The sequence below is a fragment of the Microbulbifer zhoushanensis genome (assembly GCF_021729055.1).
Classification (GTDB): Bacteria; Pseudomonadota; Gammaproteobacteria; order Pseudomonadales; family Cellvibrionaceae; genus Microbulbifer; species Microbulbifer zhoushanensis.
Map to the genome: position 1 here is coordinate 57,672 of NZ_JAJSAO010000002.1, position 57,671 is coordinate 115,342.

Sequence of the window (57,671 nt, forward strand, 5' to 3'; positions counted from 1 at the left end):
TATGCTTAGTCAAGGTCCAGCTTATGCACCCCACGTACCCCTCTATTGCACGCTTCAAACGACTCACAGTTTCCGATTTTTCGTTCTTGAAACGAAAGGAAACTGATGGGGGATATTGAGTTTGTTTTCTTAATACCCATTTACCTTTCTCTCTTGCGACATACTCGCTAGCAGTACCTTTCCTCCACTCGGTCTCACCAATTAACTCAATAAGCTCCAATAAAGGTTTACACTCATTTTTCGCAACAGGGATATCATCCATTATAAACCTCACAACTCATCAGAGAATGACACGCCTTCAGGATTTATGTTGTGTATCTCTTTGCGGACGGAACGACTACGGAGGCATCTGCCGATTCAGCTCACTCTAAACTTTAGTTATGGGTATCCTTTACTTTTATTCGCACTTGGTAACTTTTTTCATCATTAATAAATGTCATTCCGTCTAAAAACACAAGACGACTATCTATTATTTTTCTGTACTTCTCTTTAGTGCGCGACGTTAACGGAAACTTGCAATTTGGGCACTTCATCTCATTTCTTACAGAAAACCCGTAGTGCTTGCCGAAATTTCTATTTTCCTCATAGGTGCGAGCTACTTTTTCTAGCAACTCTTCTTTATCAGCCATTTTCGCCAACTGTTCGCTAACCAACAAAGAAAATCCATCTTTTGAGTACATCCCGATCCAGTTTTTATTGATTAGGCTTAGCCAAGAATACCTTAAGTTAAATGAGCATTTAGGGCACTTTATTTCTTTTCCAGTTCTTTCTAGTACAGGGTCCATAACTAATCCTCGACAATGACTTTTATTTGTTTAACACCGTCGCCACCATTAGAAGGAATACTCTCTACAACCAACTCTGGACCTCCACCAGGAAGACCCTGACCATCACCTAAAAACAGTTCATTTCCGGCGTCACCGACTGGGCATCGCGGACAGCGTTCGCCAATATTAGAGATTACTGAAAGCGTATTTGACTTTTCTAAACTGCCCGGATTTAAGCCAAGGTCAGATTCAAGTTCATCAGCTTGGTGTCTTGTTATTCTAATTTCAGATGCTCCTTCGGGAATTGGACCAATTACGCTTTCAATAGCTTTTGAGTCAGTCACAAACGTTCCATCAGCACCGATAGACGGGTACTCGTCTATCGTGCTGTCTGGGGTAATGTTTAATCCTGGATCAAATACTTCATTTGGTATCTCATCTTCAACAGTTGTATTTTTAGCATCACCAGAAACCACCTCCCTCTCAGGCGTATCAAATTCCCCATCCACTCGAGTCTGCGCAGTATCCCATTCAGGCGTTTCCGATGCATCCGCCGAATCAGCGAGACGACTACTATCAGGCCCGCTATCCGAACTACCGCCAGAGTCTTCTCCCCAATCGCCATCATTGGATGTAGGTTTTTCAGGCGCATCCAGATCCGGCGCCCTTGCCCTGGCAACTGGAATAATCGCAGCCATTCCGGATAAACGTGCCTGGTTTTCCTCACTCAGGCTATTCCAGTTGGAAATGACAACATTGCCGGTGGCATCGTCAAGAGCGAAAAGGACCTCCGCACCGGCTTCCTGTACAGACTGCAGGGCGCCCAGTGCCGCCTCCGTCGCCTCCGGGTGATTCGCGTAGGCTGTCTCTATCAGGTTGCCGAAGCCCGCGGCGATCTCGTCCGAAACCACACCATTGCCACCCAGGTCCTGCAGCACGGCGTAAGACGATAAAAGGGACACCCATTAAATAAAGACAATCCTGCGCCCTCCTTGTTGCACTCTTTGGCAAGCCATGCAAAATACTGTTTATCCATCCAGCAATCTGAAATCTACCGATGACCAGGCCGCGTAAGACCCAGATCTGCCCGGAAACCACTCCATACTATCACTGCGTGTCACGCTGCGTACGACGCGCCTTCCTGTGTGGGCGGGACGAGCGTACGGGACAGAGCTTTGAGCACCGCCGGCAATGGATTGAGGAACAACTTCTTTCACTCTCCCGTATATTTGCGCTGGAGATCTGTGCCTATGCTGTGATGAGCAACCACTACCATGTGGTGCTGTACGTGAATTCCGCACAGACGGCTGACTGGGACCTACGCGAAGTAGTGGAGCGCTGGCACCAGCTGTGCAAAGGTACGAGCCTTTCCCAGCGTTTCGTCCGTGGAGAGGCCCTGGGCTCCGCTGAGTTTGCCCGCCTTGCTGTGGTCGCAGAGAGCTGGCGTGCGCGACTTACCGACATCAGCTGGTTTATGCGCTATCTCAACGAGCCCATCGCCCGTGAGGCCAACCGGGAAGACCGGTGCACCGGTCGATTCTGGGAGGGCCGCTTCAAGTCCCAGGCCCTGCTGGACGAGCGGGCACTGGTAGCCTGTATGGCCTACGTAGACCTGAACCCGATCCGGGCAACAATGGCCGAGACACCGGAAGATTCCGACCATACCTCGGTCCAGCGGCGTACTGCCGCGACCAGGGATGGCGGCTATCAGCCTGATCAGCTATTCCCCTTCGTGGGCAATCCCCGGCAATCCATGCCAGAGGGGATGCCCTTCCGTCTGTCGGACTACCTGGAGCTGGTGGACTGGAGTGGACGCTGCCTACGGGAGAATAAACGCGGAGCTATCGACAGCAAGCTGCGGCCGATCCTCGAGCGCCTGCAAATTGATCCACGACACTGGCTTTACCTGAACCGGAACTTTGAGAGCCGCTTCAAGAGCCTGGTCGGTAGCGCCCATGCTGTGCGCCAAGCCTGCGAGCAGCTAGGCAAACCTTGGGTTCACGGTATTCGCGACTGCGAGCGCTACTTTTCGCCACTGTCCGTCCCGTAACAGTTTTTTGTTCTTTTAGATAGCGCCATCGCATGCTAGATGCGAGAGAACTCGCTGCTTCCACAAAGCCTATTGGCGCAGCCTTCAACATATTATTTACTTTCGAAAAAAATATTGATTGATCTGAATCATAACGTATACGCAAACGTGATTCGTGCGTATCTATTCAGTTAATGGGTTCCCCTTTTACACTCCCTTTTTCTTTTTCAATTCCTTCTCCAAGGATTCTTTAATCTCTAAAAGCCAATCAAGGCTAGATATTCCATCATCACCCGGGTTGTAGTTGCACCCAATCTCTTTCCCCAAAATCTCATCCAACTGAGAAGACTCATAGCAACATGAAACTATTTTATTAATCTCATTTATTGCTAAACTTTTTTCTTCATCTTTTGACTGAGCAACAGCATCATAAAGTATTTCAGATGCCGGCCTACAGTCATATTCGTACCAACACTGATAAAACGGGCCCGCTAACAAATTAAATAACGCTGGATATCTTTTACTCATCAATTGGGTGACCTGTGATTATTCGGTAGCCATTTGGGCTCGTTGAGTCAGCCTGCACAACCACTCTAACACCATTGACATTAGATGCAGTAGAGCTTTTTGCAGGAACGTATCGGCCAGTTGGCTGAACAAAAATTGAGTCGAAAGCTTTTGGCTTAGAGCCTGGATTGCTTTGCAACCAAGAATTTATTTCAGCCTCATTCCTGTTCAACGTTTGATTTACATAATGCTCAGCAGCTTGCTTGCTAGAGAAAGAAGAAGAGCCACCCAGCGGTATACGCTGCCCACCTGTACCATTGGATCTTGCAATCAACTCTGCATCAGATAATCCGACATGCCTCTCCAACAAGTGCCCACCATTTCTACTTCCTGGTGGTATATGATTCTCATGATAATCTAGATCAAAGCGGTCGCCATCATTTCTGGCTAAAAGGTCACCAGCCTCAGCATCAGCTGCACCTGGCTCGACCCCCGGATTCGAACCCGAATAAGTTTCAACCCCTCCTTTACCATCAGACCCAATATCCGAACCATCGCCTGAACTTCCTCCCCAATCGCCGTCATTGGATGTAGGTTTCTCAGGCGCATCCAGATCCGGCGTCCTTGCCCTGGCAACTGGAATAATCGCAGCCATTCCGGATAAACGTGCCTGGTTTTCCTCACTCAGGCTATTCCAGTTGGAAATGACAACATTGCCGGTGGCATCGTCAAGAGCGAAAAGGACCTCCGCACCGGCTTCCTGTACAGACTGCAGGGCGCCCAGTGCCGCCTCCGTCGCCTCCGGATGATTCGCGTAGGCTGTCTCTATCAGGTTGCCGAAGCCCGCGGCGATCTCGTCCGAAACCAGACCATTGCCACCCAGGTCCTGCAGCACGGCGTCGAAGGCCGGTATGGCGATTTCAGCCAGGACTTCACCTTGCGTCGGAATAGTTTCTTGTGATTCCGGCACATCCTGACTTTCTACATCGTCGGATTGGGGGGGTCCTTCCAGGGTGATTTCTGCATAGTCATAGGTATTGCCTTCAGAGTCCCCAGGCATCGGAGGAGTGCTTTCCTCCTCTATGGTGCCAGTTTGCTCTCTATACCAGCGCTCTCGCTCCTCAATGGTGCGAGCCATTGCTTTCACTTGGGCAAGCAGTTCGGCGTCGTCAATAGTACCGTTATTGAATGCTTCAAGGAGCGCTGTGTAGCCGGCCCGAAGTGTTTGCCCCAGTGGAGTTTCTGCCCACTGCTGGATACCTGCTTCAATCGTTTCAAGGTCTCCAGCGATGGTGTCGATCAGCCCTTCTTGTAGTATCCGGTGATCAACGGTTACATCGATATTCCCTTCCTGCCGCTCAACCTCGAAAAGCTCCTTTTCGGTGCTCTTCACATCGCGATTGAGGCCCGCCAGGTCTCCATTCTCCTCACTGTCCTCATCCCGCACAGTGATATTACCCTGGCCCACAGTCGCGAGGGTCTTGTCCTTGCTGTACTGACTCTCGTTGCTGTACTGAACATTGGAGGTGTTCAGGCGCAGGTCGTCGCCGGTCGCGTCCTGAGCATTCTGCTGTGCCGGATCGGCGGGGTTGCTGCCCGTGAAGCCGACACTGGTGCTGGCACCGGCATTCTGCTGGCTGGTGTAGTCGGTATTGCTGAGGTCGGCGTAGTCGAGGGTTTCGGTGCTGAGCTCAAGGTTACCGAGGTCATTACCCTCCTCGTCCACGGTGGCTACCAGTGCGCCGGTGATCTGCGTGTGTTCACCGACGTCGATATCGGCCGCGCCGCCGGAGGTGAGGCTGGTGAGCACGGTTTCCTTGCTCTGGTAACTGCCGTTGGCACTGTTGGCGCCGCCGTTGACACTGGTGAGGCCGCTGTCATCTCCTCCGCTGGTGCCGAAGCCACCGCTGATACCGGCGCTGTTATTTGAGCCGCTGGCGCGGTTTTGCTGGGATTCGACGGTTAGGTCGCCACCCACGGCCACATCCAGCTGGCTGCCCGCATGCACGTTTGCGCCTGCCAGGGTGGTGTCACCGCTGCTGTTGAGGGCGATCTGGTCAGCGCTGAGGGTACTGTTGTTGTAAGTGGTTTGCCGGTCCCGGGCCTGGCTTCTATCCATGCTGCCGCTGACGGTTGGACCACCGCCGGCACCGTAAAAGGTTTGCTGCACGCTGAATTGGCCGTGGTCGGTCTGGGTGCGCTGGCTGGCGGTATCGCGGCTGGCTTCAATAGCCAGTTCGCCGGTATCGATGGCGATCTGGTTGTCGGCCTGCAGGTGGCTGCCGCGGATTTGCGTGCTGCCGTCGCTGGTACCGTCCTCATTGCCGGTGTTGATGGTGATGTTCTGGCCACTGAGGTTGCTGGCCAGGGAGCTGGTCTGCTGGCTTTCGCTACCGGTACGGGTGGCGTCGACATCCAGCTGCACGCCGGCATTGAAGCCGTAGGTGCCACTGCTCTGGGCTGCGGCGGCGGTCTGCTGTGTCAGCGCAGTGGTCTTTGAAGTGACCTCCGCAGCGGCGGCAACAATGCCGGCCTGGTACCACTCCTTGTCGCCTTCGGCATCGTCGATGATCTGTTTCAGTTCAACGATATCCTCCTGGCTAACACCGGGGGCCCCGTTCTGGTAGTCGGCTTCCAGCTGCTTGAGGGTGCCCTTCAGGTTTTTCAGGTCTTTTTCATATTTGCGGTAGTCTTCCTTGGCCTGCTTGAGGTTATCGGCGGCTTCGTCCAGGGCTTTGGCCGCCTTGGCCACTTCCACAGCCTGGTGCTGGACCACCACATTGAGTTCGGCGCTGCCGCTGGTTTCCTCGCTACTGGTTTGCAGGCTGTCCCTGGCTTCCCTGATGACGACGTTTTCGCCGGCGAGCGCGATATCGCCGGCACCGCTATCGTCGGTATCGGCGATCAGGTTGGAGCCTTCCACGGTCAGGTCGCCGATGGCATCAAGGCTCAGATCGTTGCCGGCGGTGAGGTTACTGCCCCGGTGGCTGACTTCGGTGCTTTCGCTGTCGACGGCACGATACTCGGCGTCGGCGAGTTTGATCTTGAGCTGCCCGTCTTCGGACTTGACCAGCTCGTCGGGGTTGGAGAGGCTGCTGGCCACGTCGCCGAAGCTGACCCGCGTTTCCTCTTCGCCGTAGGTGGTTCGGCTGGTCTCGCGGGCAGCGAGGATTTCGATATCGCCGATATCTGTTTCGATGTTGAGGTTATTGCCGGCACCAAGGTCTGAGCCGATCACCGTGGCGCGGCCACTGTCGATATTAAGGTTGTTGCCAGCACTGATGTTGCTGCCCTGGGCACCGGTGGTCTCGGTGGTGCCGGCGCGCTGTTCGGAGGCGTAGAAGTCGCCGCCAGTAAAGTAGCCGCTGTCTTCTGACCAGCTGCTGCTGGTTTCCAGCACTTCGCCGGCGGCTATCAGCAGGTCGTCCACGGCCGTGAGGTTGATGTTGCCGGTGACGGTTTCCAGGTTGCTGGCGGCAATGGTGATATTGCGCGCGGCGTCGAGGCTGATATCGCCCGCCGCACTCTTCAGTTCGGCAGCAGCCAGCTGTAGCTGAGCGCTGGCCTGGCCTGCGCCTTCACTGCCGAGGGGCCCGGATTTGCTGCTGGCGTGGTAGTGGCTCTGCCGTTGCTCACTGGCGGCAATGGTGATGTCGCGCCCGTCCAGGACGATATCATCTTCGGCATCCACCTGGCTGCCGAGGATCGCGATATCGCCTTCGGCAACCATGGCGACGCCGCCACCGGCGGTGATGCTGCTGCCGACCACTTCTTCGGTGTAGTGCTGGGTGGCGGTGGTTTTTTCCGAGCTCAGGGAGCTGCTGGCTTCCTGCTTGTGATAGTAATCGTAGTTACGGGTATTGGTGGCGGATTCGATCAGCAGGTCACCGCCGGAGACCAGGCCGATATCGCCACCGGCGCTGACTTCGGCACCGCGCAGGCTGGTGTCGCCACCGCTGCTCAGCAGCAGCTGCCCACCGCCGCGGACACTGCTGCCGACTTCTTCGGTATGGCCCTGCTTCAGGTGGTAGTTGTCACCGCCGACCGTATTTTCCTGGTACTGGGTCTCCACGGTTTCCAGGCCGAGGTCGCGGCCGGCGCTGACCTGCGTTGCGCCGTCACCGCTATTGACGATCTCGGCGGCCTGCAGGGTGAAGTCGCGGCCGGCAGTGGCCACCAGGTTGCCCTTGCTGACGTAGAGTCCGGCGATGCGATCGATATTGGTGCGGCTGAAGTCGCTGAGGCCGGCGCGGTTGCTATCACTCTGGGTAGTGGCGGCAATACTGATATCGCGGCCGGCGCTGACGGCGAGGCCGCTCTCGGCATCGATGGTGCCGCCGATATTGTCCAGGTCTTTGCGGGCGTGCAGCGATACCTGGTCGCCGGTAATTCGACCGCCGAGGTTGCGGAGATTCTGCCCGGTAATTTTGACTGCGCTGCGGCCGGCAATGGTGCCGGTGTTGGTGAGATCCTGGGCCAGGTCAAACTGGACGCTTTCGCCTGAAATCAGCGTGCCATTACCGTCCAGGTCACCGGGGCGCGCGCGGACGTAGACCTGGGGCACGAGGGCGGTAGTAGTGCTACCGTCCGGAAGGGTGACGGTTTCCTCCACCAGCCAGACGATATCGCTGGTGAGCTGTGCCATCTGCTCGGCGGTCAACGCCACACCGGGGCGCAGGTCCCAGGCTTCGGCGTAGGTGGCCCCGGCTTCGAGCAGGGCGCGGTACTGGTCCTCATCACTGGAGTAATCGCCGAGAAAACGGCGACCGGTAAGCTGGGCAACCTGTTCACGAATCAACGTCTGTTCGTAAAAGCCGTCGCCCAGGCGTTTATGCACCAGGTCCTGGTCGTAATCCAGAGCGTCCAGCAGGTAGTCGGAAGAAAGCCAGCCGCGGTAACTGGCAAAACGTGGGTCAGTTTCGATCAGGTAGTCGCCACTCTCCGGTTGCACCCGGAAGAGGCTGCTCTGGGGGATGGCGGTATCGGCGCCCACGGTGCGAATTTCTGTGGGAACGGAGCCATCGGCCCGCTGCGTTGTGATGCCCGCGCTCGATTGTGGGCCTGTGGCGGCGCCTGCTGTTTGGCCTTCCCCGACGGATGCACCGTCGGTGGTGTCGATCTCCGGGCGCCACTCGCTCTGCGGGCCGTCGGTTTCATGAAGGCCGGCCACCACCGCTTCAATCTCACGGGAGTCAGTACTTGCGTCCGCGCTGTCACGGCCGCTACCGCTGGCTGCCGTATCGGTATTGCGGTCGACAATACTGTAGCCGTCTCCCGCGCCGCTCAGGTTTTCCTCGGCTCTGGCTAAACCCAAATCGAAGCTGGTGACTTGATCGCCAGGTGCGTATACCGACTCCTGGCCCCATTTGCGTTTATGGTCGTCATCCCAGCCGGTAAGCTTGACCCAGGTTGCGCGGCTGGTGCCTATTTCGTTGATCCGGTATTCACCCTCGGCGTCAATATTGTCCAGACTGTCCTGGTCAATGATCAGGGCGCCACCGGCGAGAATCTGGCTTTTGTCATTCACCAGCTCGCCGCCTCGCAGGGTCATATCACCACCGGAGCGGATAACAGCCGGAGCGCTTTCGGTTACCTGGGTTTCGTATTCGGTGCGAGTGACTTCGTATTGCGTCCAATCTTCGACGCGCTTGCCGGATGGATCATAGTAGGCGCCAACACCCTTCCAGTTGGTATAGGTCCAGCCCAGCGCGAAGAGTTCGCTTTGCGTGTATTTGTCCTGATATCCCTTGGGTTGGATCAGCACGATATCAGTGGGCCCGGCGACCTGTATCTCCGCGCTGGCAAAGTGCTCGTTGCTGTTGAGCAGGCGCGTGGTGTCAATGGTGAGGCCCCCGAGGGATTCGATGGTGGCACTGGCGTTATGCACAAAACCGGCACGGCCAGTGGCATGGCCATTTTCATCCAGCTGGCCGCCGATATTCAGTGCCTCGGCGCCGGCACCAGCGCTGAAGATCAGGGATTCTTCCCGATTGATCAGTGAGCCGGTGGCAATATCGAGTCGCTGGCGGGCGGCGATAACCGCGGACCTGGTTTCACCTCCGAGGCTCTCCTCCCTGTTGGTGATCGTTTCGGCCTGGATTGCAATATGGTCGCCATAGATGCGACCGCTGCCGATATTATCGAGGGTGTCGGTGTCGATGCGGGTTTGGGCACCGTCGATCAGGCCGCGGTTGGTCACGCTCTCGCTGGCGCTCAGCTGCGTGAAGCCACCGCTGATTTCGCCGCCGGCTGTATTGTCGATATCCGTGGCGCGGAGAAGAAGCTCGCCGGCCTGGATGGTGCTCTCGTTAATGAGCAGGCCATCGGTATTGATCTCGGCCCTACCATTAGCGGTGACTTCGCCAGTATTGGTGAAATCCCGCTTCAGGGTGAGGGTGAGCTCGCCCTGCGAGAGGATACGCCCGTCACCGCTGAGGCTGTCGGCGGTGATTGTCTGCGACGTGCCGGAGAAAAGGGTGCCGAGCGTGTTGCTGACAACGTCGACGGTCAGGCCAAGTGTGCCGGCGGAAGAGATTTCGCCGCGGGTGTTGTCGAGCTGGCTGCCGGTGATCTCGATGCGCGTATCCGCGGCGACCAGGCCATTGCGGTTTTCGATGCGGCCGGCGCTGAGGTCGATGCTGTCGCCCTGAAGACCGAGAGGGCCGAGCGGGGTTTCTCCCTGCGTATTGCGGGTGTCGACAATTGCCGCTGTGATACTGAGGCCACTGCCGGCACTGATCAGGCCGGCATCGTTGTCGGCAGTGCCGGTGAGCAACACCCCGAGATCGCCGCCCGAATGGAGAACACCTCCGTTATTGCGCAGCTCTGTCCCTTGCAGGTCGACATTGCCGCTGCCACCGAACTGGCCACCGCTCCGATTGTCGAGCACATCGCTGCGCGCGATGAGGTCACCCCCGGCATGGACGAGGCCGGCGCGGTTGTCCAGCGCGCCGGTCGCGAGTACCAGGCTACCACCACTGACGAGTCCACCGCTGTCCCCGGCGTTGGTGTTGACCAGTGCCTGGCCGGCGGTATCCAGGTGTAGGTTTCCGGCGGATTGCAGTAAGCCGCCGTCATTGCCCAGGGCGCCGCTCCGGATATCGAGGGTACCGCTGGCCGAGGCAATGGTGCCGCCGTTGTTTTCAAGGTTTTGCCCGCGGGTATCAATAGTCGTATTGCCATTGAGCGTGCCGCCCAGGATCTTGCCGCCGGCATTGTCGAGGCCGAAGCTGGCGAGGGTCAGGTCGAGGGCCGCCTGGATCGTGCCGCCGCGGTTGTCGGTGAGGCCCGCGATATCCAGCTCGACACTGTTCTCCAGGGAGGCGATGACACCCTGCTGCCGGTTGCTCAGGCTGTCGGCACCCAGGATCAATGCGCCATTGCCGACCAGCGTACCGCCATCGTTGTCCAGTTCTTGCGTGGCGATGTCGACCGCATCGCCAGCGTTGACGGTACCCGCGCTGTTATTGAATGTGGCGGCAACAAGTTGCAACTCACCGCCGGTGGCAATCAGGCCAGCGAAGCTGTTGTCCAGCAGGTCTTCGACGGTAAGCCGGAGGCCCGATGCACCGGCCGTCTGCAGGCTGCCACCGGTATTGATGAGGTTACCGGCCACAATGCTGGTGTCACTATCGGTGATCAGGCTGCCGTCACTGTTATCGAAATTTCCACTGATCAACAGTTGGCTGGGATCGAAACCCGCAGCCTGCAGGGTGCCTTCGCGGTTGCTCAGTTCCCCGATGCTGAAATCGAAGGCGCCATTACCGGCGATGGTGCCGCCGTTATTGTTCAGGTTGCCGGAGACCTGGAGTTGCAGCGCGTCTTCCCCGGTGGCTATCAGGCTGCCTTGCGCGGTGGTGAGCTCACCGGCGCCTATCGTGATCCGCTCGGCACTGGTGGTGCCGCCACTGACATCGACACTGTCGCCGGTGACAGCAAGCGTGCCGTTGCTGGCAATGGTGCCGCCGGCCCCCTCGAGACTGGCGACGTCGATCCGCAGGCTACCGCGGCCGGCGTGTTCGATGCGGCCTGCGCTGTTGTCGAGGGTCGTGGCGCTGAGACGCAGTTCACCGCCGGCACCGATCAGGCCGGCGAGGCTGTTGTCCAGCAGCTCCTCGACGGTGAGCTGCAGGCTGGATTCACCGGCCGCTTGCAGGCTTCCGCCGCTATTGATGAGACTGCGAGCAGTGATATCAGTATCACCGCCGGCAATCAGGCTGCCGCCGCTATTATCAAAACTGCCGCTTACCTGAACCCGGCTGGCACCGGTACCAGCGGCCTGCAGGTTGCCTTCGCGATTGCTGAGTTCACCGATACCCAGCTCAAAGGCGCCATTGGTGGCGAGGGTGCCGCGGTCGTTGTTCATGCTGCCGGTAACGGAAAGTTGCAGCGCTTCTGCGCTAGAGGCGACCAGGCTGCCTTCCGCATTAGTGAGATCGCCGGCGTCTATTGTGATGCGCTCGGCACTGGTGGTGGCGCCACTGAGATCGACGCGGTCACCGGTTACGAGGAGCGAGCCATTACTGGCGATACTTCCACCGGGACCCTCGAGCGTGACGGCATCGATCTGCAGGTTGCCATCGCCGGCGTGTTCAATCTGGCCGGCGGTGTTTACGAGGGTTGTGGCGGTGACCTGCAATGTGTCACCAGCACCAATCTGGCCCGCAAGGCTGTTGTCCAGGCGCCCTGCAACCGCCAGCCGGAGACTGGATTCGCCGGCCGCCTGCAGGCTGCCAGCGGTATTCAGCAGTGTCGCCGCATCGATGTCGACATCACCGGCGGTGATGAAGCGGCCTTCAGTGTTATCGAAACTACCGCCCACCTCAATTTGACTGTGGCCAGTGCCGGCCACCTGCAGGCTGCCCTCACGGTTGCTGAGTTCTCCGGCGCTGAGATCCAGGGCGCCATTGGTAGCCAGGGTGCCGCGGTCGTTGTTCAGCGTACCGGCAATATCAAGTTGCAACGCCTCTTCACCCGTGGCCACCAGGTTGCCATCGCTGGTGGCGAGGTCGGCACTAACGATGGCAATGCGTTCGGCACTGGTGCTGCCACCGCTGAGATCGATTGTATTGCCCGTGAGGGTCAGGTCACCGTTGCTGGCAATGGTGCCACCGGCACCTGCAAGGCTGTCGGCAGCGATTTGCAGGCTGCCGGTGCCCGCGTGCTGGATACTGCCGCCGGCATTGCCAAGGGTGCCGGCCTGAATCTGCAGGTCACCGTTACTGGCGATACTGCCACCCCGGGCGTTGTGGGTGCCGTTGTCCAGGGTGCCGGCCACGGTGATTGTATTGTCCTGCTCGCCGCTGCCGACCAGGGTGCCACCGCGGTTGTCAAAATTGTCCGCGTCGAGGGTGATGCGGCTAGCACTCAGGGTTCCGCCGCGGTGGTCGGCATTGCCGACGTTAACTTGAGCTTCGCCCGCGGTGGTAATGGTACCGGCGGCACCGCTGAAGGTATCGGCCCGCAGCTCGAACCCCGCGCTGCCGGCATGGGTGATCCGGCCCTGTTCATTGACCAGGGTATGACTGTCGATGGTCAGTGTCCCAGCGCGGGTCTCAAGAGTGCCATCTCTGTTGTCGAGCGTGCCGGTAATTTGCAGGGCAAGATCATCGGCATCATTGTGGACCAGATTACCGCCGCGGTTGGAAAATTCCCCGGCCGCAAAGGTAAGGGTGTCCCGGAAAGTCAGCACGCCGCCGTCGTTATCGACACCAGCGGCTTCGATACGGGCGGCATCACTGACAATCAGGTTGCCGTCACGGTTGTGCAGGTCGCCGCCTTGCAGGGCCAGGCGGCGTGCACCGAGCTGGCCGCCGCTGTTATCGAAGCCGCTACTGATATTCAGGTCCACGGCACCGCCGGCAACGATCTGGCCACCGTCATTGTCCAGGATGCCGGCAATGTCGATAACACCACCCGCCAGCGGCGCAGCACTGGGTGGCGGGCTGGTACTGCCATCGCCATCCCCATTACCCGCGTCGGCGCCATCTTCCGGCACCGGGCTGTCGTCTGCCGGTGTGCCGTTATTGCCGCCCTCAGCCCCGCCGCCATCACCAGACAGCGGCTGCGACAGCCCGATGCGGCCACCATCCCGGTTACTGAGAGATCCGGTGTCAATGGCCAGCTCTTGCGTTCCGGTCTGCTCTATAGTGCCGTCACGGTTGCGCAGGGCATCGGCACTGAGGTCCAGGCGCCGGGCATTGAGCGTGCCGCCGCGATTGTCGATATCAGCACCCGTAGAGAGGGACAGTTCGCGCGCGGCGCTGAGGGTTCCGGCGTTTGCCAGGCCACCGGTAGCACTGACCTGCGCGTCGCCGGTGGATTGCAGGGCACCGGTATTTTCCAGGCGGCCATCGACGGTCACCACCAGGCCCCCGGCCTGGGCACCGATATCGCCGGCATTGCGCGCCCCGAGCCCCTGTTCATTGCCCACCAGCCAGATTTTGTTGGCGTACATCCCCCCCAGCGCGCCCACGTCCAGGGCGAGCTCCGGCTGCGCGGCATAAGCGTCACCGCTGGCCGCGGATTCGGCCGTGGCGGTCACCTGCTGGTGGTCCGCACTGACGCGATTGGTCCCGAGGGTGGCCCGCAGTTCATTGGCCCAGATGCCACCGTGCACTTCCAGCGCGCGGGCAATGATATTGGTGTAATCCACCCGGCTGGTGTCGAGGCCGGCGCCCTCCACACGGATAGCACCGCGCTCCACCCGGTAGTGGTCCAGGGCACCGCCGCTGAGAACCGGGCGGCCGGTAGTGAGGGTAACGCGAGGGGTATTGATAAAGCCGCCGCCGTTAACCTGGATGCCCGCCGGGTTAGCGATGACCACTTCGGCGCGGGCACCGGCCACTTCGATGTATCCGTGCAGGCGGCTGGGGTCGGCGGAATTGACTTCGTTGAGGATTACCTTTGCGGTGCCGGTCGCCAGCCACGGGTTGCCCTGAACCCAGCCGCCAAGCTGGGTCTGGGTATCGCTGCGCGAATTATTGAGGATCGCACCGTCACTGCCCACATCAAACTGGCTATACAGGTTGCGTGACACCCCGGCCTCGCTCGGCGTGGTGATGTTGACCAGGGGCACGCCATTGGGGGCGAATATCACTGTCGGGCGCTGTCCACCCGGTGCCTTGGGATCGGCGAGGATGCGTCCCTGCACCTGCGCCATTCCTACCGGCTCCGCCTCGGCCAGGGCCGGCGCGGCCAGGCCCACCCACCCCAGCGCCAACCACAGGCCAAAACTCAATGGGCGCAAAGTCGCGGAAACCCCGCTGCGGCGCCCGGCGCAGGCGCTGCCCGTATTACCCCCACCCCGCGCGGTCACCAGCTCTGATGCGACCTGCCAGACTCCCAGCGTGCAGTTATAGACAGTGCGAAAAACATGATTCATGGGACGTCCTTGTTCCTTTCTTTTTCCGGCTATTACTCAATGCACTGAAAAGCCCGATATCAAAATGAGGCGTTCATACGGAACCCGGCAGTGATGCCGGAAGCGGGAAAACCCTGCGGCTTGTAGATCGGGGTACCCCCGAAGGTATCCCACTGAAAATTACCCCAGCCGCCGCGCAGGCCGAGGGCGATACCGGCCAGTTCATTGCCCGACTGCCAGCCGGCGGAGGGGCCGCCGATTCTTCCGTAGTCCAGGCCGAGATACAGCTGCCGCGCGCTGCCCAGTGGCAGGCCGAGTTCATTGCGCAACAGCCAGCCGCGTTCGGCAGAAAGGGTTGTTTCCCCATCGAAACCCCTCACCGTATAGCGGCCGCCAATGGAAAAAAGGTCCTGGGGTACCAGGGATGTGCGATTCCACTGCGCGCGCCAGGATCCGCTGTAGCGCAATTGGTAGCGGCTGACCTGAAAAGGCAGGGCGAGTTGCGCGCTGGCAGTGATCACCTCCATGCGCGATGTCCCCTCATCGAATGCCTCCTCTGGTGCGGCCTGCGCAGCAAAGGCGCCGGTACCACGACGGTAGGCCAGGCTGGCTTCCAGGGTTGCCGGGCCGATAAATTGCTTGTGGGTCAGGCCGGCTTCCCATCCGGCTGTGCGCCGGTTCTGGGCCAGGATTTTGGTATCGTCAATCAGGCTGTGCGATTTGCGCCACCAACCCCGGGCATAGGCGCCGGTTTTGGAGTTTGCATCGCGATACAGCAGCCTCGTTGCGCGTAGATCGGCATTGCGGCTGGAACCGCTGTACTCATAGGAAGCATAGGGGCCGACCACCGTCTGGCGGTAGTCGTAGCTGCTGGCGGTTACTCCCAGGAGCCAGTAACCGTAGGGCACATCGTAGTGTGCGGTCCAATTGCCGGTATCTTTCCCACCGCCGTTAAAAACGCTGTTTCCAACGTTGAGATACAGCAGGTCATTCAGCATCCACCCGTTGTCCACGGACAGGGTCGCAGCGGCCTGCAGCTTTCCCGTCGCTTCACTGCCGGAATCATCCAGAGAGATATTGGTGCGCACCATTGCGGGCTGCTGCCAGGCGATGAGGAGATCGCTTTCCCCCGGTTCGGCGCCGTAGCGGTCAGAGGGCGCGATACGGATATCGGCGGCTACGGTGGGAATCCGCTGGAAATTTTCCAGGCCCTGCTCGATATCGCGCAGGTTCAGCAGCTCACCCGTTTCCGCCGGCAGGGCATTGCCGAAGGTAGCCCGGGGGTCGGTGTCGTCGATAAAACGGATTTCACGGATACGGCCGGGCACAAGCGTCAGCGTGAGCACACCAGTGTTCAAGTCCTGCGGTGCGGCCAGTACCCGGGTGGTAACGTACCCCCTGGCGATAATCGCGTTCTGAACGCGCTTCATAACGATATTGATACCGCTGGTGCCGAGGCAACGCCCGGTAGCCGGGTCTTCGGCAGGATCGGCTGCATTCAAGGCCCACCGGAACCGGCGAGCCTCGTCTCCCTCGAGGAGAATTTCCCGGATGGGAAAACAGGGATCCTCGCTTATTGGAATAAATTCCATTTCTGCAATGGAACCCGGATCCCTGAAACGCACATCAGCTTTTTTTTCCTGCTGCTCACGCAACGCCCGCTCGCGCTCCTGCTGGCGCTGCAACTCCTGAGTGTGTGATTCTGCGGGGAGAGGGCCCTGTGCTGCGGTCAGCAAAGGTAATGCTGCCAACAGAAAAGTGGCTACTGTTCTAAAATATTTCGGCATGGGTACAATACGCTCACTTCCCTGTACAGAACGGTAAACCTGCATTTATTTATTCTAGGGAAACCGCTCTTTAATAATCCTTCGAGCACACACTGCGAATCGAACCGCGTATTATACGCAACTCATATAATGTATACAGAGGTAAGCGGCCCAGGTAGTGATCAACCTTTTTATGCCATTACCCTTCGAGCAGCCCGGGAAATAGTTTTCTGGCAACTCTGCGGTCAAGCACCGTGATTCTGCGGCCGTCGTATCTGATTGCAATAGACAGGTGAAGTAATCATTGATCGCTCCCCTTTCTGCCGGGAAGGTCGAGCAGCCGCCCCCAGTAGCCACTCTCCAGTCGATATAAAGCTGGTACTTTATTTTTTCGGCACTTCTAAAAATATTTATTGCAAATATTTTTGGTATTACTTCTGAGGGTTTCGGATATCAGCCGGGGGCCCTGGCACTGGGAACAGTATATTCTCCGGGCGCAGATCCCGAGAATACCCGGCGCAGCAGGGGCACGCCCCGGCGCCAGCCGAGGATGCTCTGCGCCGCAATCACACCGCCATACATTGCCCCGGCCACGCCGCAACTCATGATGTCCTGCCCGGTCAGGTACAGTCCCTTTATACGGGTCTTCGGGCGCAGCCAGCCCTGCTCAAAGCGCTGCGGATCGTGGTCCAGGCCATAGATCTCCCCGCGCTGGTATTCACAGAACCAGGCGGTGGAGAGAGGCGTGGAAAGTTCACAGTAGTCGACCTGGCCCCGCAGTTGCGGGAAGTGCCGGTATAGATGCTCCAGCAGGCGCTGGCTGAACGACTCCTTCAGCGCCTCGTAGTCGTCACCCCGCTTGCCCCAGGGCCGCTCCTTCCAGCCCTCGAACCACTCGTACCGGCCCGGCGCCACTATCTCGATGGTGGCCCGACCCGGGTAGCGCGCATTGAAACTGGGATCCTTGGCCGACGGGAAAGAGATATAAACCAGGGGAATCTCGGCTTCGCTGTCAGCCAGGAACCTGTCCACGTCCCCTTCGTAATCGACACTCGGGTAGAGCCAGTAATTGGTTTTCGGCAGGCCCAGCTCCTCGGCCGTCTTCTGCAGGCCGATATACAGGCACAGGTGCGCCATGGACGGCTCCACCTCCTGCAACTGGCGATCGTAACCGGCAGCCTCGGTGGCGCTGTGGGGCAGCAGGCGTTCAAAGGTATTGAATACCCCCGCGCCGGAAATCACCACCGGCGCCAGTATCTCGGTCCCATCCGCCATGCGCACGCCGCGGGCGCGATGGCCGTCCAGCAGGATGGTCTCCACTCGCGCGTAGGTGAATACCTCGCCACCGCTTTCCTGGATCCTGGGAATGATGGTTTCGGCAATCCGGCTGGCTCCGCCTACCGGGTAAAAACCACCGTACATGTAATGCTTGGCGATCAACGCGTGGATAATAAAACTGCTGGTTTTGGGCGTCATGCCGTTATCGCCCCACTGGCCGGTCAGTACCGCGATCAGCTCCTCATTGTCAGTGAGCTCGCGCAGCACCTCGTAAGTGGTGCGGTTGAGGTAGGAGGGAAGGCGCCATTTCTTCAACAGTGAAAGGCCTGGAGCGCACCAGCGCGGCAGGAGCTTTTCCATGGTCAGCAGCGGCATGGCTTTGCCCACCGCTGCGATACGCTCGAAATACCGGTCGAGCGTTTTTTCCTCGCCCGGAAAACGCTGTAATAACTCCCGCCTGAAATTCTCCGGCCCCGCGCGCAGGTCATACTGTTGCTCGCCGATACAGATCCGGTCGTAGGTATCGTCCATCGGCGCCCATTCCAGCGCGCCTGCGGAGAGGAAATCGAACAGGCGGCGGGTCATGGTGGGATGCCCGCCCACATCACCGATGTAATGGACGCCGACATCCCACTCATAGCCATTGCGGTCATAGGCATGGGTAAAGCCGCCGGCGGTATAGTGCTGCTCCAGCACCAGGACCTTTTTGCCCGCAGCACTCAGCAGCGCCGCCGTGGTCAGGCTGCCGATACCGGAGCCGACCAGGATGGCATCGTAGGGGCCATCAAGACGGTTGGCACGATAGCGCCGCCCGATACGCAGGCGGCTGGGTTTGGGGGCATTGCTGGCGATCATCCCGGATTCGGCCATGGGGGACCTCGGCTGGTTATTGTTATTGCCAATAACATAACCCCTGCCCCCGGAGGCTGCAATTGCCGGATTGTGACAACCCCCTTGACCCGTGCACGGCTACCGCTCCGGATCGGGGTGCGTCTCAACAGCCACCGGCTTCCGCCCCCACTGCTGGTAGCGTCCCGTCGCCGCCCAGGCTAGCAGTGCGAGCCAGGCAATCCAGGAAGCGATGGCCGGGATGCAGGCGAGAAATATCTTCCCCGCATGGCGACGATTGGCCACCAGCGCCACCAGGGCCGGCAGGAACCAGACAGCCAGGAAAAACAGGACAAACAGCAGGCCCTTGAGCAGCCCCATGGACTGCAGCGCCTGCCAGAATTGCTGCACCAGCGCTTCAATATCGCTCATCATGCCTGCCCCCGGATTACATTGATTTCACCTGCCATTCCCGGGTCCCACACAAAGGGCTGAACCGGCTGCACAATGGCAACCCGCAGTCCGAAGCAGTTTTGCGGCGATTTATCCCCGGGACGCTCGGCAAGCCCCGCCATTGCAGCAGGCACGATAAGCGCCGGCAGGATTCCCAGCCAGATAATAGATCGGTTTGTTTTCATGGTTTGCTCCTTGCTAAACATGTATTCCTACAGTCCCAGCGCAAAAACAAACCTTACAAATTTCTTCCCGGCTTAATGACTGAGCGACTCGATTACGCGCTTTTCGCGACCGGTCTGGCGCCAGACCAACAGGCTCCAGGCAACCATGACTGCAGTTATCGCCAGCACAGTTACCAGCGCACCGGGCGATAACAGGTTGAAGCCTGTATCGATGCCCCCGAACCTTTCGGCCAGCTCCCAGAGAATAAAGATCGAGATTTCCACGGCATACAACAACCAGGCGAAGCGCACGCCGCGGCGGCGGCGCTGGAGACGTAGCAGGGCAAGGTCCATGTACGCCTGTACGGATTCGCCATGGGGCTCCATCAATCCCCGGCGATTAGCGATAGAAAAATTCAGGGCCCATACCACCAGCAAGAGGATTAGCGTCGCAAGCAGGATGTTCTCTGTGGATGCTGCGGAGAAGAGTCGCACCAGGGCAAACGTCACCAGGGCGATAGCAACCAGCCACTCGAGACCCGCGTTGATGCGCAACCGGCGTTCCTGCCGACGCACATGCCGGATTATCTCTGCCCCTGCCGGCACTGGCCGGACCTGCTCCTGCCAGAGGTTCTCCAGACCGGACCAATCATCCGCCGGATCACGTCCCGGGTGGTCGTTCGCCTGATGGGGGTTATCGCTCACTGTGTTCTCCCAGCCGTTTCGACAGTCGCTGGCGGGCACGATTCAGGCGCACCGCCACATTGGATTCACTGATACCCAGTACCTCGGCAATCTCGCTGTAACTGAGCCCCTCCAGCCGCAGGCTGATGACCTGGCGCAGACCCAGCGACAGTGCCTGCACCGCAGAGAGAAGTTGTTCTGACTGCCGCTGTCCTGCCAGCCGCTCGGCCGGGCCCGGCGCACTATCTGTCACACCTTCCAGCAACGTATCGTCCTGGTCCGGTCGCCGTCGGGCCAGCTCGGTAACACTGCGATTGTGCGCAATGCGGAAGATAAAGGTCTTCACACTGGACTCACCCCGAAAGCCCGGCAGCGCCCGCCAGATGGCCAGCCAGATGTCCTGCAACAGGTCATCCCGCTCCTCCGTGGTGCGGGCATAGGTCCCCGCGACACGAGCAATGCCCGCGCCGTAATCATTGAGAAGCTGCTGAAACTGCGTGTCGCGGGCCTTCAAGGCTACTCCTTAACCCTTTCCTGGTGTCATCCGGTTCTACAGTACCGGCGGCGGCAAAAAGCTTACACAAATTTTTGTCAGCCTGGCCGTGCCCGGCCCGCCCCGGCCGGGAAAGAGCTGGCTACACTGCTGGGGCACCAATTAATGAACCAGGGAGCGCAATAATGAAGACCCTCTATACCGCTGTCGCTACCGCCACCGGTGGCCGTGACGGCGAGGCCAAATCGTCCGACGGAAAACTTGCCGTCAAACTGGACGTGCCCGAGGAGATGGGCGGCAGTGGTGGCGACGGCACCAACCCGGAACAGCTCTTTGCTGCCGGCTACTCGGCCTGCTTTATCGGCGCCATGAAACATGTCGCCGACAAAGGGGGTCTGAAGCTGCCGGATGACACCAGTGTGCGCGCCGAGGTGGGCATCGGTCCGCAGGAGAAGGGTTTCGGGCTCGATATCGACCTTCACATCAGCCTGCCCGGGATGGCCAAAGAGGAGGCGGAGAAAGTCGCCAACCGCGCCCATGAGGAGGTATGCCCCTACTCCAATGCCACCCGCGGCAATGTGGATGTACGCTTGCATATTGGCACCTGAATCCATTCCGGAAAGCTGCCGGAGGACACCCTGGACAACAAGCCCCAGAGAAGCCTTCGGCAGGGAGTATGCCGAAAGACTGTGTACAAGTGCCGGGCGGCCTGCTTTACACTTGCGGTCCCAGATTGCTGTAAGGTTCCGGCACCCCATGCCCAGATCCAAAGATGATGACCTCAGGCTCGACAACCAGCTCTGCTTCAGTCTCTACTCCACGTCGCTGGCGATGGGCAAGCTGTACAAGCCGATCCTGGATGAGCTGGGCCTCACCTACCCGCAATACCTGATGATGATGGTGCTGTGGGAGCGGGACGGCATCACCGCCACTGAGCTCAGCGCCCGCCTGATGCAGGACAAGGGTGCCCTGAGCCCGGTAATCCGCCGGCTGGAAACCCAGGGACTGATCGATCGCCGGCGCGACCCGGAGGACGACCGCCGCGTGCTGATCCTGCTGTCGGCAGCGGGCAGGAAGCTGCAGCGGCAGGCCAGGGATGTTCCCGAACGCATTTTCTGCATCAGCGGACTCGATGAGAAAACTGCGCGCAAACTGAAGCAGCAGCTGGATTCGCTGCGCGACACCATCAATACCCATCTCTGACACCGGAACCGACCCCCGCCCGGGACTATCGCGTTCATAGTCACATTTAATTGTCGCGATAACTGTTATCGCGATAACCTTCTCCCGAATTCAAGGCTGGCGCGAGCAACAGCGCATCGCGCCACAACCCGACCCAGAGAAGAGATGAAATCATGAAAGTACTCTACAAAGCTTCAGCCACAGCAACCGGCGGACGTGACGGCAAGGCCGTTTCCTCGGATGGGGTGCTGGACGTCAACCTGGCCACCCCGAAAGAACTGGGTGGTGCTGGTGGTGAGGCCACCAACCCGGAACAACTGTTCGCTGCGGGCTATTCCGCCTGCTTTATCGGCGCATTGAAATTTGTCGGCGGCCAGACCAGGGTCACGGTGCCAGCAGAGACCAATGTGCGCGGTGAAGTGGGCATTGGCCAGGTGGAAGGTGGCTTCGGCCTCGATGTGGACCTGCATGTAAACCTGCCCGGCCTGGAGCAGGCGGAGGCAGAACAACTGGTCGAGCGCGCACACGAGGTCTGCCCCTACTCCAACGCCACCCGCGGCAACATCGAAGTACGCTTGCACGTAACCACCTGACGCCCGCAGAGCACCCCCAGCGGGCCGGGCACAGTCGTCACTGCAATTCCAGCATTGTCACTGTTGCCCGGCCTGCTGACTCGTGTTTTACCGTCGCGACAGGATCCCGCAATAACTTCGCAGGTCTGCTATATCGACCCCTTTGCCTTGCGGGGCAAAATACCCGGGCTGAAATAGGCCGTCTCGCGTCACCCTCTCCCCGAGAAGCCAGCAATGTCAAACAAGTCCTGCTCCGGGGACATCAACGACCAGGCCAACCTGGGGCAGGTGCCCCCTGGCGATGAGAGGAAATTTGCAGCGGGACTGATTCGTGGACTGGTAGTACCGGTGAATGTGACAGCCCCGGGCAAACGAAAGAATTTTTCAGTGGCCGATGAAACAATCGGGCACTTTACTTACTCCAAGGCAATACTTACCGATCGAAAGGAGGCAATGGGATGCAAGCAACCCTGAGAAATGCCGGGCGGCCATGGAAAAAGCTGCTGAACACGTGGCCATCGGTCGTCCTGCTGGCAGCCACCATTTTATTTACCGCATTACCGGCGCTGTCATCAGCGGGCTGAACGCCGCCCGCTGCAGGTGTCATCCCAGGCCCGTACCCGAGCCTGGTACCATTTATTTTGCAGCGGCAGCCCCATTGGCAATCTGGAAACCGATCCGGGCCGCCGTGCGCGCGGCGTGATCCTCGATATCGAAGTAGGGATTGAATTCGGCCATATCCGCCAGGCACACCTTGCCGGATTCCAGCACAGTATCCAGCAGCGGCTCGAACAGCTCCAGCGGCACACCGCGGGCGGAAGGGGCACTGACCGCCGGCATCACCGCCGCCGGGAAGACATCCAGGCAGACCGTTAAATAAACCAGGTCCACCCCGCCGATAAAGCCCTCGATAATTTCCCGCACATTGTCCAGGTTCCAGGGCGTGATTTCCCGGTCGCGGATAACCTGCGCACCGAGTTCGTCCGCGCGGTTATAGAGTGCCGGCGTGTTGGCATTGTCGGCGGCGCCCACACACAGGTAATTAAACGGCTTGCCGTTAATCTCACACTGTTCTGCAATCTGGTAGAAAGGCGTCCCGGATGAACCTTTCGGCGCGGGTATACGCAGGTCCAGGTGGGCATCAAAATTGATGATCCCCAGGGTCTTGTCCCGGTGCAGCTCGCGCATCCAGCGGGCTACGCCCTGGTAACTGCCGTAGGCAATCTCGTGGCCGCCACCCAGGACCAGTGGAAAGTGCCCTCCGTCCAGCAACTCGGTGACCCGTGCACCCAGCAGCGACTGGGCGGATTCCAGGTCCTCTTTTTCCACGCGCACATTGCCGGCATCGTACAGTGGGGCGTCAAACGTGGCCGGCAGGTTGGCCATGGCCAGGCGCAGGATACGTGGCCCCTTGGCAGCACCGATGCGGCCCTTGTTACGGCGCACCCCTTCATCGGAAGAAAAACCCAGGATCGCAAGCCCGGGCGCGCTGTCCAGCTGCAGCGGGGTGATGCGCTGGTGCCAGCGCTCGCCCGCCTTGCCGTCCTCGGAGTCGGTACGACCACTCCACAGGCGCATATCAGCCAGCTGTAACATTCTTACCTCCAAAGAAAATCCCGGTCGGCTTGATGGCCCCGTATTCATAGGCCAGCTGGTCCGGTGTATCCATGGGCCACAGCACCATGTCCGCACGCAGCCCTGCACGCAGGACCCCGCGTGAGCAGCACAGGCCCAGCGCCCGCGCCGCAGAGCGGGTCACCCCGGCAAGCGCTTCCGCCGGTGTCAGGCCGAACAGGTTGCAGCCCATGTTCATCATCAGGCGCAGGGACGCGATGGGGCAACTGCCCGGGTTGAGGTCCGTGGACAGCGCCATGCTGACCCCGGATGCGCGCAGCTTGTCCACTGGCGGCACCCGCGTCTCCCGCAGGGTATAGAAAGCGCCGGGCAACAACACTGCCACGGTTCCGTTTTCGGCCATTGCGGCCACATCCATATCGGTAATGTACTCGATGTGGTCCACCGACAGGGCGCCGGCTTTCGCCGCCATACTGGTGGCGCCGGAGCTGCTCAACTGCTCGGCATGTGCCTTGACCGGCAGGCCCAGCTCACTGGCACACTCAATCACCCGCTGGCACTGCTCCACCGAAAAGGCGATGGATTCACAGAACATATCCACCGCATCCGCGAGCTGTTCCTTCGCCACTGCCGGCAGGATCTCCCCGCACACCAGGTCGATGTATTCATCGGCGCGGCCGTCGTATTCCGGCGGCAGCGCATGGGCGGCCAGGCAGGTGGTGACGATGTCCACCGGGTAGTGCTGCGCCAGCCGGCGCGCGGTGCGCAGCTGCTTCAATTCAGTATCCAGCTCCAGGCCGTAACCGGACTTCACCTCTATGGTAGTGACACCCTCGGACAAAAGTGCCTTCAGGCGCGGCTCCGCACCGTGGTAAAGCTGCTCGGCACTGGCCGCGCGGGTGGCGCGCACCGTCGACAGGATGCCCCCACCGGCACGGGCGACCTCCTCATAGCTCTCGCCACCCAGCCGCCGGGCAAATTCGGAGGCACGGTGACCGCCGTAAACCAGGTGGGTATGGCAGTCCACCAGCCCCGGTGTCAGCCATTGGCCCTCGCCGTCGATGACCTGGTCGGCGGCGCACTCGGGCAGCTCCCGGCGCGGCCCGATCCAGACAATCCGGCCACCGGTAACCGCCACCGCGGCATCTTCCACGGCGCCGTAGCCACCGGGCAGGGACGGATCCATGGTGGCGGCATTTACATTGCTGATCAGCAGGTCGCAGCGTTCAGTCATAGGTATTCCATCAGGCGGCGCTATCGGCCGCGATTCCCATTAACGATAGTTCGATACCGGTCACTTGGCGCAATTCACATCATATGACTGCGCCCCCGACCACAGTCCAGCGGGCAGCTTGACAGCCATCGGCGGCAAATCCATAGTAGCAGCTTGTATATACAAGAATATACAAGCAAGACATGCACTGTACCTGAGCCCATGAATACTGCAAGAGAGCCCTCAACGCCAAACAAGGAGCCTTCAGCTATGGGTAAAGAACCCTCAGCCCAGGACAGGGAACCCCGATATGCCGCCATCAAGCGGCATATCCGCGACAAGGTCGAGTGCGGCGAATGGCCGGTGCACTTTCGCGTGCCCTCCGAAAACCACCTGGCGCGGGAGTTCGGCGTCAGCCGCATGACCGCGCGCCGCGCCCTGAGTGAGCTCACCGACGAGGGCGTGCTGATGCGAACCCAGGGCCTGGGCACCTTCGTCGCCGAGCCGGTGCCGGCAGGGTCACTGCTGGAGGTACGCAACATCGCCGACGAGGTTTCCGCCCGCGGCCACAGCTACAGCAGCACTATCCTGTTGCTCGAGGAGACCGAAGCATCAGCAGGTGTGGCGCGGGCACTGGGCCTGGCAGAGGGTGCGCGGGTCTTCCACTCGGTGATTGTGCACCGCGACAACGACCTGCCGATCCAGTGGGAGGAGCGCTATACCAACCCGGAACTGGCGCCCGACTACCTGGAACAGGATTTCAGCCGTGTCACCCCCAATGCCTACCTGACCAGGGTGGCACCGCTGACCGAGGCGGACACCACCGTGGAGGCGATCGCCGCGGGAGACGAAATCGCCGGCGCCCTGCAAGTGGAGACCGGCAACGCCTGCCTGCAGATCTGGCGCCGCACCATGAGCCGCTCCGGGATTGTCAGCTTTGCGCGCCTGGTGCACCCGGGCAGCCGCTACCGGCTGGGGGCACAGCTGCGTTTCTAGAGATTTTCTATAGGGGCGAACCTTGTGTTTGCCCCGGCCGCGGTGGGCACATCGGCCCATTGGCAATCTCGAACCCGGGGCGAACACAAGGTTCGCCCCTACACGCAATCCTCGTCATCCCGGTGCAGTCCGGAAAGACGAAAGAAAAGTTATCAATATTTCGTGAGGCAGATATGACCGACAAACGCCACGACCCGAGCCGCACCATCCGCGCCCCCCACGGCAGCGCGTTGAACGCCAAAAGCTGGCTGACCGAGGCGCCTCTGCGCATGCTGATGAACAACCTGGACCCGGAAGTGGCCGAGCGCCCGGAGGACCTGGTGGTCTACGGTGGTATCGGCCGCGCCGCGCGGGACTGGGAATGCTTCGACAAGATTGTCGAGGTACTGAAGCGCCTGGAAGACGACGAGACCCTGCTGGTGCAATCCGGCAAGCCGGTGGGTGTATTCAAGACCCACGCCGATGCACCGCGGGTACTGATTGCCAACTCAAACCTGGTACCGCACTGGGCCACCTGGGAGCACTTCAACGAGCTGGATAAAAAGGGCCTGGCCATGTACGGCCAGATGACCGCCGGCTCCTGGATTTACATCGGTTCCCAGGGCATTGTCCAGGGCACTTACGAAACCTTCGCCGCAGTGGCGCGCCAGCACTTCGACGGCGAGGCAAACGGCAAGTGGATCCTGACCGGCGGCCTCGGCGGCATGGGCGGTGCCCAGCCACTGGCAGCCACCATGGCCGGCTTCTGTATGATCGCCGTGGAATGCGACGAGACCCGGATCGACTTCCGCCTGCGCACCGGCTACGTGGACAAAAAGGCCACTACCCTCGACGAGGCGCTGGAGATCATCAATAGCGCGAAGGAAAAAGGCGAAGCCGTGTCCGTGGGCCTGCTCGGTAATGCCGCCGACGTTTTCCCGGAACTGGTTGAGCGCAATATCACCCCGGACTCGGTCACCGACCAGACTTCCGCCCACGACCCGCTGAACGGCTACCTGCCGAAGGGCTGGACGATGGAATACGCCGCCGAGATGCGCAAGAAAGATGAGGCGGCCGTGGTGAAGGCGGCCAAGCAGTCCATGGCCGTGCAGGTGGAAGCCATGCTGGAACTGCAGCGTCGCGGCGCCGCCACCCTGGATTACGGCAACAACATCCGCCAGATGGCACTGGAAGAGGGTGTGAAGAACGCCTTCGATTTCCCCGGCTTTGTACCCGCCTACATCCGCCCGCTGTTCTGCCAGGGTATCGGCCCCTTCCGCTGGGCGGCGCTGTCCGGCAACCCGGAGGACATCTACAAGACCGATGCCAAGGTAAAGGAGCTGATCCCGGACGACCCGCAGCTGCACAACTGGCTGGATATGGCCCGCGAACGCATCCAGTTCCAGGGCCTGCCGGCACGTATCTGCTGGGTGGGCCTGAAGGATCGTGCGCGCCTGGCGCTGGCCTTCAACGAGATGGTGGCCAGCGGTGAACTGGAAGCACCGGTAGTCATCGGTCGCGACCACCTCGACAGCGGCTCGGTGGCCAGCCCCAACCGCGAGACCGAGGCCATGCAGGACGGTTCCGACGCGGTCTCCGACTGGCCGCTGCTGAATGCCCTGCTGAACACCGCCAGCGGTGCCACCTGGGTCTCTCTGCACCACGGCGGTGGTGTGGGCATGGGCTTCAGCCAGCACTCCGGCGTAGTGATCGTCTGTGACGGTACCGAGGCGGCGCGCAAGCGTATCGAGCGCGTCCTCTGGAACGACCCGGCCACCGGCGTGATGCGCCATGCGGATGCCGGTTACGACATCGCCAAGGATTGTGCGCGCGAGCAGGGCCTCGACCTGCCGATGCTGAAAGATTAACACCCCGGGAATGAGGAGCCAGGGCACTTCCGCAGCCAGCGCCTCCCGCCGGCGAAGCCGGCCCCCGGAACCTGATATGGCTCGGGCCCAGGGCCTGAAGCGAAGCTGGAGCTCCGCGCTCGAAGCACAAGAGAGAATTTATGTACAAACTGAAAATCACCCCCGGCCAGCTGAGCCTGGCCCAGCTGCGCCGCGTCGCCCGTGAACCGGTTGAGCTGTCCCTAGACCAGGGCGCCTACCCGGCGATCGAGGCATCCGCCAAAACCGTGGCACAGGTGCTGAGCGAAGGGCGCACCGTCTACGGTATCAACACCGGTTTCGGCCTGCTGGCCAACACCCGGATTGAGAAGGAAGACCTGGAAACCCTGCAGCGCGCCATCGTGCTGTCCCACGCTGCCGGTACCGGCCACTTTATGGCCGAGGCCACCGTGCGGTTGCTGATGGTGCTGAAAATCAATTCACTCGCGCGCGGCTTTTCCGGTGTGCGCCCGGTGGTCATCGATGCGCTGATCAAGCTGGTCAATGCCGGCGTCTTCCCGGCCATTCCCGAAAAGGGTTCCGTGGGCGCCTCCGGTGACCTGGCGCCGCTGGCGCATATGAGCGTGGTACTGCTGGGGGAGGGCGAATGCTTTATCGATGGCCAGCGCCGGCCCGCCGCCGAAGGCCTGCAAAAGGCCGGCCTGGAAGCGCTGACCCTGGCCCCGAAAGAGGGCCTGGCCCTGCTGAACGGCACCCAGGCATCCACCGCTTTTGCGCTGCTGGGCCTGTTCGCCGCCGAGGACCTGTTCGCCGGCGGTATCGTCACCGGCGCCCTGTCGCTGGAAGCCGCCAAGGGCTCGCGCCGCCCATTCGACGACCGCATTCATATGGTCCGCGGCCAGAAAGCGCAGCGCGAGGTAGCGGCGAGCTATCGCGCGCTGCTGGGCGACAGCAGCCAGATCGGCGAATCCCACCAGTTCTGTGAAAAGGTGCAGGACCCCTACTCCCTGCGTTGCCAGCCGCAGGTCATGGGTGCCTGCCTGCAGCAGATCCGCTTTGCTGCGGAAGTATTGCTGGCGGAAGCCAACGGTGTGTCGGACAACCCGCTGGTATTTACCGACGAGGAAAATCCGGAAAACTCTGACATTATTTCCGGTGGCAACTTCCACGCCGAGCCGGTGGCAATGGTCGCCGACAACCTGGCGCTGGCACTGGCCGAGATCGGCGCACTTTCCGAGCGCCGCATGGCGCTGTTGATCGACACCAACCTGTCCGGCCTGCCGCCTTTCCTGGTGGAAAATGGCGGGGTGAACTCCGGCTTTATGATCGCCCAGGTGACTTCCGCTGCACTGGCGAGCGAGAACAAGTCCCTGGCCCACCCGGCCAGCGTCGACTCCCTGCCTACCAGCGCCAACCAGGAAGACCATGTCTCCATGGCCACTTTCGCCGGCCGCCGCCTGCGGGACATGGCCGACAATACCTGCGGCATTCTCGCCGTGGAACTGCTGGCCGCCTGCCAGGGCCTGGACTTCCGTGCACCGCTGAAGAGCACCGATAAACTGGAACAGGCCAAGGCGAAGCTGCGCGAGCGCGTCAGCTTCTACGACAAGGACCGCTACTTCGCCCCGGATATCGAGGAAGCCAAGCAACTGCTGGCCAGTGCCGCATACCTGCCGTTCCTGGAACAGGACATGCTGCCAAGCGGGGAGTAAGCCCCGGGTGAATGGCCCTGCCGTTTCACTGCCGCCCTGCTGCAATCAGCATACACAAGGCGCCGGTTTCGACCGGCGCCTTTTTATTGCCCCCCAATAAAATCAAATTAGCGCCACCACCGCCGGATCCGTTTTCCTTCCCTTCCCGATTGAAACTGCCTGTGCAATGCTGCAAGCGCGGTAACGGGAGGTACAGCTCAATAAAAAAGGGAAAAGACATGAACCGGAATAGCAAGAGTTCTCTGGGGTTCCTCGGGGGGATTTCACTCTCCGTTTTACTGGTCGCCTGTGGCGGCGAAAAACAGGCCACTGCCGAAACCGAAGCAGCCGCTCCAGAACCTGCGATCCAGCAGGTCAAACTGATTGACCGGGAGCTGCTGTTCGGCAATCCCAGCCGCTACCAGGGCCGCCTGAGCCCGAACGGCAAGCTGATGAGTTTCCGCGCACCATTGGATGGGGTGATGAACCTGTGGGTGGCCCCCGCCGGTGATATCGATGCGGCCAAACCCGTGACCCGCGATACAGGCCGTGGTATCCCCCTGCATTTCTGGGCCCTGGACAGCGAACACCTGCTGTTTACCCGCGACAAGAATGGTGATGAAAACTGGCACCTGTACAGCATCGAGCTGGATAGCGGCGAGATCACCGACCTGTCCCCCTATGAGGGGGTCCGCGCAGAAATGATCGCCCAGAGTGAATCCCGGCCGGGTGAGGTCATCGTCGGCATGAATGACCGCGATCCCCGCTGGCACGACCTTTACCGCGTCGACCTGAAGACCGCCGAGCGTGAACTGCTGTACGAAAACGACGGGTATCGGAGCTTCTATTTTGACAACGAACTCACCCTGAGGCTTGCAACAAAATCCACCCCCAGCGGCGGCTTCAAGGTTTTCGCGCGGGCAGGTGACAGCTGGGAGGAAGTGTTCGAGGTGGGCGTGAAGGATACCTTCACTACCAGCATCCTCGGCTTCGATGCCGCCAATGCCGGCATCTACATGCTCGACAGCCGCGGGCGCGACAAGGCCACGCTGGTCCACTACCAGCTGGAAAGCGGGACTTCAAAGGTCCTGGCGGAATCGGAAAAAGCGGATATATCAGATGTGCTTATGCACCCCCGCAAGCACACACCGATTGCCTATGCCGTCCAGTACCACACCAACGAGTGGATTCCGCTCGACGGCACCTACACCAACGATATCGCTGTGCTGAACAGGGAAACCGAGGGCGACTGGGGTATCCTGGCCTCCACCCTCGATGCGGGCAAGTGGGTCCTCTACGAAGATACCGCCAGTGCCTCGCCGGTTTACATGGTGTTCGATACCAACAGCAACAAGCTGGAACCGATGTTCTCGACCCACCCGAAGCTCGACGGCCTGCCGCTGGCAAACATGTATCCGGAAACCATCACCTCGCGGGACGGCAGGAAACTGGTTTCCTACCTGACGCTGCCGGTGCACGTGGATAACAAGGGCGATGCAGAGGCGCCGGTGCCCATGGTCCTGCTGGTACACGGAGGCCCCTGGGGGCGCGATGCCTTCGGTTATTCAGGCATGGTCCAGTGGCTGGCCAACCGTGGCTACGCGGTGCTGCAGGTCAACTTCCGCGCTTCCACAGGCTTCGGCAAGGAGTTTATCAATGCCGGCAATGGTGAATGGGCCGGCGCCATGCACGACGACCTGATTGATTCCGTGGACTGGGCCATCGAGCAGGGCATCACCACACCCGGGGAAGTGGCAATCATGGGCGGCAGCTATGGTGGCTACGCCACCCTGGTGGGCCTGACCTTCACACCGGAGAAATTCGCCTGCGGTGTCGATATTGTCGGTCCCTCGAACCTGAACACGCTGCTGGAATCCATCCCGCCCTACTGGGAAAGCTTCCGCAATACCCTGCACGCGGCAGTGGGTAACCCGGAGACCGAGTCGGGCAGGAAAATGCTGGCGGAACGCTCACCGCTCAATCGCGCCGACCAGATCGTGCGGCCCTTGCTGATCGGCCAGGGGGCCAATGACCCGCGGGTGAAGCAGGCGGAGTCGGACCAGATTGTGCAGGCCATGGCAGAGCGGGAGATCCCGGTCAGCTATATCCTGTACCCGGATGAGGGCCACGGGTTCCAGAAACCGGAAAACCGACTGTCCTTCATGGCTGCCTCAGAGGCTTTCCTGTCCGAATGCCTGGGCGGTCGCCTGCAGCCCTTTGGGGATGACCTGGAGGGTTCCAGTATGCAAGTGCAGCAGGGTGTGAACTTTATTCCCGGCCTCGCCGCGGCGCTGGAGGATGCCAGTGTGATCGCCACCAATACCGTCGAACCCGGGGAGTAACTTCCTGTCTGGCCGCCCCCAGCGAGCGGCCACCTACCTTCCATCCGGCCGCCACTCCACGTACTCCCCCGCATTGATGCGGATTTGATGAAATCTACGCCATCGGTGCTAGGCTGAATGTAAGACGTTTTACCCGCCATAGGGCGTGGAGGTCTTATGCAATGGCTACCTGGCAGGCTGCTGCCCACGGGCATCGGCACTGCTGTCCTCGTCGCGGGCTCGCTGGCCCTGCCCGCCTGCACCAGTGACGGCTACGTCAGCCGGAGCTACTCCAGTGATACGCGTTACCGGGTACAGGGGCGCTACTACCACTGTCACCGCAACCGCGGTGGTGTCTGCCATAACGTGCGCCACCCGGATTATTACTGGCGCGGTGGCAGCTACCGCCCCCGCTACCAGCAGGCGCGGCCACTACCCGCCAGGCCCCGCCCACTGTGATTTCAGACTATCGAAATTTGAGCATTCAGCGTGGCAGGCGCGTCCCCGGGCGGGCCCGCCGCATTGGATAGACCAGGCGAGCGGCCAGTTGATGGCCGCAGGGAATGCCGTAATTACCGGAACTTTCCCAACCGGAGACTGACGTCATGAACAGGACCCTGAAGACCGGACTGGTCGCCGTCACGGTCTGTGCAGCGCTCACGCTCGGCGCCTGTGCGACCGACGGCTACTATTCGGGTAGCTACTCGTCGGGAGGCTATTACTCCAGCTATCCCTATACCTACCCATCCAGCAGCGTGTACCTCTATTACTCGTCACCACGCTACTACCGCTACCGGTATCACCCGCGCTACCGCAGCTACTATCGCGGTTACCCGCGCTACCGAGGCTACCGACACTACCGTGGCCACAACTATTACCGTGGCGGCCGGCATTATCACGGCGGTACACGCTACCGGGGGCATCACCGCTATCATGGCGGCACCCGCTACCGCGGCGGCAGCCATCGCCTGCGCCGCTGAATTGCAGGCATTACCTGCTTCCACCAGGGGTATGGGTTGACGCCCATCCCCCTGGCTGCTGCCTACCTGCATGCCCGCCTCATACCTTGGTCATACAGACCTGCCTACGCCCCCCTGATAGGATTTTCCACAGTCGAATAAACAGTCCGCCTGTGGCCTGAGATTGCTCGGTAGGGCCAGGGCGACGGCATAGCCGCGGGAGTTTTCTGTGCAGCGGAATAATAAGAAACCAGCCCTGATTACCGGTTCCACCAGTGGTATCGGCCTGTCCATTGCCCACAGCCTGGCCCGAAGCGGCCACCCCATCATGCTGCACGGCCTGGTGGATCGTGCAGAGGGGGAAAGGCTGCAGCGGGAATTCAGCGAGACGTACGCTATCGACAGCGGTTTCAGCAACGCGGATATTGCCTCGGAGAGTGGTTGCCAGGAGCTGGCAGCAGACACCCGCGAGGCCCTGGGCAATCCCGGCGTGCTGGTGAACAATGCCGGTATCCAGCACACCGCCGCCAGCCATGAATTTCCCAGTGATGCCTGGCAAAAAATCATTTCTGTAAACCTCAGTGCCGCCTTCTACCTCGCCCGGGAAGTATTGCCCGATATGCGGGCCGCTGGCTGGGGCCGGGTAGTCAATATTTCCTCCGTGCATGGCCTGGTGGCCTCGGCGGAGAAGGCAGCGTACTGCGCCGCCAAACACGGACTGATCGGCCTGACCAAGGTGATGGCGCTGGAGAATGCCGATTGCGGTGTTACCGCCAATGCGGTCTGCCCCGGCTGGGTGGAGACGCCGCTGATCCAGCCCCAGATCGAGGCTATCGCCCGGGAAGAGGGGATCGACCTGGACCGGGCGCGGGCGCAACTGGTGGGCGCCAAGCAACCCATGCCCCGCACCACACGCCCGGAGGCGATTGGCGAGCTGGTGGTTTACCTCTGCGGAGAGTTCGCCGAAACCATTACCGGCGCCTCCCTGCCAGTGGACGGGGGCTGGACCGCGCAGTAGTATTTCCGGCACCCGCACAATAAAGTTAAATCAGGGTGCCCTGTGAGTTACCAACTGCTGATTGCCGATGACCATCCCCTCTATCGCGACGCGCTCGCCGCAACCCTGACGCGGCAATTCCAGTCCTCCGCGCTGCTGCAGAGCGAGGACCTGGATTCGACCCTGGCCCAGCTCAACTCCCACGATGTCGACCTGCTGCTGCTGGACCTCAATATGCCCGGCAGCGAGGGTTTCAACGGCCTGGCCCAGGTGCGCCACGATTTCCCCGCGATCCCGGTGGTGGTGGTTTCCGGCAGTGACAAAAACACGGTGATCCAGCAGGCGGCCAGCCTGGGCGCCAGCGGTTTCCTGTCAAAGACAGCCCGGCCGGAGGAAATTGCCCGCTGTATCGCCGCGGTGCTTGAAGGAGAGCAGTGGTTCGATGAGGAGGTGCTGGCCGAGCCCTGCCAGGACGGCCTGGGCCAGCGGCTGGCGCTGCTGACCCCCCAGCAGCTGCGTATCTTTCACATGATTGCCCAGGGCCAGCTGAACAAGCAAATTGCCTACGAGCTCGACATTACCGAGCCCACCGTCAAAAGCCACGTCACCGCCATCCTGCGCAAGCTGGAGCTGCGCGACCGCAAACAACTGATCCGCGAGGCGCAGGGGCTGACCCAGCTGTAGGGAACCTGCTCTCGACGCCGGTAGGCAAGAGAAATCAAGTTACGCCCGTTTTCCCTGTAGGGGCGGACCTCGTGTCCGCCCGGCCACAGTGCACGGCCACAGGACCCGGGCGAACACAAGGTTCGCCCCTACGGTTTATTCGCATTGGATTTACAGCTCACTCCGTAGGAGCGGCCGCTGGCCGCGACCGGGCACGCCTGGGTCTGGGCTATGACAGCCCGTGCACAAACTCCGCCGTATGGCGGTAGAAGCGCGCACAGGCATCCGGCACCAGCGCCTCCATATTCAGGAAGGCGTGGATCATGTTATCGAAATGCAGGCACTGTGCCTCCACGCCGGCATCGTTGAGCCGTTTTACGTAGGCAATCCCCTCATCCCGCAAGGGGCAGAACTCCGCGGTGACAACCAGGCTAGGCGGCAGGTTGGCGGTGAACTCGCCATAAAGGGGGGAGCACTGGCTGCGGTTCTCCGCCCCCTGGAAATAATTGTCGAAATACCAGCCGATCTTTTCCTTTTCCAGCAGGTAACCGCTGCCATTCTCCACAATGGAGGGCAGCTGCATGGTGTAGTCCAGGCTCGGGTAAATAAGCACCTGGCCGGCCACATTGTGGCGCTCGTGCTGTAGCAGGCGGCAGGCGCTGGCGGTCATGGCGCCGCCGCCGGAATCGCCCACCAGGATCCAGTGGCCATTGTGGGCGATGCCCTTCCGGTCCAGTGCCGGGCCGGCACCGCGCACTACGGTCAGCAGGTCTTCCACACCGGCCGGGAAGGGGTTTTCAGGGGCCAGCCGGTAATCGACAGAGATCACCGTACGCTCGCAGGCAGCTGCTATGCGGCGGCAGATGGGATCGTACACGGTCACACTGCCGGCCATATGGCCACCGCCGTGGCTGAAGATGATTGCCGGCCCGGGGGACATTGTTTCCGGCTGGTAGATCCGCACCGGCACATTGTAATGCTTGCCCGGCACCACGGTTTCGCACACGGCCATATCCGGGCCCGCCTCGACGAAGCCACGGGTCAGGTTGGCCAGCCCCTCGCGGGCAGTGATGGGCGTGGGCTCGAAGCCCGCGGCCTTCAGCTGTTCCAGCTGGGCATTGAAGCCCTGCAGCCACTCCTCCAGTTTTGCATCAAGCTGTCGCATTTTCCTCACCACCCTCTTCATTCACGGCTTCTGTTTTTTCTTCGCTAACCCCGCGGCCGGACTCCGGCAACAGGAACGAGAATATGAACAGGGATGCGGAGCAGGCCACGGCAAAGTAGGCCGCCAGCGCTGGCTCGCCACTCATGTCCGCCAGTAATCCCGCGGCGTAAATCAGCAGGGTCGCGATCAGGTAAGAGATAGACCAGAACATGGCGAAAGTGACGGTGATACGCCCCGGCGTCATGCCCGGCAGTTCCTGCGGCAGCGTCACCAGCGCGGTCATGGGCAGGAACATAAAGAACCCTGCCAGCGCCGCCGCGGCATAGGCAATCACCGGGTTGCGACTGGCCAGCATCAGGGCGGCGAAGATCACCAGCGCCAGCCCCGCGTAACGCAGCACCGGCAGGCGCAACGGGTAGCGTTTGGTGACGATAATACCGGCCACCGTGCCCACCATACCGGCGGCGATCATCACTGCCGACAGGTGGCTGCTGGCCACGGCAAAGCCGTCAATCAGAGGAAACAGCGAGAAGACCGCGATGTAGCAGGTGAGCACGCCGCAATAAGCCAGCGGCAGCCACCAGTTGAATCCCTCCCGTACCCCCTCGCGCAGGCCATATTTTTCCACCGGCGCATCGCCGGGGCGGTTGCCATCAAGGGAAAAGTTCTCTGCCGCCAGCCACCACAGCAGGGCCAGTGCCACCACCATGATTCCGTACAGGCCCACCACCGACTCCCAGCTCCCCAGCCAGGTGGTCAACGCACCCGTGGACAACAGCGCAAGCAGGTTGCCGGTATTGAAGGCGGCCGCGTTGATCCCGTTGACCAGCGGGCGTTCCTCGGCGGCAAAATAATGCAGTACCACCGGGTTGAAATAGACAATGGCCAGCGCACCACCCAGGCCCAGCGCCAACCGCGACAGCAACCAGCTGCTGTAGTCACCGGCGAAAGCGCCGATGCCACCGGCAGCAATCAGCAACATGGCCAGCGTGAAAGCGCGCTTGGCACCCAGCCGCACCAACACCATGGCCGCCGCCAGGTTGCCCACGATCTTGGCGATGGTGATCATCAGGCTGCCCCAGGTGGCGTTGGCAAAGCCCTCCTCGCCGAATGAGGCCTGGATCTGCGGCGTCAGCATCGCGCCGGAGACCCAGGATGCGGCGAACAGCGCATAGGCGCTGAACATCAGAATTTCCAGCAGGTATTTTTTCATTATTTTCGGTACCTCGTTGTTGTCATCATCGCCCCCGGCAGATAACAGGGGATTGCCGTAGGAGCGGCCCATGGCCGCGATCTGGCTGCGGACATGCCATCCGGAAAATCGCGGCCATGGGCCGCTCCTACAGGGTTCTTCCGGATAGACTGCGCGTGACACCTGCCCGCCGCTATACGACCTTGGTCGCAGGGCCCTCGCCGACCGCCCCCGCCAGGTCGCGCTGGCGCGCCTGCAACAGGGCCCGCAATGCTGCCGGGCGCAGGGGTTTCTGCAGGAACTGCCAGCCGCGCTGCTGGGCACTGGCCTTCACGGTATCGGTATTTTCCGCGGAAATGATCACGCAGGGCACGGTGGTGCCCCAGTACTCCATCAGCTCCCGCGCCAGGGCGATCCCGTCGCATTCGTCGTCCAGGTGGAAGTCCATCAGCAACAGGTCCGGTTGCGCCATGGCCAGCGCCTCTTCGCGGCCCAGGGCGCAGCGCAGCTGGCAACCCCAGCCGCCCAGCAGCGCCTGCATCGCCTCGAGGATGGCGGGTTCATTGTCCACGCACAGCACATCCAGGTTGAGGCTGCGACCCGCGGGGCGCGCCGCAGCCGGGATCACCTGGCCACCGGTGACCGGTTGCGCCTGGGGCAACAGCACCCGGAAAACGCTGCCATGCCCGGGGGCGGAGGACAGGCTGATGGGCGATTCCAGCAACCGGCACAGGCGCTCCACCGTGGCCAGGCCCAGGCCATAGCCATGCTCGCGCTCGACGCCACCGAGACGACAGAACTCGCGGAAAATATCCCGCTGCTGCGAGGCCTCGATACCACTGCCGGTATCCCACACTTCCAGCGAGACGCCGCTGCCGCGACGGCGCACCGCCAGCAGCACACCACCCTCACGGGTGTACTTCACCGCGTTGTCGAGCAGGTTCTGCACCACCCGCCGCAGCATTTTCTCATCGGTATGTACCCAGGCATCGCTGGGGCGATAGCGCAGCTGGATACCGCGAGCCTCGGCGGCCAGGCGCGCCTGGGCCACCGCGTCGTCGAGAATCCGGTCCAGCGGCACCGGCTGGATCTTCGGGTGAATGTCCCCGGCGTCCATACGCGCAATCTGCAGCATATCGGTGATCAGCTGTTCCGCCGCGGCCAGGGCGCTGTCGGCCCGGGTCAACAGGCGACGGCTGTCCTGGTCCAGCTGGCGCGCGGAGAGGGCATCGAGGAACAGGCGGCCGGCATTGAGCGGCTGCACCAGGTCGTGGCTGGCCGCTGCCAGGAACCGGGTCTTGCCGGCACTGGCGGCGTGCAGCTCGCTGTTGAGCTGCTCCAGCTCGGCGGTGCGCGCCGTCACCTTCTGCTCCAGGGAATCCCGCACCTCGGTGAGTTCCGCCAGCGCATTCTGGTAATCGGAAACGTCGGTGTAAGTGGTTACAAACCCGCCGCCCGGTAACGGGTTGCCGCGGATCTCCAGTACCGTGCCATCAGTGCGGTGCCGCTGTACACGGTAGGCCGTGCCCGCACGCAGGTGGTCGACGCGCTTCTGTACATGCATCTCCACCGCCCCCGGCCCGCACTCGCCGCGACTGGCGTTGTAGCGCACCAGTTCGGCCACCGGCTGGCCCACATAGATCATTTCCTGCGGATAGCGGAACAGCTCCACATAGCGCCGGTTCCAGGCCACCAGGTTGAGGTTGGCATCCACCACCGAGATGCCCTGGTCGATATTGTCGATGCTGCTCTGCAGCAGGCCGCGGCCAAACTGGTAGATGGCCGAGGCCTGCTCCAGTGTCTGCGCGCCATCCTCGCTGCCCAGCGGCTGGCGCACCAGGCGCCGGGCACTGGTGGAGCCGACGATCCCGGCCAGGATCTTCTCCACCGTTTCCCGATAGACGTCTGCGGTGGACTCGGTTATCCCGGGACCGGCCGCACCCGGCGCACCGGTTTCAATACCGCTGAAGGTGCGGGCGGCGGCATCGTCACCGACAAACCGCGCCAGCAGGGCCCGCAGCCGCTCCCGGTCCACCGGCACCTCGGCGCCGCCGCGATGCAGCGGTCGCCAGCGGTCCAGCAGCACCGACACCAGCAGCAGCACCAGCATATTCAGGCCCAGGCCGAACAGGGCGGCAATCGACAGCGGGTTCCAGGCCAGTCCCAGCGCCGCGGATACCAGGTCATTCCCGCCCAGGGCCGCCGGCAGCGCCGACAGGGACCAGACGGCGGCACCAACTGCGAGGCCGGCCACCACGCCGCCGGCGCGCAGGCGCGGCCAGTGCCCCGGCCAGCACACGGCCGCCAGCATCGAGGGTGCCAGCTGGGCCACCAGCGCCAGGGACAGCAGGCCAAAGGTACCCAGCCGCACGCCGGCGTCCATGATCTCGTTGAAACCAAAGGCGGCCAGCATGATCACCGCAATGATGACCCGCCGCACCCGCCGCAGGTCGGAGCCCAGTGCGCCCTGGCCGGCAGCGCCCGCCTGAGCCCGCAGGCGCTGCAGCCAGAAAGGCACCACCAGCGTATTGGCAATCATGGTGGACAGGGCGATGGTGGCGATGATCACCATGCTGGAACCGGCCGAGAGCCCGCCCACGAACGCGAACAGGGCCAGCGCCGGCGAGCCGCTCTGCAGGGGAATGCCGAGCACGAAGCGCTCCGGGTTGGCCTGGCTGTCCGGCAGCCACAACAGGCCACCGTAACCCACCACCAGGATGGCGGCGGACAGGATCCCCAGGTAGAGGGGGATCAGCTTGCGCACCGGGCCTATATCCCGCTCGCTGTCACTCTCGATCATCAGGATATGGAACTGTCGGGGCAGGCAGAACATGGCGGCCATCCCCAGCACCACCACCGCCAGGAAGCCGGTGTCCGCGGGCCGCTGGCTCTCCAGGCGCGCCGCGCGCTCACTGGTCAGCGCCTCGCGCACCAGGTCCGCCGCACCGTCGTAGGCACCACCCAGCACGAACCAGGCCACCGCCGCGATCGCGCCGATCTTCACCAGTGCCTCGAAGGCCACCGCCAGCAACATGCCATTGCGGTGCTCGCTGCTGTTGATATGGCGGGTGCCGAACAGCAGGGCGAAGGCGCCGAGGGTGACACTGACCAGCCCGGTCACCACGGAGGAATTGAGCTCCCCGCTGTCCCCAAGGAACAGGAAACTGTCCGCAACGGCACGTAACTGCAGGGCCAGGTAGGGCAGAATGGCCACGAGGGCGAGCACTGCGACCGCCGCCGCGAGCCAGGCCGAACCGCCGAACTGCGCGCTGATAAAGTCGGCAATGGAGGTTGAGCCCTGCTGCTTGGACAGCCTGACAAACCGGGCCAGCAGCGGCGCGCCGAAAACCAGCATCAGGGTGGCACCGACAAATGTGGGCGGCACCAGCCAGCCTTCCTCCACCGCCTGCGCCGGGGTACCGAAGAACATCCAGGCACTGGTGTAGGTACCGGCCAGGGCGAGCATCAGTGGCTTGAACGGGCGGATACGCGCCGCCGGCAGGCGGTCACCCCAGAAGGCAATGGCAAACAGGAGCAGCAGGTAGGCCAGGGCCACGGCTGCCAGTGTGGTCAGGCTAAACAAACGCGCACACCTAATCGTTTTTGTTTATTCTTTTTAACTGCCCGCGCTGGGCGGGCAGTTGCGACCGCGGGGTATTCCCGCCGGTTTCGTCAAACCTTACCCCAGCCAGTGACAGTTGTCCTCCACCCGCAGCTGTAACCGCGTCATACCTTGGTCTAACAGGCAAGTGGGCCATGAGCGGATACAGTGGAACCATCGATAAAAACCATAAATTGGTGAATGGAGAGTGCCACGATGAGAGCAATAAAATTCCACCCCCTGGCCGCCGGCGTCATGCTGGCCTGCGGCGCCACCTTCAGCTACGCCCAACAGCCGGCGCTGGAGGAAGTCACCGTGACCGCGCAGAAGCGTGAGCAGTCCCTGCAGGAAGTTCCGGTGGCCGTGACCGCGATCAGCGAAGACGTGCTGATGCAGAACGGCGTCAGCGACCTGACCGATATCCAGAAGCTGTCCCCGAACACCACCCTGCAGGCCAGCCGCGGCACCAACTCTACCCTGACTGCCTATATCCGCGGCATCGGCCAGCAGGATCCGCTGTGGGGCTTCGAGCCGGGTGTTGGTATCTACGTGGATGACGTTTACCTGGCTCGCCCACAGGGCGCTGTACTGGACATCCTCGACGTTGAGCGCGTGGAAGTCCTGCGCGGCCCGCAGGGTACCCTGTACGGCAAGAACACCATCGGTGGTGCGGTCAAATACGTCACCAAGAAGATGACCGGTGACCCGACCCTCCGTGTCAGCGGCGCCCTGGGCAGCTACAGCCAGACCGACCTGAAAGTGGCCGGCTCCACCGCCATCGCCGACGGCGTCTACCTGGGTGGCGCCATCGCCAGCTTCCAGCGCGACGGCTATGGCGAGAACGTCATCACCGGGGACGAGCAGTACAACAAAGACGTGGTCAGTGCCCGGGCAGCCCTGGAACTCAACCCGTCGGACGACCTCTGGGTGCGTATTGCCGCAGACCAGACCACAGACAAATCCGCACCCAAGCACGGCCATCGCTTTGCCCCGGGCCTGGCTGGCGAGCCGGTGCTCGATAGCGTCTACGACACCCAGTCCAACATGCTGTACGACAACCTAGTGGAAACCAGCGGTGCTTCTGTTACCGCCGAGTGGGACGTCTCTGACAGTGTCACCCTCAAGTCCACCACTGCCTACCGCCAGGGTGAGACCGAGACCGCCATCGACTTCGACAGTGTCAATCGCCCGGACTTCGATGTGCCGGCCTACTACGAGGACGACCAGACCTCGCAGGAATTCCAGCTGAACTGGACCGGTACCAACTCCGACCTGGTAACCGGCATTTACTACTACACCGGTACCGCCGCCGGTGCCTTTGACGCAGTACTGGGTTACCTGAACCTCAACCCGGACCCCGCCAACCCGATTCTTCCGGTAGGCCTGACCCAACAGGTTGCCGGTTCCGTTGATACCACCAGCCTGTCGGCCTACGCCCACTACAACTGGAGCTTTGCTGCCGACTGGAACCTGAGCCTCGGCGGTCGCTACACCCGCGACGAGAAAGATGCAGAAGTATTCAAGGGCAACTTTGCCGGCACCTACAGCCCGCTGTTCGCCAACAAGTACAAACCCGGCGGCGACCCGGCGATCTTCCTTGGCGCCCTGACCGACTATGAAAACAGTGACAGCTGGGGTGAGTTCACCCCGCATATCGGCATCGACCACCAGATCGACGACGACACCATGGTCTACGCGACCTATAGCGCTGGCTTCAAGAGTGGCGGTTTCGACATGCGTGGCGATGCCAGCCAGCTGCCGTCAACTGTTGACGGCTTTGACCCGGAGACCGTCGATACCTATGAATTCGGTGTGAAATCGGATCTCTTCGACAATCGCCTGCGCCTGAACGCCGCCGCATTCCGCGCTGACTACAAAGATATGCAGGTAACTGTTCAGCAGTTCGTCGAGGGTGGTGGCTTTGCCAGTGCCGTGCTGAACGCCGGTGAGGCCCGGATCCAGGGCCTTGAACTGGAAGCAACGCTCGCCATGACTGACAACCTCATGGCCAACCTGGCCCTGGGTTACGCTGATACTGAATTCCTGGAATTCATCACCGGCGGCGTGGACGTATCCGATCAGCGCGACCTGCAGAACACCCCGGATACCACCGCGATGTTCCAGCTGAACTATTCCCTGCCCTTCCAGAGCGGTGCGGAACTGGTCATCAACCCGACCATCTCCTACCGTGCCGATACGCAGATTTTCGAAACACCCAGCCTGCTGGACCAGGAGGCCTATACCCTGGTGGACATGACAGCCACCTACTACAGCCCGGACAGCAGCTGGCAGCTGGGCCTGGTGGGCAAAAACCTGGCCGATGAGGAATACCGCATCGCCGGTTACGCCTTCGGCGGGCCATTCGATACCGGGTTCTACGGTGCCCCGCGCACCATCGCCCTGACCGGCAGCTACAACTTCTAACCTTTCTTCTCACAGGAACTTTTCTCTCGGGGGAGCCGGATTGCTCCCCACGCTCCTTGAGCATACGACTTGCCGCGCTCCTTTCGGAGCGCGGCTTTTTTGTTTCTGTACCTCCCGTCCATCCTGGCACCGACGCTTACCGATATCCTGCCTTCCGGGTGATTACATACGATTTCCTAGCAGGGGCGGGCCTTGCGTCCGCCCGGCCGGCTACTGGGAAAATATCACCTGCAGTGGGTTGGCCACGGGATCGCGGGCTGTGCAGGAAAAGGGCGGACACGAGGTCCGCCCCTACAGGTTTGACGAAAGACCCGGCTGATGTGATCGGCGTGGCTTTGCACAAATTGGCGCCGCAAGCCTCACATTGACACCTGGTTCCCCTAGGCTGTCAGGAGATGCATTGTTTTTCCGACTGAAAACCCGAAAACACGAGGTATCTGCGGTGCAGAAATTAGGTTGTATTCTGCTAGCAGTGGCCTTGGCGACAGGAGTTGCCGGTTGTGCCAGCACGACCGCGCCCGAGGGATCCCCCAGAGCACTGAGCCTGAACGGCCAGAAATTTCACTGTGTGGAACAGGAGCTGGAAACCAAAACGCTGGTGCGTTGCGTGCGCTCGTAAACCGGTCGCGCCGGTGCAGGCACTCCAGGCTACTGGTCCGGCTCGCATTGCATACCGACCAGGAAGACCGGTAACTGGCGCTTGCCCGCGTAGCCGATAAAACCGCCCGGCTCTTTCAGGAAGAAAAACCAGCCGGCGCGATCATTGCGACAGGCAAATACCCTGGTGCCCACCAGCTTTTGCCAGTGCCCGGGGCCGGCAAGCCTGAGGATCTCGCGGGCCCGCGCTTCGCTGTCGATGGTCCTGGCAATACCGGAACACTGCTCGAAGATCGGCTTGCCATCGAAAAGCACCTGCGTTTCCTCGGTATACAGGTTACGTAACTGGAAGCGACTGCCCTCACGGAAGAAGGCCGCAGCCAGGCGCCTGTGGGAGGCATCGCTGGCGATTACACCTACCGCCGGGTCTCCCTGGCAGGAGAGTGAAGTATGCCCGGCGGGCTTCGCTACCGGTGCACCGGGGGAAGCGCACCCGCCTGATATTGCAATTGTTACTGCGAAAGTGGCGAGCACGCCGGCCCGCACGATATTTCTGTTCAGCATTGCTGCGCCAGTTTCTGCTATTGCCCGGTACAGCCCTAACTATACGATTTCCCCCTCGGGTAATGAAAGCCGCCCGGGCATCGGTATTACTCCACCTGCATAATACGCAATGTATCGGTACTGCCACCGACGTCCTGGTGGTAACCGCGGGAGACCAGTGCAAAATCCCCGGGCTTCAGGAACCCTCGCTGCTTGAGGTGGCGGATTGCCTGTTCATCCCGGGCCATCGCATCCAACCCCTCGACCTGCATGTGTACCGGATCCACCCCCCGGTAAAGTGCCACCCGGTTACAGGAAGACTGGTGCCGGCAGAAGGCAAAGATGGGAATATCCGCGCGCACACGCGACATCAGCAGGGCAGTGTTGCCGGTTTCGGTCTGGCAGATAATGGCCTTGATATCCCGGCAGTGGTTGGCGATGGTCATCGCCGCCATGGCGATGCACTCGTCGCCGGCGGGATAATTATCCTGCATGACCCGGGGCGGCCGGCGCAGGACCCGGTGCTTTTCGGCCCCCAGGATCACCTCGGCCATATGCTCGACGGTATCCACCGGGTAATCCCCCGCCGCGGTTTCCGCCGACAGCATTACAGCATCAGTGCCGTCCAGCACCGCATTGGCCACGTCGCACACTTCGGCACGGGTGGGCACCGGGCTGGAGATCATCGATTCCATCATCTGGGTGGCAGTGATTACCACCCGGTTCAGGTAGCGGGCGCGCTTGATCAGGTATTTCTGCACCCCCATCAGTTCGGCGTCGCCAATCTCAACTGCAAGGTCGCCCCGGGCCACCATGACTGCATCACTGGCCAGGATCAGCCGATCCAGGTTTTCCTCGTCCGCTACCGCTTCGGCGCGCTCGATCTTGGCGACGATATGCGCCTGCCCGCCGGCGGTGCGCAGCAGCTGCCGCGCCTGCTGGATATCATCGGCATCGCGGGGAAAGGACACCGCCAGGTAATCGACCTCCAGCTGCGCCGCCAGCTCGATATCGCGGCGATCCTTGGTGGTCAGTGCCGGCGCGGTAAGCCCGCCACCGAGCTTGTTGATGCCCTTGTTGTTCGACAACCAGCCACCCACCTCGACCCGGGTGTGCACCACATTGTCGACCACGGTTTCTACCGCAAGGCGCAGGCGCCCGTCGTCCAGTAACAGGATATCGCCCGGGGCGCAGTCGGCGGCCAGCTCCCGGTAGTCCACCGATACGCCAGTGCCATTACCGCCCCCAGACTGCCATTGTGGATCCAGGGTGAAGGCAGTGCCCTTTTCCAGGTGAGCCCGGCCTTCACTGAATCGCCCCACCCGGATCTTCGGACCCTGCAGGTCCCCGAGTACAGCCACATGCCGCCCCTGCCGTGCTGCTTCGGCGCGGACCTCATCGGCGCGGCGGCGGTGGTCGCTGTCCTGGCCGTGGGAAAAGTTGAGACGCACGGTATCCACACCGGCGCTGATCAGGTGTGCGAGCACGTCGGCCTTGTCGGTAGCCGGGCCGAGTGTCGCGACAATTTTTGTACGTCTGAACATGGTGAAGCCGGGATCCCTTGGTTCCAGTTCCATTCCAGCTGGGGGCGTGTAACACCCTGTAAGCATAGCTTGTCGCCGAAATCATCCGGACCGGCGGCAGTGGCATCGGGCAGGGACTAAGCTTGGCCATGGGCGCAGGGAAGTTGCGCCGCCTTTTTGCATGCGAGCATGGAGCGATACGGTTATGAGTAGACTGGCGCAATTATGGCTGGCGGGACTGGCCATTGTGGTGACCGGTTGTATCGGCATCGGCACAGACGAACCCCAGGTGACCCAGAGTGCCGGCAGCCTCGGCAGTGTCTGCGGTAACCGGTGGGAACTCAAGCGCCTGCGCCTCAATGGTGACATGGTGTCGGTCGAGGATACCGGCCGCTTCACTTTCCTGTGCAACCGGGAAGGCAACGTGATGGGCAAGAGCGGCATCAACACCTACCGCGGCTCCCTGCAGATTACCGATAACGGGCTGATCCTCTGGGACACTTCCAGCTTTGCATCCACCAAGATGGCCGGGCCGGAGCCACTGATGCAGCAGGAAAACCAGTTCCTGCGCGCGCTGGCCGGCACCCGCCAGGCTTTTACCAAGTCCGGAGGCAACCGCCTGATCCTGCGCGACCCGCCGGGGGATATCTACATCGAGTTCGTCAAGGCGGAAATCTGACCCCCACAAACCCTGACGTGTAATCACACTGATAGATCCCGTCACCTTCAGTCCTGCAAAGTGCTGTGACGGGGTACTGTCCTTAACCGGGCCACAGTCTTGAACTGGGTCACAGTCTTGAACTGGGACACAGTAACCCAGGCCGATATTCGCTTAAATACCGGAAAAACAACGAGTTTCCCGATATGGTGAATCCCCGCCTGCCAATACTGACCGCCTGCCTGCTGACCCTTGCCAGCGCCCTGCACGGCTGTGGCCTGGCGGGCAGCGAGGATATGGCAGGGAGCCTGGAACCACGCTCTCTCTGCGGGCAACCCTGGCTACTGAAAAGCCTGAAGGTGGATGGCCGGGAGCATCGCACTGGCCTGCTGTGGCGCAAGCTGATGCGGGAGCGCCCCTACTTCACCTGCGATGCACTGGGGTATGTTCGTGGTAACTCCGGTTCCAACCCCTACACTGGCCGCCTGTCCCGCTCCGGCGACCAGCTTTCCTGGCCGAAAGCCCCCGCGGTTGCCCCGATGATCGACCTTCGCGACAGCAGCGAACTGGAGCAGGATTTCCTGCTGGCCCTGCCGCAGACCGAGCAACTGTCGTTCGATGGCGAGCTGTTGATTCTCGAGGGAGCTGCAGGCGCAACCAGGCTGGAATTCCAGCCCGCGGAAACCCCGCCACCCTGAACCCGCGCGGACGGTTACCTGGCCAATACCGGGGAATAAAAAGAAAGCGGCCCGCAGTGGGCCGCAAGCGCGATTTACGCAATCAAGATGATGAGAGAAGATCAACGAAGCCTGCACCACCCACACGACCTTGACGGTGCGGCCGGTCAGCCATTCGCTGGAAAGGGATGATAGGCCGGAAACATTACAAACAAATTAAATCCCCTGAAAACTCCCTGCCCACATACGCCCAGCTCTTTATTTTTCCCAGAATCTCTCCCAGGTAAATATTTATCGTGGACAGGTTCCCGCTGTACCTGAACATATCAGGATCACGGCCTGTGCCGGCGATCATAAAGGGGGTTAGCCATGTGAGGAAAAGGGCGGACACAAGGTCCGCCCCTCCAGCTACGGTGGCAATGGATCGAGGCGTGTCTGTGGCCCCACCACGAAAGGGCAAGGAAATTCGGCCTGGGGTTTACCCGCACTGCCCGCAGGGGCGGACTTTGTGCCCGCCCGGCGCCGGGGGGAAGGGCTTTACTTGCGGCGCTGGTGACGCTCCAGGTTGTCCTGGCGCTTGCGCTCGCTCTTGCGCAGCAACACATAGGTCGCCCCCAGGCCACCATGCTGCTTCTGCGCGCTGTGGAATGCCAGCACCTCGGGCAACTGTGGCAGCCAGGCGTTAACACAGCTTTTCAGCAGCGCCGGCTGCTTGCGCCCCTCGCCCTTGCCGTGGGTAACCAGGGCGCAGCGCACGTCAGCTTCCAGGCAGTCGCGCACAAATTCGAACAGTGCCCGGCGGGCCATCTCCACCGTGTGCCGGTGCAGGTCAAGGCGGGCATCCACGCGGTACTTGCCCAGGCGCAGGTTGCGGTAAACGCCGTTCTGTACGCCATCGCGCTTGAACTCCAGCGGATCCCAGGGATCCACCGGCTCCACGAACTCCCCCCCCAGCGGGTTCAGTTCGCGTGCGGTTTCCGCAGTGGCGGCCTCGCGACGCGCCTGCCGGTTTACCCGGTTGCGCGGGTCATCCTTCCTGAGCGCGACCTTGCGCTCCTGCTCGATCGGGCGCACGTCTCCCAGCTCGCCCAGCGCATCCTGAAACAGGTTATTGTCAGTCGTCATCTTACCTCCCCCACGACGGCTTACGGATCCAGGAACAGGTCCAGGGCCAGGTTGGCCGCATTGTCCGGATTGTGCGCGTAATCCGTAAAATCACTTACCCCGCGCTCCCCCAGCAGCTCCTCATCGATAACCTGCCGGCCGCTCAGGGCCATGTTTTCCGTCACCAGGATTTCGTAGGCGGCATCAGCCATTACCGCCGGCTTGCGGCTCTGCTGGAACATCTCGCGGTTGCCCACCGCAAACTCGATCGCCGCAGTCGCCACCAGGGTGCGCGGCCACAGGGTTGCAACACTGATACCGGCTTCGTGCAGCTCCTCGGCCAGGCCCATGCTGAGGATGGTCATACCAAACTTGGACAGGGCGTAGGGCGCAAACGGCCCCAGCCACTGCGGCTGCAGGTTGATCGGCGGCGACAGGCTGAGGATATGGCCGCAGCTGGATTTCTTCAGGTAGGGAATCGCCAGGTGGGCGGTCAGGTAAACCGCGCGGCTGTTGACCGTCTGCATCAGGTCATAGCGCTTGGGCGAGGTGGACTCCACATTGGTGAGATTGATGGCACCGGCATTATTGACCACCGCATCGATGCCACCAAAAGTATCCGCGGCCTGCGCCATGGCTTCAGCCACCTGGTCTTCCTCGCGCACATCCACCTTGAGCGCCAGCGCCTTGCCGCCTGCCGCCTCCACCTCGGCCGCCACCGAATGGATGGTACCGGGCAGCTTGGGGTGTGGCTCATCGGACTTCGCCGCAATCACGATATTGGCACCGTCAGCGGCGCACTTGAGCGCGATGGCGCGCCCGATACCGCGGCTGGCGCCGGTGATGAAAAGAGTCCGGCCCTTGAGGGCACCGGTGTTATCCGTCAGGGTGACAAACTCTTCAGTCATGATCCTTCTCCACTGGCTGTAATCGGTTATTACATCGGGGAGGCGCCCTACTCGTCAGTCACCACCGCCGGGGTATAGATCTCACGGAACTCCGCCGGCATGCGCCGCGGCCGGCCCGAGGACAATTCAATGCACACCATCTGCCACTGGGCCCGCAGGACCAGCGCGCTGTCGGCAGCGCGGAACACCTGGAAGCGACGGGTCATATTGAGTCGCCCGTCCACCCTGGTCAGCCAGGTGCCAAACAGCAGCTCGTCGCCCTCCCTCGCCGCCAGTATATAGTCGTACTCGGCGTGACGAATTGCCATTCCCCGGTCGAGAGCCTGGTAATGAGTGACATCCAGCCCCAGTTCCACACTGTGGTTCCAGCCGGCGCGCTCGCACCAGCGGACGTACTCCGCATTGTTGGCGTGGTGCAGGCCATCGACATGCACGGCCTCCACCGTGACCGGCCAGACAAACGGCCGTGGTAAATCCCAGTCCATCCTTATCTCCCCGGGGCAATTGCCGCCAGACTACCACTCTCTGGCGGCCCGGCAAGCCGGTGGCAACCCAAAACGAAAAAAGGCCCCGGTTGGGGCCTTTTCGCTGGGCGGGAAGTTTCCGCCTATCAGGCTTCCGCTTTTTCCTCGGAACCCTGCTCTGCCTGCTGCTGCGCCTGCTGCATGGCGGCAGAGAACAGCGCGTCGAAGTTGATCGGCGGCAGCATCAGGGCCGGGAAGGAACCCTTGGTAACCACGTTGTCGACCACTTCGCGGGCGTACGGGAAGAGGATCTGCGGGCAGGCAGTGTTCAGTGCCTGTGCCAGCTGCTGGCCTTCCAGCCCGGTGATGCCGAACAGGCCGGCCTGCTGTACTTCCACCAGGAAGGCGGTCTCGTCTTCCAGCTTGACGGTGATCGTCAGGGTCAGCGCCACTTCGTACAGATCGTCTTCGATCTTGGCGGTCTTGGTGTTCAGTTCCTGGTTAACCTGCGGTTTCCACTGTTTCTTGAAAACCTCAGCCCCCATCGGGGTCTCGAAGGACAGGTCCTTCAGGTAGATGCGCTGCATCTGGAATTGTACGTTGGAAGCCTCTGCGTTTGCCGCTGCGCCGTTTTGTTCTTCAGCCATGTCACTGCCTGTTCTTTATGCTCAATGGTTTATCTCTATGCCTTCCCTGAGAAAGACTCCTTGTATGGGTCTTTCAATGGGGCCTGCGAATGCCATTTCAAGGCCATAAATTGACGTTCGGGGTGACAATCCCGCCAGGGGCGGAACCGGCACCTGGATGATCCGCTGCCAGCCATCCGCTGACGCTAGCAGGCGCAGGTGAGCGGGTGATGCCCCTCAGGCCCGCAGCAACCGGTCCAGCTCGCCGCTGCGCTCCGCAGCCATCAGCTCGTCACAGCCACCCACATGCTCGTCACCGACCCAGATCTGCGGCACCGTCCGGGCACCGGCCCGGGCGGTCATCTCGGCGCGCTTCTGCGGGTTGCCGTCCACGGGAATCTCGCGGTAGGGCACCTGCTTGCGATCCAGCAGGTACTTGGCGCGCACACAGAAAGGACAGAAGCGGGTGGTGTAGATGGTTACTTCTTGCATGTCGGGTACCACTCAGTCGATCGACGCACCGGGGCGCCGTGCCACTAGCCCTTGACCAGCGGCAGGTTCTGGTTGCTCCACTCGGACATACCGCCCTGCAGGCGACGCACCTGGAAGCCGCGCGCTTTCAGCTGGCGCCCCACGGCGCCCGCATGCTGGCCGATCTTGTCCGCCACGATCAGCGGCTTGTCCTTGAGCTTCTCCAGCTCGCCGATGCGGTCCGCCACTTCACTATGGGGGATATTCAGCGCATCGACGATATGTCCGGCACGGAACTCAGCCTTATCGCGCACATCCAGCACCTGTGCGCCATCCACGTTGATCAATCGGGTCACTTCGTGCACCGAGGCCGGCGTGCCGGCCCGGAAGCGCTCGCTGAAGGCAAACGCGTATAACAGGATCACCAGCAGGCTGACCAGCAGCCACTGCTCACTCATAAAGACGAAGAAGTCCAATTCGTCCCCCTATCTTCTTGTCTTGTTTTTGCTCGTCCCGCCGGCGCCATGGCGCCGGCACCGAATATCCGGCTCCGGCCCCGTGGGACCGGAGAGGGCGGGAGTATACACCATTGTGAGTAAATCTTAACCAGATCTTCGGGATGCAATACCTGACCCCGGGCCGCCAAACAGGTTAAAATCCGCGTCCTTATCTCGTTCGACCAACAAACTACAGGAACCCGCACACCATGCCCTCGACCCATCGTCCCCTGGTCCTGCTGATCCTGGACGGCTTCGGCCACAGTGACACCACTGAGCACAACGCCATTTCTGCGGCGAACTCCCCGGTATGGGATCGGATCTGGGCCGAACAGCCGAAAACCCTGATCCAGACCTCGGGCATGGCAGTGGGCCTGCCGGAAGGCCAGATGGGCAACTCGGAAGTGGGCCATATGACCCTCGGGGCCGGCCGGGTCGTGTACCAGAACTTCACCCGCATCAACAAGGCGATCGAGGACGGCGACTTCTTCCGCAACCCGGCCTACACCGCAGCCGTGGACAAGGCGATCGCCAACGACGGCGCCGTGCACATCATGGGCCTGTTGTCCGAGGGCGGCGTGCACAGCCACGAGGACCACATCGTGGCCATGGTGACCCTGGCAGCCCAGCGCGGCGCCAAACGGATTTACCTGCACGCCTTCCTCGACGGCCGCGATACCCCGCCGCGCAGCGCCAGGCCCTCGCTGGAGCGCCTCACGCAGGTCTGCGACTCGGTGGGCAACGCCCGCATTGCCACCCTGGCCGGGCGCTACTTCGCCATGGACCGCGACCAGCGCTGGGACCGCACCCAGTCCGTGTACGACATGCTCACCCTGGGCGTGGCCGCGCACAGTGCCCCGGACGCCATGGCGGGCCTGGATGCCGCCTATGAGCGCGGCGAGAACGACGAGTTCGTAGCCCCCACCCTGGTGGGCGATGCCGCGCCGATTGCCGACGGCGACGCACTGGTATTCATGAACTTCCGCCCCGACCGCGCGCGCCAGCTGACGCGCGCATTCACCGAGGCGGATTTTGACGGCTTCGAGCGCCAGTCCACGCCCAGGCTGGCAGACTTCGTCATGACCACCGAGTACGCGGCCGACATCCAGGCCAGCTGTGCCTTCCCGCCGGAAAAGCTGGTCAATTCGTTTGGCGAGTACCTGGCCGCGCAGGGCAAGCGCCAGCTGCGTATTGCCGAGACGGAAAAGTACGCCCACGTCACATTCTTCTTCAGCGGTGGCCGCGAGGAACCGTACGAGGGCGAGGTACGGGAACTGATCAAGTCACCGAATGTCGCTACCTATGACCTGCAGCCGGAGATGAGCGCGCCGGAAGTCACCGACAAGCTGGTGGCAGCCATCGACAGTGGCGACTACGATGCGATCATCTGCAACTACGCCAACGGCGACATGGTGGGCCATACCGGCGTGTTCGAGGCGGCAGTCAAGGCTGTCGAGGCCCTGGACACCTGCGTTAGCCGCGTGGTGGATGCGGCACTGGCCGCCGGGGGCGAGGTACTGATCACCGCCGACCACGGCAATGTCGAGGAAATGTTCGACGCCGGCTCCGGCCAGGTCAGCACCCAGCACTCGACCCTGCCGGTGCCCTTCGTCTACGTCGGCAAGCGCGATGTCAGCCTGCGCGACGGCGGCAGCCTGGCGGACGTGGCCCCGACCATGCTGGCCCTGATGGGGCTGCAGCAGCCGGAAGAAATGACTGGAAAAAACCTGGTGCAATTCAAAGCATGAAGTTACTGGTAATTGTTTTCGCCACCCTGCTGGCACTGCCGGCGTTCGCCCAGAGCGAGCAGGAACAGCAGGAGCGGCTGCGGGAAATCAAGCAACGTATCGAGTCGCTGCAGGAAGAGCTGAACCAGGTCCGCAGCGAGCGCGACCAGTTGCTCAAGGACCTGGAGCGTAACGAGCGCGATATTTCCGAACTGCACAAGCGCATCGACAAGATCAAGAACGACATGCGCAGTCGCACCGACAAGCTGAAGGAATTGAAGGAAGAACAGCAGCAGCTGGAAGAATCGCGACGAAGTATGCAGCGGCGGGTCGAGCAGGAAGTCGCCGCCGCTTACCGACTCGGCAGACAGGAGCAGGTCAAGCTGCTCCTCAACCAGCAAGACCCGCAGCACATCGCCCGCCAGCTCCGCTACCACGAATACTTCCTCCAAGAACGCAGCCGCGTTATCGACGACTACCTCGAAACCCTCACCAATCTCGACACCGTCAGCACCAGTATTCGGCACGAGCGTGACACGCTTGACGCAGAGCGAAAGCAACTGGAAGACCGCGAGCAACAGCTGGTCAGTGCGCAGCGCTCGCGCCAGGCGACGCTCGACAAGCTGGCCGCGCGACTGGCCGACAAGAGTGGTGAACTGAAACAGTTGCAGGGTGACCGCAGCCGCCTGCAGCGGCTGGTGGATGAAGTGGGCCGGGCCATCGCGGCACTGGTCAACCCCGAGGACCAGATGCCCTTTGCCAAACAGCGCGGCCGCATGCAGTGGCCGGCCCAGGGCCGCCGCGCCAACGCCTTTGGCCAGCGCCGCAACAATGGCATCACCTGGAAGGGCGTTACCATCCGCGCCGGCGAGGGCACACCGGTACGGGCGATTCACCGCGGCCGCGTGGTCTTTTCCGATTACCTGCGCGGCCAGGGCATGCTGGTGATCCTCGATCACGGCGACGGCTACATGAGCCTTTACGCCCATAACCAGTCGCTAACCCGCAGCCTGGGCGAGTGGGTGGAGCGCGGTGAGACCATTGCACGGGTGGGCAACAGCGGCGGGCTGGAATACAGCGGCGTCTATTTCGAAATCCGCCACCGCGGCAAACCGCAGGACCCCACGGTTTGGTGCCGGGGATAATTATCCCCGCAGAGTCCTCCCTGCCCCGCCGTTAGCCTGCCGCACCACCAGCCAGTTTCCCCATCCCGGCGCGGGCCGGGATTCGCATACCCCGATAACAACCTGATCCGGTGACTTCCCGCCGAAAACATAACCGTGTCGCGGATCGAATCCCGTGTGCCGGCCCGGCGGCGCAGCGGTGAATACATGAATAACACAGACTGGAAAGTCCAGCCGCAGGGCCCCACCGGGCTTTCGATGACGCGCGCACTTTTTGTCTATCATCGCGATAACCGCGCTTTCCTGAGCCCGGCAAAAAGGCAATGAAAAGCGCGCTTCAGGGCGGGGCAGAAAGCGGGCCGCTGCATCGAACCGCTTTCGGCGCCCGTGTCAGCAAGTGGCACTCCGTTTTTGCACACGGTTGAGTGTCGCGCCAACTTGAAAACTCTGCCAGCCGCCGCGGTCTACACTTTTGCAAAGAAGCGAGCAATAAGGCAGAGGTCCCGACGTTATGTTCAAACCCAAGGCGCTGACCACCTTCCTGGGCGCAGCCGCTCTCACCGCCCTGCCTCTGATGGGGCTCAGCGAGGGGGACCCGGCCGAACAGGTGATACCCTCCGCCACTACACGCCTGCCCCTGGAAGACCTGCGCAGCTTTGCCAAGGTGTTCGAACAGATACGCCAGGGATATATCGAGGAAGTGGATGACAGCACCCTGCTGGAATATGCCATTCGCGGCATGCTCCAGGGCCTGGACCCACACTCGTCCTACCTCGACCGCGAATCGTTTGACGACCTGCAGGCCAATACCACCGGCGAGTTTGCCGGCCTGGGTATCGAGGTGGGGATCGAGAACGAGCATATCACCGTAATCACTCCCATGGACGACACACCAGCGGCGCGCGCCGGGCTCAAGGCCGGCGACGTGATATTGCGCCTCGCCGGCAAGTCCCTCAAGGGACTGAGCCTGGATGAGGCAGTCGAGCGTATGCGTGGACCGCGGGGCAGCTCCGTGACCCTGACCATTGCCCGCAAGGGCTACAAGCAACCCTTCGATGTCACCCTCAAGCGCGATACCGTGCGCGTGCGCAGTGTCCGCAGCAAAGTGCTGGACGAGGGTTACGGTTACCTGCGCATCAGCCAGTTCCAGCTGGACACCGGCACCGATGTGATGCGGGAAATCCGCAAGCTGCAGGACAAGGGTAAACTGAAAGGACTGGTGCTGGACCTGCGCAATAATCCCGGCGGGGTGCTGCAGTCATCCGTGGAAGTGGCCGATGCCTTCCTCGAGGAAGGGCTGGTGGTCTACACCGAGGGTCGCAGCGAATCCGCCAACCTGAGTTACTCCGCAGAACCCGGCGACCTCACCGACGGTGTGCCGCTGGTAGTGCTGATCAACGACGGCTCCGCCTCTGCCGCAGAGATTGTCGCCGGCGCGCTGCAGGATCATCGCCGCGCGGTGGTCATGGGCACAGACAGCTTCGGCAAGGGCTCGGTGCAGACCGTGATCCCGATCAACAATGAGCGCGCGATCAAACTCACCACCGCGCTCTACTTCACCCCCAATGGCCGCTCCATCCAGGCCCAGGGCATTACACCGGATATTGTCGTCGAGCGGGTCAAGGTGACGCGCATGGAGGGCCCCGCGCGCACCACCGAGGCGGACCTGGCGGGCCACCTGGGTAACGGCAACGGTGGCGAGGACCGCACAGCGGCCGATCGCCAGCGCGAGAAGGCCGGCCGCGAACTGTGGTATGCGGACGACAACCAGATTTTCGAGGCCCTGAATGTCCTCAAGGGCCTGAATCTCTACGCGGTGCGCTACCGCGAGCAGGAACCGAGGGTAGCCAAAGCCGGGCGCTAGCCAGCGCCTGGCAGCAGTACCTCAGGCAGTCTGAAACCGGCGCAGGGTAGCGGTCGGTTTCCAGGAGGGTCGACATGCACCAGCATCGCGCCGGTGAAACCGGCCGCGGCATCCCGCCGCGATCGGACCGTTTCTACAAGCTCGGGGACGACTGGTATTTCCAGGTACGCGGTGGGCGGTGCTTCGGCCCCTACCCATGCCGCGCGGAAGCCGAGCAGGCGGTACAGCATTTCTTCGGCACCGGCAGGGACTCCCGCACTAACCCCTACGCCGCCTGCGGCCGTAAAACCGGCCCGGGCGCAGTCGTGCATCCGTTTGGCAGCCAGCGCGCAAGACGCTGGCACCGCTTCAATCGCCGGGACTGATCCAGGCGCTTCGGGGTCCTGTCGCCAGCACCGGTTTCCGGCATCTTGCCGTCAGGCCGCCGCCCGGCCATATTTGCGCAACCGGAGCGCCAGCCAGATCTCCAGCAGGCCGAAGGCAATGGCATAGCCAGCAATTACCCACAGCAGTGCCAGCGCCCCCGCACCGGGACTCACCAGTACCGCAATTCCAAAAATCACCGACAACAGGCCGGAGGCGATCAGCAACCATTCCTGCTGTATTTCCTGGCGCAGGCGGATGGCCCCGATTACCTCGAATACCCCGCGCACCAGTGCCCAGCTGCCAATAAAGATCATCAGCACCAGTCCGGTCACCTGCGGATAGATAAAGGTCGCGATACCCGCCGCAACACTCACCAGCCCGGCAATGATCAGCCACCACAGGGGCGTGGATTCATGCCGTCCCAGCACCGCCGCCACCAACGCGAGGAAACCGTCGGCGAAGACAAAGGCCCCGAACAGGATCACCAGAGTCAGCAGTGACAGCCCCGGCCAGATAAAGGCGAGGATACCGAAGAGCACCGCGCAGACCCCGCGCAGGAGCAGCACCCACCAGTTCTCGGTGAGTACCCGCAGTACCGGGCGTGTGGCCATGGTAGTGGTTTCATAGTCCATGGAATGGTCTCCCTCTGGGACATTGATACTCACAGATTGTAGTGCGGGAGCATATCTGTCCAAAGTGACCGGGGAGCGGCTATCGTGATAAAGAGGATGGGGACAGGAAACTGCCCGGGACAACCGGACACAGGCGCGGCCCGGGAATCGCGATCACCAGCCGACTCTGCAAACGCCTGGATCGCGACACCGGGCCGCATTAAGGGCCTGCTAACAGGCCCTCTTTCAGTGTAGGCAATGGCGACAGGAAGCGGGCAAAGCCCGCCTGTCGCCAAAAGCCCGTTGGCCGTTACGCCAGGGACTGGATCACACCGCGCAGTTTCTCGACGATGGTGTCGATCTGGTGCTCCTCGATGATCAGGGGCGGGGACATGCACAGGGCATCGCCGATGCCGCGCGCCATCACACCCGCATCCCAGGCCGCCATGGAAGCCTTGCCGCCGAACTTGCCCTTGAGCTCCGCCGGCGCGCGCAGCTCGATCGCGCCCACCAGGCCGTAGTTGCGCACATCGATCACATTGTCCAGGTCCGCCAGGCTGTGCAGGGCATTTTCCCAGTGTTTGCCGATATCGCCCGAGGCGCGGGTCAGCAGGCCCTCGCGCTCGTAGATATCCAGGGTCGCCATGCCCGCGGCACAGGCCACCGGGTGGGCGGAATAGGTGTAGCCGTGGAAGAACTCCACCATGCCCTCGGGGGCGGCGTTCATCACTGTGTTGTAGATATGGTCGTGCACGAACACCGCACCCAGCGGTACGGCGGCATTGGTAATGCCCTTGGCCGAGGTAATCATGTCCGGGGTCACGTCCCACTCAATGGACGCAAACGCGGAACCGGTGCGGCCCCAGCCGGAGATCACCTCATCGAAAATCAGCAGCAGGTCGTGCTGGTCGCAGATCTCGCGGATGCGCTTCAGGTAGCCCTTGGGCGGCAGCACCACACCGCCGGCGCCGGAGAAGGGCTCGACAATCACCGCGGCGATCTGGTCGGCGCCGTGGAAGGCCACCAGCCGCTCCAGGTCCTCCGCCAGTTCCACGCCGTGCTCCGGCAGGCCGCGACTGAAGGCATTGCGCTCGATATCCAGGGTATGGCGCATATGGTTGGCCTTCACCGGCTGGCCAAAACTCTGGTAGTTGGGTGCGATACCGCCCACGGAAATGCCGCCGAAGTTCACCCCGTGGTAAC

The 57,671-nt window shown here is 61.6% G+C and carries 47 protein-coding genes (2 of these 47 cut by a window edge); 21 read left to right on the forward strand and 26 right to left on the reverse strand.

All coding sequences use genetic code 11. The features are described from left to right. The 3 genes from LVD10_RS03785 to LVD10_RS03795 form a co-directional block, all read right to left on the reverse strand. Nucleotides 1–262 carry the 5' portion of a hypothetical protein gene (locus LVD10_RS03785; protein ID WP_237061925.1) on the reverse strand. It extends 197 nt beyond the left edge of the window, so the window shows 262 of its 459 coding nt (coding positions 1–262); its start codon is at nt 260–262; the stop codon falls past the left edge of the window. A gap of 112 nt (nt 263–374) precedes the next feature. After that, nucleotides 375–785, reverse strand: a complete 411-nt coding sequence (locus LVD10_RS03790) for a hypothetical protein (RefSeq protein ID WP_237061927.1) — start codon at nt 783–785, stop codon at nt 375–377. Between the two features lie 2 nt (nt 786–787). Continuing rightward, nucleotides 788–1,678: a hypothetical protein gene (locus LVD10_RS03795; protein ID WP_237061928.1), complete on the reverse strand. Its 891-nt coding sequence runs from the start codon at nt 1,676–1,678 to the stop codon at nt 788–790. Nucleotides 1,679–1,824: 146 nt separating this feature from the next. On the opposite strand from LVD10_RS03795, the gene LVD10_RS03800 reads away from it, so the two are divergent. Beyond that, nucleotides 1,825–2,817, forward strand: coding sequence for a transposase (locus LVD10_RS03800; protein ID WP_237061930.1), 993 nt, complete (start codon nt 1,825–1,827; stop codon nt 2,815–2,817). Nucleotides 2,818–3,003: 186 nt separating this feature from the next. Here the strand turns inward: LVD10_RS03800 and LVD10_RS03805 are convergent, their stop codons facing one another. The 8 genes from LVD10_RS03805 to LVD10_RS03840 form a co-directional block, all read right to left on the reverse strand. Continuing rightward, entirely contained in the window at nt 3,004–3,324 is a 321-nt protein-coding gene (locus LVD10_RS03805; protein WP_237061932.1) for a contact-dependent growth inhibition system immunity protein, read from the reverse strand. Then, a complete protein-coding gene (locus tag LVD10_RS03810) occupies nt 3,317–14,686 on the reverse strand; it encodes a two-partner secretion domain-containing protein (protein ID WP_237061934.1) in 11,370 nt (3,789 codons plus the stop codon). Before LVD10_RS03810 ends, LVD10_RS03805 begins: the two co-directional genes overlap by 8 nt. Nucleotides 14,687–14,745: 59 nt before the next feature. After that, the gene (locus tag LVD10_RS03815; protein WP_237061935.1) at nt 14,746–16,416 is read right to left on the reverse strand and encodes a ShlB/FhaC/HecB family hemolysin secretion/activation protein; all 1,671 of its coding nucleotides are present in this window, start codon (nt 16,414–16,416) and stop codon (nt 14,746–14,748) included. 468 nt (nt 16,417–16,884) lie between these two features. After that, nucleotides 16,885–18,579 (reverse strand): phytoene desaturase family protein, encoded by a 1,695-nt coding sequence (locus LVD10_RS03820; RefSeq protein ID WP_237061936.1) that lies wholly within the window; start codon nt 18,577–18,579, stop codon nt 16,885–16,887. 99 nt (nt 18,580–18,678) lie between these two features. Continuing rightward, the gene (locus LVD10_RS03825) at nt 18,679–18,972 is read right to left on the reverse strand and encodes a hypothetical protein (protein ID WP_237061937.1); all 294 of its coding nucleotides are present in this window, start codon (nt 18,970–18,972) and stop codon (nt 18,679–18,681) included. After that, a complete protein-coding gene (locus tag LVD10_RS03830) occupies nt 18,969–19,196 on the reverse strand; it encodes a hypothetical protein (protein ID WP_237061938.1) in 228 nt (75 codons plus the stop codon). Before LVD10_RS03830 ends, LVD10_RS03825 begins: the two co-directional genes overlap by 4 nt. Nucleotides 19,197–19,247: 51 nt before the next feature. After that, nucleotides 19,248–19,859, reverse strand: a complete 612-nt coding sequence (locus LVD10_RS03835; protein ID WP_232939877.1) for a hypothetical protein — start codon at nt 19,857–19,859, stop codon at nt 19,248–19,250. Then, entirely contained in the window at nt 19,849–20,352 is a 504-nt protein-coding gene (locus tag LVD10_RS03840; RefSeq protein WP_232939879.1) for an RNA polymerase sigma factor, read from the reverse strand. The genes LVD10_RS03835 and LVD10_RS03840 overlap by 11 nt, the downstream gene beginning before the upstream one ends. Before the next feature lie 164 nt (nt 20,353–20,516). On the opposite strand from LVD10_RS03840, the gene LVD10_RS03845 reads away from it, so the two are divergent. From LVD10_RS03845 to LVD10_RS17905, 5 genes are all read left to right on the forward strand, one after another. Continuing rightward, nucleotides 20,517–20,939, forward strand: a complete 423-nt coding sequence (locus tag LVD10_RS03845) for an organic hydroperoxide resistance protein (protein ID WP_237061940.1) — start codon at nt 20,517–20,519, stop codon at nt 20,937–20,939. A gap of 148 nt (nt 20,940–21,087) precedes the next feature. After that, nucleotides 21,088–21,534: a MarR family winged helix-turn-helix transcriptional regulator gene (locus tag LVD10_RS03850; protein WP_232939882.1), complete on the forward strand. Its 447-nt coding sequence runs from the start codon at nt 21,088–21,090 to the stop codon at nt 21,532–21,534. Nucleotides 21,535–21,686: 152 nt separating this feature from the next. Further along, nucleotides 21,687–22,106, forward strand: a complete 420-nt coding sequence (locus tag LVD10_RS03855; protein ID WP_237061941.1) for an organic hydroperoxide resistance protein — start codon at nt 21,687–21,689, stop codon at nt 22,104–22,106. A 213-nt stretch (nt 22,107–22,319) separates the two neighbouring features. After that, complete coding sequence (locus LVD10_RS03860; protein WP_237061944.1) at nt 22,320–22,559, forward strand: hypothetical protein; 240 nt, start codon at nt 22,320–22,322, stop codon at nt 22,557–22,559. After that, nucleotides 22,544–22,669, forward strand: coding sequence for a hypothetical protein (locus LVD10_RS17905; RefSeq protein WP_255701095.1), 126 nt, complete (start codon nt 22,544–22,546; stop codon nt 22,667–22,669). Before LVD10_RS03860 ends, LVD10_RS17905 begins: the two co-directional genes overlap by 16 nt. A gap of 52 nt (nt 22,670–22,721) precedes the next feature. Here LVD10_RS17905 and hutG read toward each other — a convergent pair whose 3' ends face one another. Next, a complete protein-coding gene (gene hutG, locus LVD10_RS03865) occupies nt 22,722–23,681 on the reverse strand; it encodes a formimidoylglutamase (RefSeq protein ID WP_232939885.1) in 960 nt (319 codons plus the stop codon). Next, complete coding sequence (gene hutI, locus LVD10_RS03870) at nt 23,665–24,894, reverse strand: imidazolonepropionase (RefSeq protein WP_232939886.1); 1,230 nt, start codon at nt 24,892–24,894, stop codon at nt 23,665–23,667. Before hutI ends, hutG begins: the two co-directional genes overlap by 17 nt. A 249-nt stretch (nt 24,895–25,143) precedes the next feature. On the opposite strand from hutI, the gene hutC reads away from it, so the two are divergent. The 8 genes from hutC to LVD10_RS03910 all read left to right on the forward strand — a co-directional run bounded on the left by hutC (nt 25,144) and on the right by LVD10_RS03910 (nt 34,347). Then, the gene (gene hutC / locus LVD10_RS03875) at nt 25,144–25,869 is read left to right on the forward strand and encodes a histidine utilization transcriptional repressor HutC (RefSeq protein WP_237061947.1); all 726 of its coding nucleotides are present in this window, start codon (nt 25,144–25,146) and stop codon (nt 25,867–25,869) included. 173 nt (nt 25,870–26,042) lie between these two features. Further along, nucleotides 26,043–27,716 (forward strand): urocanate hydratase, encoded by a 1,674-nt coding sequence (gene hutU, locus LVD10_RS03880; RefSeq protein ID WP_232939888.1) that lies wholly within the window; start codon nt 26,043–26,045, stop codon nt 27,714–27,716. 140 nt (nt 27,717–27,856) lie between these two features. Further along, on the forward strand, nt 27,857–29,407 hold the full coding sequence (gene hutH / locus LVD10_RS03885; RefSeq protein ID WP_232939889.1) for a histidine ammonia-lyase: 1,551 nt from the start codon (nt 27,857–27,859) through the stop codon (nt 29,405–29,407). A 218-nt stretch (nt 29,408–29,625) separates the two neighbouring features. Beyond that, nucleotides 29,626–31,728 carry a S9 family peptidase gene (locus LVD10_RS03890; protein ID WP_237061949.1) on the forward strand — a complete coding sequence of 701 codons (2,103 nt, stop codon included), beginning with the start codon at nt 29,626–29,628 and terminating at the stop codon, nt 31,726–31,728. A gap of 156 nt (nt 31,729–31,884) precedes the next feature. After that, the gene (locus tag LVD10_RS03895) at nt 31,885–32,166 is read left to right on the forward strand and encodes a hypothetical protein (protein ID WP_232939892.1); all 282 of its coding nucleotides are present in this window, start codon (nt 31,885–31,887) and stop codon (nt 32,164–32,166) included. A gap of 146 nt (nt 32,167–32,312) precedes the next feature. Continuing rightward, entirely contained in the window at nt 32,313–32,687 is a 375-nt protein-coding gene (locus tag LVD10_RS03900; RefSeq protein WP_232939893.1) for a hypothetical protein, read from the forward strand. Nucleotides 32,688–32,895: 208 nt separating this feature from the next. Beyond that, the gene (locus LVD10_RS03905) at nt 32,896–33,684 is read left to right on the forward strand and encodes a 3-hydroxybutyrate dehydrogenase (protein WP_232939894.1); all 789 of its coding nucleotides are present in this window, start codon (nt 32,896–32,898) and stop codon (nt 33,682–33,684) included. Nucleotides 33,685–33,726: 42 nt separating this feature from the next. After that, nucleotides 33,727–34,347, forward strand: coding sequence for a response regulator (locus tag LVD10_RS03910; RefSeq protein WP_232939895.1), 621 nt, complete (start codon nt 33,727–33,729; stop codon nt 34,345–34,347). Nucleotides 34,348–34,555: 208 nt separating this feature from the next. Here LVD10_RS03910 and LVD10_RS03915 read toward each other — a convergent pair whose 3' ends face one another. From LVD10_RS03915 to LVD10_RS03925, 3 genes are all read right to left on the reverse strand, one after another. Beyond that, nucleotides 34,556–35,491 (reverse strand): alpha/beta hydrolase, encoded by a 936-nt coding sequence (locus LVD10_RS03915; RefSeq protein WP_237061951.1) that lies wholly within the window; start codon nt 35,489–35,491, stop codon nt 34,556–34,558. Continuing rightward, on the reverse strand, nt 35,478–36,776 hold the full coding sequence (locus LVD10_RS03920; protein WP_237061953.1) for an MFS transporter: 1,299 nt from the start codon (nt 36,774–36,776) through the stop codon (nt 35,478–35,480). Before LVD10_RS03920 ends, LVD10_RS03915 begins: the two co-directional genes overlap by 14 nt. Nucleotides 36,777–36,876: 100 nt before the next feature. Then, nucleotides 36,877–40,266 (reverse strand): hybrid sensor histidine kinase/response regulator, encoded by a 3,390-nt coding sequence (locus LVD10_RS03925; RefSeq protein ID WP_237061955.1) that lies wholly within the window; start codon nt 40,264–40,266, stop codon nt 36,877–36,879. Nucleotides 40,267–40,500: 234 nt separating this feature from the next. Here LVD10_RS03925 and LVD10_RS03930 point away from each other — a divergent pair, with 234 nt between their 5' ends. Beyond that, nucleotides 40,501–42,708 (forward strand): TonB-dependent receptor, encoded by a 2,208-nt coding sequence (locus tag LVD10_RS03930; protein WP_232939899.1) that lies wholly within the window; start codon nt 40,501–40,503, stop codon nt 42,706–42,708. 648 nt (nt 42,709–43,356) lie between these two features. Here the strand turns inward: LVD10_RS03930 and LVD10_RS03935 are convergent. Further along, on the reverse strand, nt 43,357–43,869 hold the full coding sequence (locus tag LVD10_RS03935; protein ID WP_237061964.1) for a hypothetical protein: 513 nt from the start codon (nt 43,867–43,869) through the stop codon (nt 43,357–43,359). A gap of 86 nt (nt 43,870–43,955) precedes the next feature. After that, nucleotides 43,956–45,392 (reverse strand): pyruvate kinase, encoded by a 1,437-nt coding sequence (gene pyk, locus LVD10_RS03940; RefSeq protein WP_237061966.1) that lies wholly within the window; start codon nt 45,390–45,392, stop codon nt 43,956–43,958. A 184-nt stretch (nt 45,393–45,576) separates the two neighbouring features. Between pyk and LVD10_RS03945 the strand changes: the two genes are divergently transcribed. Together LVD10_RS03945 and LVD10_RS03950 are read left to right on the forward strand one after the other, a co-directional pair. Further along, the gene (locus LVD10_RS03945; RefSeq protein ID WP_232939904.1) at nt 45,577–46,050 is read left to right on the forward strand and encodes an META domain-containing protein; all 474 of its coding nucleotides are present in this window, start codon (nt 45,577–45,579) and stop codon (nt 46,048–46,050) included. Nucleotides 46,051–46,235: 185 nt separating this feature from the next. After that, nucleotides 46,236–46,727 (forward strand): META domain-containing protein, encoded by a 492-nt coding sequence (locus tag LVD10_RS03950; RefSeq protein WP_237061968.1) that lies wholly within the window; start codon nt 46,236–46,238, stop codon nt 46,725–46,727. Nucleotides 46,728–47,243: 516 nt separating this feature from the next. Here LVD10_RS03950 and smrA read toward each other — a convergent pair. The 6 genes from smrA to LVD10_RS03980 all read right to left on the reverse strand — a co-directional run bounded on the left by smrA (nt 47,244) and on the right by LVD10_RS03980 (nt 50,755). Next, nucleotides 47,244–47,831 (reverse strand): DNA endonuclease SmrA, encoded by a 588-nt coding sequence (gene smrA / locus LVD10_RS03955; protein ID WP_232939908.1) that lies wholly within the window; start codon nt 47,829–47,831, stop codon nt 47,244–47,246. A gap of 20 nt (nt 47,832–47,851) precedes the next feature. Continuing rightward, nucleotides 47,852–48,718, reverse strand: a complete 867-nt coding sequence (locus LVD10_RS03960) for an SDR family oxidoreductase (RefSeq protein ID WP_232939910.1) — start codon at nt 48,716–48,718, stop codon at nt 47,852–47,854. Nucleotides 48,719–48,765: 47 nt separating this feature from the next. Beyond that, entirely contained in the window at nt 48,766–49,203 is a 438-nt protein-coding gene (locus LVD10_RS03965) for an acyl-CoA thioesterase (RefSeq protein ID WP_232939912.1), read from the reverse strand. Between the two features lie 125 nt (nt 49,204–49,328). After that, nucleotides 49,329–49,829: a protein-export chaperone SecB gene (gene secB / locus LVD10_RS03970; protein ID WP_232939914.1), complete on the reverse strand. Its 501-nt coding sequence runs from the start codon at nt 49,827–49,829 to the stop codon at nt 49,329–49,331. Between the two features lie 216 nt (nt 49,830–50,045). Beyond that, nucleotides 50,046–50,300 (reverse strand): glutaredoxin 3, encoded by a 255-nt coding sequence (grxC, locus tag LVD10_RS03975; protein ID WP_232939916.1) that lies wholly within the window; start codon nt 50,298–50,300, stop codon nt 50,046–50,048. 44 nt (nt 50,301–50,344) lie between these two features. Then, the gene (locus LVD10_RS03980; RefSeq protein ID WP_232939918.1) at nt 50,345–50,755 is read right to left on the reverse strand and encodes a rhodanese-like domain-containing protein; all 411 of its coding nucleotides are present in this window, start codon (nt 50,753–50,755) and stop codon (nt 50,345–50,347) included. Between the two features lie 230 nt (nt 50,756–50,985). Here LVD10_RS03980 and gpmI point away from each other — a divergent pair, with 230 nt between their 5' ends. The 4 genes from gpmI to LVD10_RS04000 all read left to right on the forward strand — a co-directional run bounded on the left by gpmI (nt 50,986) and on the right by LVD10_RS04000 (nt 55,856). Then, nucleotides 50,986–52,524: a 2,3-bisphosphoglycerate-independent phosphoglycerate mutase gene (gpmI, locus tag LVD10_RS03985; RefSeq protein WP_237061970.1), complete on the forward strand. Its 1,539-nt coding sequence runs from the start codon at nt 50,986–50,988 to the stop codon at nt 52,522–52,524. Next, nucleotides 52,521–53,648, forward strand: coding sequence for a murein hydrolase activator EnvC family protein (locus tag LVD10_RS03990; protein ID WP_232939922.1), 1,128 nt, complete (start codon nt 52,521–52,523; stop codon nt 53,646–53,648). The genes gpmI and LVD10_RS03990 overlap by 4 nt, the downstream gene beginning before the upstream one ends. 490 nt (nt 53,649–54,138) lie before the next feature. Further along, nucleotides 54,139–55,491 (forward strand): S41 family peptidase, encoded by a 1,353-nt coding sequence (locus LVD10_RS03995; RefSeq protein WP_305080368.1) that lies wholly within the window; start codon nt 54,139–54,141, stop codon nt 55,489–55,491. Nucleotides 55,492–55,565: 74 nt separating this feature from the next. Next, nucleotides 55,566–55,856 (forward strand): DUF6316 family protein, encoded by a 291-nt coding sequence (locus LVD10_RS04000; protein ID WP_232939923.1) that lies wholly within the window; start codon nt 55,566–55,568, stop codon nt 55,854–55,856. 51 nt (nt 55,857–55,907) lie between these two features. Here the strand turns inward: LVD10_RS04000 and LVD10_RS04005 are convergent, their stop codons facing one another. Beyond that, entirely contained in the window at nt 55,908–56,489 is a 582-nt protein-coding gene (locus LVD10_RS04005) for an HdeD family acid-resistance protein (protein ID WP_232939924.1), read from the reverse strand. A gap of 289 nt (nt 56,490–56,778) precedes the next feature. Continuing rightward, nucleotides 56,779–57,671, reverse strand: the 3' portion of a protein-coding gene (gene aptA, locus LVD10_RS04010) for an omega-aminotransferase AptA (protein ID WP_232939925.1). Its footprint extends 421 nt past the window's final position; the window shows 893 of its 1,314 coding nt (coding positions 422–1,314); its start codon lies off the right edge, out of view; the stop codon is at nt 56,779–56,781.

Coding starts and splice junctions, on each gene's coding strand:
- LVD10_RS03790 (WP_237061927.1), bottom strand. CDS start 785: ATGGACCCTGTACTAGAAAGAACTGGAAAAGAAATAAAGTGCCCTAAA.
- LVD10_RS03800 (WP_237061930.1), top strand. CDS start 1,825: ATGACCAGGCCGCGTAAGACCCAGATCTGCCCGGAAACCACTCCATAC.
- LVD10_RS03805 (WP_237061932.1), bottom strand. CDS start 3,324: ATGAGTAAAAGATATCCAGCGTTATTTAATTTGTTAGCGGGCCCGTTT.
- LVD10_RS03810 (WP_237061934.1), bottom strand. CDS start 14,686: ATGAATCATGTTTTTCGCACTGTCTATAACTGCACGCTGGGAGTCTGG.
- LVD10_RS03820 (WP_237061936.1), bottom strand. CDS start 18,579: ATGGCCGAATCCGGGATGATCGCCAGCAATGCCCCCAAACCCAGCCGC.
- LVD10_RS03825 (WP_237061937.1), bottom strand. CDS start 18,972: ATGATGAGCGATATTGAAGCGCTGGTGCAGCAATTCTGGCAGGCGCTG.
- LVD10_RS03830 (WP_237061938.1), bottom strand. CDS start 19,196: ATGTTTAGCAAGGAGCAAACCATGAAAACAAACCGATCTATTATCTGG.
- LVD10_RS03845 (WP_237061940.1), top strand. CDS start 20,517: ATGAAGACCCTCTATACCGCTGTCGCTACCGCCACCGGTGGCCGTGAC.
- LVD10_RS03850 (WP_232939882.1), top strand. CDS start 21,088: ATGCCCAGATCCAAAGATGATGACCTCAGGCTCGACAACCAGCTCTGC.
- LVD10_RS03855 (WP_237061941.1), top strand. CDS start 21,687: ATGAAAGTACTCTACAAAGCTTCAGCCACAGCAACCGGCGGACGTGAC.
- LVD10_RS03860 (WP_237061944.1), top strand. CDS start 22,320: ATGTCAAACAAGTCCTGCTCCGGGGACATCAACGACCAGGCCAACCTG.
- LVD10_RS17905 (WP_255701095.1), top strand. CDS start 22,544: ATGCAAGCAACCCTGAGAAATGCCGGGCGGCCATGGAAAAAGCTGCTG.
- hutG (WP_232939885.1), bottom strand. CDS start 23,681: ATGTTACAGCTGGCTGATATGCGCCTGTGGAGTGGTCGTACCGACTCC.
- hutI (WP_232939886.1), bottom strand. CDS start 24,894: ATGACTGAACGCTGCGACCTGCTGATCAGCAATGTAAATGCCGCCACC.
- hutC (WP_237061947.1), top strand. CDS start 25,144: ATGGGTAAAGAACCCTCAGCCCAGGACAGGGAACCCCGATATGCCGCC.
- hutU (WP_232939888.1), top strand. CDS start 26,043: ATGACCGACAAACGCCACGACCCGAGCCGCACCATCCGCGCCCCCCAC.
- hutH (WP_232939889.1), top strand. CDS start 27,857: ATGTACAAACTGAAAATCACCCCCGGCCAGCTGAGCCTGGCCCAGCTG.
- LVD10_RS03890 (WP_237061949.1), top strand. CDS start 29,626: ATGAACCGGAATAGCAAGAGTTCTCTGGGGTTCCTCGGGGGGATTTCA.
- LVD10_RS03895 (WP_232939892.1), top strand. CDS start 31,885: ATGCAATGGCTACCTGGCAGGCTGCTGCCCACGGGCATCGGCACTGCT.
- LVD10_RS03900 (WP_232939893.1), top strand. CDS start 32,313: ATGAACAGGACCCTGAAGACCGGACTGGTCGCCGTCACGGTCTGTGCA.
- LVD10_RS03915 (WP_237061951.1), bottom strand. CDS start 35,491: ATGCGACAGCTTGATGCAAAACTGGAGGAGTGGCTGCAGGGCTTCAAT.
- LVD10_RS03920 (WP_237061953.1), bottom strand. CDS start 36,776: ATGGGCCGCTCCTACGGCAATCCCCTGTTATCTGCCGGGGGCGATGAT.
- LVD10_RS03930 (WP_232939899.1), top strand. CDS start 40,501: ATGAGAGCAATAAAATTCCACCCCCTGGCCGCCGGCGTCATGCTGGCC.
- LVD10_RS03935 (WP_237061964.1), bottom strand. CDS start 43,869: ATGCTGAACAGAAATATCGTGCGGGCCGGCGTGCTCGCCACTTTCGCA.
- pyk (WP_237061966.1), bottom strand. CDS start 45,392: ATGTTCAGACGTACAAAAATTGTCGCGACACTCGGCCCGGCTACCGAC.
- LVD10_RS03945 (WP_232939904.1), top strand. CDS start 45,577: ATGAGTAGACTGGCGCAATTATGGCTGGCGGGACTGGCCATTGTGGTG.
- LVD10_RS03950 (WP_237061968.1), top strand. CDS start 46,236: ATGGTGAATCCCCGCCTGCCAATACTGACCGCCTGCCTGCTGACCCTT.
- smrA (WP_232939908.1), bottom strand. CDS start 47,831: ATGACGACTGACAATAACCTGTTTCAGGATGCGCTGGGCGAGCTGGGA.
- LVD10_RS03960 (WP_232939910.1), bottom strand. CDS start 48,718: ATGACTGAAGAGTTTGTCACCCTGACGGATAACACCGGTGCCCTCAAG.
- LVD10_RS03965 (WP_232939912.1), bottom strand. CDS start 49,203: ATGGACTGGGATTTACCACGGCCGTTTGTCTGGCCGGTCACGGTGGAG.
- secB (WP_232939914.1), bottom strand. CDS start 49,829: ATGGCTGAAGAACAAAACGGCGCAGCGGCAAACGCAGAGGCTTCCAAC.
- grxC (WP_232939916.1), bottom strand. CDS start 50,300: ATGCAAGAAGTAACCATCTACACCACCCGCTTCTGTCCTTTCTGTGTG.
- gpmI (WP_237061970.1), top strand. CDS start 50,986: ATGCCCTCGACCCATCGTCCCCTGGTCCTGCTGATCCTGGACGGCTTC.
- LVD10_RS03990 (WP_232939922.1), top strand. CDS start 52,521: ATGAAGTTACTGGTAATTGTTTTCGCCACCCTGCTGGCACTGCCGGCG.
- LVD10_RS03995 (WP_305080368.1), top strand. CDS start 54,139: ATGTTCAAACCCAAGGCGCTGACCACCTTCCTGGGCGCAGCCGCTCTC.
- LVD10_RS04000 (WP_232939923.1), top strand. CDS start 55,566: ATGCACCAGCATCGCGCCGGTGAAACCGGCCGCGGCATCCCGCCGCGA.
- LVD10_RS04005 (WP_232939924.1), bottom strand. CDS start 56,489: ATGGACTATGAAACCACTACCATGGCCACACGCCCGGTACTGCGGGTA.